Source organism: Spirochaetota bacterium (assembly GCA_026414805.1).
GTDB lineage: Bacteria > Spirochaetota > UBA4802 > UBA4802 > UB4802 > UBA4802.
In genome coordinates, this window is record JAOAIH010000009.1 from 1 (window position 1) to 57,671 (window position 57,671).

General features: G+C 36.6%; 55 protein-coding genes (1 of these 55 running past the window's edge). 15 read left to right on the forward strand and 40 right to left on the reverse strand.

Translation table 11 applies throughout. From position 1 onward, the window contains the following. The 3 genes from N3F66_03155 to N3F66_03165 all read right to left on the reverse strand — a co-directional run. Positions 1-389, reverse strand: a 389-nt coding sequence (locus N3F66_03155) for an Rrf2 family transcriptional regulator (GenBank protein ID MCX8123143.1), incomplete at its 3' end; no start/stop codon positions are given. 106 nt (positions 390-495) lie between these two features. Beyond that, positions 496-1,068 (reverse strand): hypothetical protein, encoded by a 573-nt coding sequence (locus N3F66_03160; protein MCX8123144.1) that lies wholly within the window; start codon positions 1,066-1,068, stop codon positions 496-498. A gap of 540 nt (positions 1,069-1,608) precedes the next feature. Continuing rightward, positions 1,609-2,982, reverse strand: a complete 1,374-nt coding sequence (locus N3F66_03165; GenBank protein MCX8123145.1) for a WG repeat-containing protein — start codon at positions 2,980-2,982, stop codon at positions 1,609-1,611. A 481-nt stretch (positions 2,983-3,463) separates the two neighbouring features. On the opposite strand from N3F66_03165, the gene N3F66_03170 reads away from it, so the two are divergent. Then, a complete protein-coding gene (locus tag N3F66_03170; protein ID MCX8123146.1) occupies positions 3,464-4,591 on the forward strand; it encodes a methyltransferase in 1,128 nt (375 codons plus the stop codon). Here N3F66_03170 and N3F66_03175 read toward each other — a convergent pair. The 3 genes from N3F66_03175 to N3F66_03185 are packed head-to-tail and all read right to left on the reverse strand — an operon-like array spanning position 4,578 to position 6,152. Then, the gene (locus N3F66_03175; GenBank protein ID MCX8123147.1) at positions 4,578-5,138 is read right to left on the reverse strand and encodes a TonB family protein; all 561 of its coding nucleotides are present in this window, start codon (positions 5,136-5,138) and stop codon (positions 4,578-4,580) included. The two genes, N3F66_03170 and N3F66_03175, sit on opposite strands and share 14 nt — an antisense overlap. After that, complete coding sequence (locus tag N3F66_03180; protein ID MCX8123148.1) at positions 5,122-5,547, reverse strand: biopolymer transporter ExbD; 426 nt, start codon at positions 5,545-5,547, stop codon at positions 5,122-5,124. Before N3F66_03180 ends, N3F66_03175 begins: the two co-directional genes overlap by 17 nt. Further along, positions 5,544-6,152, reverse strand: a complete 609-nt coding sequence (locus N3F66_03185; protein MCX8123149.1) for a MotA/TolQ/ExbB proton channel family protein — start codon at positions 6,150-6,152, stop codon at positions 5,544-5,546. The genes N3F66_03180 and N3F66_03185 overlap by 4 nt, the downstream gene beginning before the upstream one ends. A gap of 478 nt (positions 6,153-6,630) precedes the next feature. On the opposite strand from N3F66_03185, the gene N3F66_03190 reads away from it, so the two are divergent. Further along, positions 6,631-6,873 carry a hypothetical protein gene (locus N3F66_03190; protein MCX8123150.1) on the forward strand — a complete coding sequence of 81 codons (243 nt, stop codon included), beginning with the start codon at positions 6,631-6,633 and terminating at the stop codon, positions 6,871-6,873. Between the two features lie 6 nt (positions 6,874-6,879). Here the strand turns inward: N3F66_03190 and N3F66_03195 are convergent, their stop codons facing one another. From N3F66_03195 to N3F66_03210, 4 genes are all read right to left on the reverse strand, one after another. Then, the gene (locus tag N3F66_03195) at positions 6,880-7,893 is read right to left on the reverse strand and encodes a hypothetical protein (protein ID MCX8123151.1); all 1,014 of its coding nucleotides are present in this window, start codon (positions 7,891-7,893) and stop codon (positions 6,880-6,882) included. Next, complete coding sequence (locus tag N3F66_03200) at positions 7,894-8,358, reverse strand: hypothetical protein (protein ID MCX8123152.1); 465 nt, start codon at positions 8,356-8,358, stop codon at positions 7,894-7,896. It lies immediately after the preceding gene. A 92-nt stretch (positions 8,359-8,450) separates the two neighbouring features. Then, the gene (locus N3F66_03205; GenBank protein ID MCX8123153.1) at positions 8,451-9,077 is read right to left on the reverse strand and encodes an STAS-like domain-containing protein; all 627 of its coding nucleotides are present in this window, start codon (positions 9,075-9,077) and stop codon (positions 8,451-8,453) included. Next, entirely contained in the window at positions 9,010-9,891 is an 882-nt protein-coding gene (locus tag N3F66_03210) for an ATP-binding protein (protein ID MCX8123154.1), read from the reverse strand. The genes N3F66_03205 and N3F66_03210 overlap by 68 nt, the downstream gene beginning before the upstream one ends. A gap of 363 nt (positions 9,892-10,254) precedes the next feature. Here N3F66_03210 and N3F66_03215 point away from each other — a divergent pair, with 363 nt between their 5' ends. Next, positions 10,255-11,034 (forward strand): hypothetical protein, encoded by a 780-nt coding sequence (locus tag N3F66_03215; protein ID MCX8123155.1) that lies wholly within the window; start codon positions 10,255-10,257, stop codon positions 11,032-11,034. On the opposite strand, the gene N3F66_03220 is transcribed toward N3F66_03215, so the two are convergent. Beyond that, complete coding sequence (locus N3F66_03220; GenBank protein ID MCX8123156.1) at positions 11,031-12,611, reverse strand: SpoIIE family protein phosphatase; 1,581 nt, start codon at positions 12,609-12,611, stop codon at positions 11,031-11,033. The two genes, N3F66_03215 and N3F66_03220, sit on opposite strands and share 4 nt — an antisense overlap. Positions 12,612-12,867: 256 nt before the next feature. On the opposite strand from N3F66_03220, the gene N3F66_03225 reads away from it, so the two are divergent. Further along, a complete protein-coding gene (locus tag N3F66_03225; GenBank protein ID MCX8123157.1) occupies positions 12,868-13,347 on the forward strand; it encodes an SPFH domain-containing protein in 480 nt (159 codons plus the stop codon). Then, on the forward strand, positions 13,344-15,185 hold the full coding sequence (locus N3F66_03230) for an ATP-binding cassette domain-containing protein (protein MCX8123158.1): 1,842 nt from the start codon (positions 13,344-13,346) through the stop codon (positions 15,183-15,185). The genes N3F66_03225 and N3F66_03230 overlap by 4 nt, the downstream gene beginning before the upstream one ends. 38 nt (positions 15,186-15,223) lie before the next feature. Here N3F66_03230 and N3F66_03235 read toward each other — a convergent pair whose 3' ends face one another. From N3F66_03235 to N3F66_03310, 16 genes are all read right to left on the reverse strand, one after another. After that, positions 15,224-15,604, reverse strand: coding sequence for a response regulator (locus tag N3F66_03235; GenBank protein MCX8123159.1), 381 nt, complete (start codon positions 15,602-15,604; stop codon positions 15,224-15,226). A 12-nt stretch (positions 15,605-15,616) separates the two neighbouring features. Then, positions 15,617-17,566, reverse strand: coding sequence for a cache domain-containing protein (locus N3F66_03240; GenBank protein ID MCX8123160.1), 1,950 nt, complete (start codon positions 17,564-17,566; stop codon positions 15,617-15,619). Positions 17,567-17,811: 245 nt separating this feature from the next. Then, positions 17,812-18,213 (reverse strand): response regulator, encoded by a 402-nt coding sequence (locus tag N3F66_03245; GenBank protein ID MCX8123161.1) that lies wholly within the window; start codon positions 18,211-18,213, stop codon positions 17,812-17,814. A gap of 25 nt (positions 18,214-18,238) precedes the next feature. Beyond that, positions 18,239-18,769 (reverse strand): NADH-quinone oxidoreductase subunit B family protein, encoded by a 531-nt coding sequence (locus N3F66_03250; GenBank protein MCX8123162.1) that lies wholly within the window; start codon positions 18,767-18,769, stop codon positions 18,239-18,241. A gap of 2 nt (positions 18,770-18,771) precedes the next feature. Next, positions 18,772-19,317: a 4Fe-4S binding protein gene (locus N3F66_03255; GenBank protein ID MCX8123163.1), complete on the reverse strand. Its 546-nt coding sequence runs from the start codon at positions 19,315-19,317 to the stop codon at positions 18,772-18,774. A gap of 25 nt (positions 19,318-19,342) precedes the next feature. Beyond that, a complete protein-coding gene (locus N3F66_03260; protein ID MCX8123164.1) occupies positions 19,343-20,242 on the reverse strand; it encodes an NADH-quinone oxidoreductase subunit H in 900 nt (299 codons plus the stop codon). Between the two features lie 12 nt (positions 20,243-20,254). Continuing rightward, complete coding sequence (locus tag N3F66_03265) at positions 20,255-21,928, reverse strand: NADH-quinone oxidoreductase subunit C (protein MCX8123165.1); 1,674 nt, start codon at positions 21,926-21,928, stop codon at positions 20,255-20,257. Positions 21,929-21,956: 28 nt separating this feature from the next. Further along, the gene (locus N3F66_03270) at positions 21,957-23,819 is read right to left on the reverse strand and encodes a proton-conducting transporter membrane subunit (protein MCX8123166.1); all 1,863 of its coding nucleotides are present in this window, start codon (positions 23,817-23,819) and stop codon (positions 21,957-21,959) included. Then, the gene (locus N3F66_03275; protein MCX8123167.1) at positions 23,809-24,315 is read right to left on the reverse strand and encodes a hydrogenase maturation protease; all 507 of its coding nucleotides are present in this window, start codon (positions 24,313-24,315) and stop codon (positions 23,809-23,811) included. Before N3F66_03275 ends, N3F66_03270 begins: the two co-directional genes overlap by 11 nt. Further along, positions 24,312-25,145 carry an FAD/NAD(P)-binding protein gene (locus N3F66_03280; GenBank protein MCX8123168.1) on the reverse strand — a complete coding sequence of 278 codons (834 nt, stop codon included), beginning with the start codon at positions 25,143-25,145 and terminating at the stop codon, positions 24,312-24,314. The genes N3F66_03275 and N3F66_03280 overlap by 4 nt, the downstream gene beginning before the upstream one ends. A 9-nt stretch (positions 25,146-25,154) precedes the next feature. Next, the gene (locus tag N3F66_03285) at positions 25,155-26,207 is read right to left on the reverse strand and encodes a 4Fe-4S dicluster domain-containing protein (protein ID MCX8123169.1); all 1,053 of its coding nucleotides are present in this window, start codon (positions 26,205-26,207) and stop codon (positions 25,155-25,157) included. Position 26,208: 1 nt separating this feature from the next. Beyond that, a complete protein-coding gene (locus tag N3F66_03290; GenBank protein ID MCX8123170.1) occupies positions 26,209-28,176 on the reverse strand; it encodes a molybdopterin-dependent oxidoreductase in 1,968 nt (655 codons plus the stop codon). Positions 28,177-28,454: 278 nt separating this feature from the next. Continuing rightward, entirely contained in the window at positions 28,455-31,307 is a 2,853-nt protein-coding gene (locus tag N3F66_03295; protein ID MCX8123171.1) for a PAS domain S-box protein, read from the reverse strand. Then, entirely contained in the window at positions 31,307-32,359 is a 1,053-nt protein-coding gene (locus N3F66_03300; GenBank protein MCX8123172.1) for a hybrid sensor histidine kinase/response regulator, read from the reverse strand. Before N3F66_03300 ends, N3F66_03295 begins: the two co-directional genes overlap by 1 nt. Continuing rightward, a complete protein-coding gene (locus N3F66_03305) occupies positions 32,352-32,849 on the reverse strand; it encodes a hypothetical protein (GenBank protein ID MCX8123173.1) in 498 nt (165 codons plus the stop codon). The genes N3F66_03300 and N3F66_03305 overlap by 8 nt, the downstream gene beginning before the upstream one ends. Positions 32,850-32,976: 127 nt before the next feature. Next, positions 32,977-33,948, reverse strand: coding sequence for a M23 family metallopeptidase (locus N3F66_03310; protein MCX8123174.1), 972 nt, complete (start codon positions 33,946-33,948; stop codon positions 32,977-32,979). Between the two features lie 377 nt (positions 33,949-34,325). On the opposite strand from N3F66_03310, the gene N3F66_03315 reads away from it, so the two are divergent. Beyond that, complete coding sequence (locus N3F66_03315) at positions 34,326-34,679, forward strand: hypothetical protein (protein ID MCX8123175.1); 354 nt, start codon at positions 34,326-34,328, stop codon at positions 34,677-34,679. Between the two features lie 25 nt (positions 34,680-34,704). Here N3F66_03315 and N3F66_03320 read toward each other — a convergent pair whose 3' ends face one another. The 5 genes from N3F66_03320 to N3F66_03340 form a co-directional block, all read right to left on the reverse strand. Then, positions 34,705-35,073 carry a DUF1992 domain-containing protein gene (locus tag N3F66_03320; protein ID MCX8123176.1) on the reverse strand — a complete coding sequence of 123 codons (369 nt, stop codon included), beginning with the start codon at positions 35,071-35,073 and terminating at the stop codon, positions 34,705-34,707. A 78-nt stretch (positions 35,074-35,151) separates the two neighbouring features. Next, positions 35,152-35,481 carry a J domain-containing protein gene (locus N3F66_03325; protein MCX8123177.1) on the reverse strand — a complete coding sequence of 110 codons (330 nt, stop codon included), beginning with the start codon at positions 35,479-35,481 and terminating at the stop codon, positions 35,152-35,154. A 154-nt stretch (positions 35,482-35,635) separates the two neighbouring features. Beyond that, positions 35,636-37,297 (reverse strand): fatty acid--CoA ligase, encoded by a 1,662-nt coding sequence (locus N3F66_03330; GenBank protein MCX8123178.1) that lies wholly within the window; start codon positions 37,295-37,297, stop codon positions 35,636-35,638. Between the two features lie 101 nt (positions 37,298-37,398). Beyond that, positions 37,399-38,073, reverse strand: coding sequence for a response regulator transcription factor (locus N3F66_03335; GenBank protein MCX8123179.1), 675 nt, complete (start codon positions 38,071-38,073; stop codon positions 37,399-37,401). Beyond that, the gene (locus N3F66_03340; protein MCX8123180.1) at positions 38,073-39,818 is read right to left on the reverse strand and encodes a PAS domain S-box protein; all 1,746 of its coding nucleotides are present in this window, start codon (positions 39,816-39,818) and stop codon (positions 38,073-38,075) included. Before N3F66_03340 ends, N3F66_03335 begins: the two co-directional genes overlap by 1 nt. A gap of 150 nt (positions 39,819-39,968) precedes the next feature. On the opposite strand from N3F66_03340, the gene N3F66_03345 reads away from it, so the two are divergent. Then, positions 39,969-41,777 (forward strand): hypothetical protein, encoded by a 1,809-nt coding sequence (locus N3F66_03345; protein MCX8123181.1) that lies wholly within the window; start codon positions 39,969-39,971, stop codon positions 41,775-41,777. A gap of 76 nt (positions 41,778-41,853) precedes the next feature. Next, positions 41,854-42,924 (forward strand): tRNA 2-thiouridine(34) synthase MnmA, encoded by a 1,071-nt coding sequence (gene mnmA / locus N3F66_03350; protein ID MCX8123182.1) that lies wholly within the window; start codon positions 41,854-41,856, stop codon positions 42,922-42,924. Positions 42,925-43,027: 103 nt separating this feature from the next. Here the strand turns inward: mnmA and N3F66_03355 are convergent, their stop codons facing one another. The 5 genes from N3F66_03355 to N3F66_03375 all read right to left on the reverse strand — a co-directional run bounded on the left by N3F66_03355 (position 43,028) and on the right by N3F66_03375 (position 46,276). Then, on the reverse strand, positions 43,028-43,408 hold the full coding sequence (locus N3F66_03355) for an STAS domain-containing protein (protein MCX8123183.1): 381 nt from the start codon (positions 43,406-43,408) through the stop codon (positions 43,028-43,030). A gap of 179 nt (positions 43,409-43,587) precedes the next feature. Further along, positions 43,588-44,415: a 4Fe-4S binding protein gene (locus N3F66_03360; protein MCX8123184.1), complete on the reverse strand. Its 828-nt coding sequence runs from the start codon at positions 44,413-44,415 to the stop codon at positions 43,588-43,590. A 4-nt stretch (positions 44,416-44,419) separates the two neighbouring features. Next, the gene (locus tag N3F66_03365) at positions 44,420-44,686 is read right to left on the reverse strand and encodes a hypothetical protein (GenBank protein ID MCX8123185.1); all 267 of its coding nucleotides are present in this window, start codon (positions 44,684-44,686) and stop codon (positions 44,420-44,422) included. 201 nt (positions 44,687-44,887) lie between these two features. Continuing rightward, entirely contained in the window at positions 44,888-45,709 is an 822-nt protein-coding gene (locus tag N3F66_03370) for a 4Fe-4S binding protein (protein MCX8123186.1), read from the reverse strand. Positions 45,710-45,847: 138 nt separating this feature from the next. Beyond that, a complete protein-coding gene (locus N3F66_03375) occupies positions 45,848-46,276 on the reverse strand; it encodes a hypothetical protein (protein ID MCX8123187.1) in 429 nt (142 codons plus the stop codon). Positions 46,277-46,666: 390 nt separating this feature from the next. Here N3F66_03375 and larA point away from each other — a divergent pair, with 390 nt between their 5' ends. From larA to N3F66_03400, 5 genes are all read left to right on the forward strand, one after another. Next, entirely contained in the window at positions 46,667-47,995 is a 1,329-nt protein-coding gene (larA, locus tag N3F66_03380; GenBank protein MCX8123188.1) for a nickel-dependent lactate racemase, read from the forward strand. 246 nt (positions 47,996-48,241) lie between these two features. After that, a complete protein-coding gene (locus N3F66_03385) occupies positions 48,242-49,384 on the forward strand; it encodes a hypothetical protein (GenBank protein MCX8123189.1) in 1,143 nt (380 codons plus the stop codon). Next, positions 49,381-50,244, forward strand: coding sequence for an alpha/beta hydrolase-fold protein (locus N3F66_03390; GenBank protein ID MCX8123190.1), 864 nt, complete (start codon positions 49,381-49,383; stop codon positions 50,242-50,244). The genes N3F66_03385 and N3F66_03390 overlap by 4 nt, the downstream gene beginning before the upstream one ends. Positions 50,245-50,247: 3 nt before the next feature. Further along, the gene (locus N3F66_03395; GenBank protein MCX8123191.1) at positions 50,248-50,583 is read left to right on the forward strand and encodes a YlbF family regulator; all 336 of its coding nucleotides are present in this window, start codon (positions 50,248-50,250) and stop codon (positions 50,581-50,583) included. A 41-nt stretch (positions 50,584-50,624) separates the two neighbouring features. Further along, a complete protein-coding gene (locus N3F66_03400; GenBank protein ID MCX8123192.1) occupies positions 50,625-51,803 on the forward strand; it encodes an ATP-binding protein in 1,179 nt (392 codons plus the stop codon). A gap of 9 nt (positions 51,804-51,812) precedes the next feature. On the opposite strand, the gene N3F66_03405 is transcribed toward N3F66_03400, so the two are convergent. Then, the gene (locus N3F66_03405) at positions 51,813-53,225 is read right to left on the reverse strand and encodes an aminopeptidase (GenBank protein ID MCX8123193.1); all 1,413 of its coding nucleotides are present in this window, start codon (positions 53,223-53,225) and stop codon (positions 51,813-51,815) included. Positions 53,226-53,485: 260 nt separating this feature from the next. On the opposite strand from N3F66_03405, the gene N3F66_03410 reads away from it, so the two are divergent. Beyond that, a complete protein-coding gene (locus tag N3F66_03410; protein MCX8123194.1) occupies positions 53,486-53,839 on the forward strand; it encodes a single-stranded DNA-binding protein in 354 nt (117 codons plus the stop codon). Positions 53,840-54,064: 225 nt separating this feature from the next. Here the strand turns inward: N3F66_03410 and N3F66_03415 are convergent, their stop codons facing one another. Beyond that, a complete protein-coding gene (locus N3F66_03415; GenBank protein ID MCX8123195.1) occupies positions 54,065-55,795 on the reverse strand; it encodes a proline--tRNA ligase in 1,731 nt (576 codons plus the stop codon). Positions 55,796-55,978: 183 nt separating this feature from the next. Here N3F66_03415 and N3F66_03420 point away from each other — a divergent pair, with 183 nt between their 5' ends. Then, positions 55,979-56,428: a hypothetical protein gene (locus N3F66_03420; protein MCX8123196.1), complete on the forward strand. Its 450-nt coding sequence runs from the start codon at positions 55,979-55,981 to the stop codon at positions 56,426-56,428. Between the two features lie 95 nt (positions 56,429-56,523). Here the strand turns inward: N3F66_03420 and N3F66_03425 are convergent, their stop codons facing one another. Further along, positions 56,524-57,671, reverse strand: the 3' portion of a protein-coding gene (locus tag N3F66_03425) for an acyl-CoA dehydrogenase (protein ID MCX8123197.1). It continues 550 nt past the right edge of the window; the window shows 1,148 of its 1,698 coding nt (coding positions 551-1,698); the start codon falls outside the window, past its right edge — the gene reads right to left on this strand; its stop codon occupies positions 56,524-56,526.

Consider the following 57,671-nt stretch of genomic DNA (forward strand, 5'->3'; position numbering starts at 1 on the left):
ATATCTTGTAAGGTGATGCCATCTAGTACATTCATAATAGCTTCATCAGCTTTTTTCCATATTGTACGGGCTACACAATCTGCATTGCGTTTGCACACTTGCGGATTTTCAGCACATTCAACAAGTGAAACATCCCCTTCTAAAGTTTCCACAATCATTCTGATGGTAATTTCAGAGGGGTGTTTTGCCAGCATATATCCACCATTGGCACCTCGAACCGATTGCAATAGACCCGCTGATTTTAAAGGTATTACCAATTTGCTCAAATACTTGAATGATATTCCTTGCATTATGGATACCTCTTTTAAAAACACCGGACCCTGGTTGAATTTAAGAGCAAACTCAAACATCATTCGTACACCATATCTGCTTCTTGTTGATAAACGCATAAAATAAACCCTTATTATATGCTACTAATAAGACCTTTTTGGTAGTATTTTACTCCATAAAAAATTGTCAACATTTTTTTTATTTTTTTAAATCTTTTTTATACAACTATCTAATCCACGTAATATTGTTAAGCGTAACAATTTCAGGATATTGCCTAGTCAAAAATTGTATTAGCTGTGTTGTGCGATTCCCATTTGCCACATCGCCCAAATGATAGTTAGTAAAACTAAAACTTTCCTTTATATAAGAATTATTAAATACACTGTTATCAATAAAAAAAGTAAATGAAGTTGTTGAGTAACGCGGACCGGAGCTATACGTTATCTGTATGGATTTTATATACTCTGGTTGTATATAATATTCACTCCTCTTATTTTTTGTAATTAACCGTATGGTTTTTCCTTCAATAATAATACTTTGAATTGGATTACGAACAAGTTTCAATATTACAATTCCTACAATAACTATAATAATAAACCCTATGAGAATTATAATTAAAGGTATTATAAACCACATTGAAATTGTCTTCTTTATAAAATCATCATAAAAAAAAGAAAAAAATATATATACAATAAATCCATTCACAAAAAAGATGAAACCATATACTATCAAAAGAAATATATTGAATTTTGCTAGATCAATACAAAATGTTTCCTCATCCAATGAATGTGTTTCCATACTTTTTAAACCTTGCTCAATTATTTACCACACCAAACATATTTGCTTATTGCCAGTGCTGAACACCACTATATCATTAATAGCGTAATAGTAAAGTAAAAATACATTTAATGTATATTGTTCTAATAATTGTTACAATGTTCTTATTTTTTAGATAAAATATACAGCACAATCAGGCTATAAAATATCCACATAAAAATATTTCTTTTTTAGTAGCAAGGGACAATTACATATAAAAAATTTTTTATAGGTTACCTATCTTTTGATAGCAATATCATATTCGTGCTATTAAGGATTATACTATGCACCAATTATCATGATTGAAAATAAAAAGTTGTTCCCACAATTACATCATCAAGATGAATTATCTGGTAAATATACTAGCTGGACACAGTGAATCAATTTTACCTAATATATCTTCCAATTCAAGCTAAAGATATATCTTTTTTACAGCTGTAAGAATATAAATACTGTCTAGCTTTTGAACAGTTACTATCGCCAAACTTTAACTGTAAAAAAGTAATAGTATATTTTTTACCCTCAATCTTCCCAATACTCAGTACCAATGCTATCAATATAGCCAACTGCTGTATCAGTTTTTACCAGTGCCACTCCGTTTGCAAAGTTTTCTGCATTCTTGTATTTTGGCGGAACTATTTCCTTTCCCTCCAGGTTGACAAAACCCCACAGGCCATTTAACTTGACCTTTGCCATGCCTTCAACAAAGTTTTCAGTATCATCATAACGTATAGGTATAATCTCGTTTCCTTTTTTATCTACTATTCCAAACTTATTTTGTAACTTTACAATTGCATATCCGTTGTTAAAATTATATGCATAACTATATTTTGGTGGAATTACAACCTGTAACATTTCATCAATGAAACCCCACAGATTATTTAGTTTGAATGCAGCATAATTCTCTGAAAAACCCCTCACATTTTCAAAATCAAGGCTTTGTATAGTACCATCTTTAATGACGACATACTGAATCTTTTGATCTGTTACTAGCTCAAATACCTTATGGTCATCTGAATATATATTTTTGTAGCTAATGGGAATTATCTCCTTCCCACTGCTGTCAATAACACCCCATTTATAATTTTTTTCAACAATTGCCAATCCATTTTTAACATAGCTTACCTTGCTGTATTCAAATGGCGTTATCTGTGTACCATTTTTATCAATGAAAGCCCACAGAAAATATGTATAGGAATCTTTTGAAACGCTTTTCTTTACTGCTGCCCTTCCTTCACTAAAATCAGTAGCTTCCAGATATTCAGGTTTAATGACAACCTTACCAGCCTTATTAATATATCCCCATCCAAACGATATTTTAACTCGAGCCATTCCTTCTTTAAAATCTGAAACTTCTGAAAACCTGACAGGTATTACCTCCGCACCCTTCTTGTTAATAAAACCCCACTCTCCTCCTTTAAATTCTGATATATATCCTAATTCCCAACTACCACCTTTGTTTACTGGAGATAGCTCTTCAGAAAATTTGCCAATAAAATCATATTTGCAAGATACAATCTCTTTGCCACTGGTATCAATTAAACCTAACTTTCCGTTTAATTCAACTGTTGACAGGCCATCAGAAAAATAGGACACGCTATCATATTTAATTTTTATAACTTGTTTGCCCTGTAGATTTATAAATCCCCATTTATCATTTTTGCATACCGGTGCAAGCCCGGTTTTACTGTCAAATGGGAGAGTTTGGTCATACATACATGGTATGATTATCTTTTTGCTTTTATCACAATACCCCCATGTGTTCCCTTTACGGTAAGGGATGAGAACGTCATTTTTTGACGCAGTGTAGGCAAAAGAGCATATTATTAATGTAAAAGCAATAATGCTAAGAGCAACAATACCATAATAAGTTTTACCATTTAGCAATGCTTTCATACAACAAACCTCACCTTTAAATATTTATTTATATTTATATTATTAAACCCAATACATAAACTATAGCTTCAAAAGAGCACATGGATATTTATCTAAAAAAACTGCTTATTGAGAGTAACTGTTTGTTGATTAACTTTTATATTGTTACTGATCATCACACTTTCTATTGTAATAGGCATATCTTTACAAGCAAAAAATACACATCACTATATAAAGTTTTTTACCATAAAAAATATTATCATAAAACTTAACTCTTTTTTTGGTAAATACATATTTTGTGTATCATTTCAATACTCGTTATTCATATGCCTGTGAGCTATGTATGTGTTTTCAATTTTTTTGCTTTATTTAAATATTAATCAAAATATTTATCAATGAATTTGTTAAAAAAATTGTTTTAAGTTATAATTATATAAAATCGTTTTCTTTATTTATTACCTTGAAATATTGTTGCACATATTTACTATGACAAGTACCAGAAATGACACATACAATAACCATACAACGCTATGCAAATAACGGATATGGGATTGGCTTTCTTGATGGCAAAGCTGTATTTGTTCCCTACAGTGCAATAGATGATGTGGTTGCTGTAACAATAACACAACAAGCAAAAAATTACTGCTTTGCAACTATCACCGATATTGTAATGCCATCACCCTATCGTATTTTTCCACAATGTCCTGCATTTACCCATTGTGGAGGATGCGACTATCTACATATCCCTTATGAACATGAACTAACTATCAAAAAGCAACTTTTACACAATACATTAACCCATATTGGATCAATACCAAATACTAATATACCGGAAATTGAAATCATTCATAACAGTCGATACCATTATCGAAGTCATGCAACAGTGCATACTGATGGCAAACATGTTGGATTTTATAAAAAAGATTCACATAGTATTGAACCGTTACCGCAACAGGGATGCCTGCTCCTTCACAATGAAATTAACAGGACTATCCGTACTACTGCTTGGACTTACGACCCAGTTAAATGTGCACTTGATGCATCCGGCAACGTATGCTTTGACCCTACCGCAACAATTACCGAATCCGAATGCGGTATCACCTACATACGAAGTATCGACACTTTCTTTCAGGCTAACCGATACTTACGATCCACAATGTTACAAATCGTAGGAGAGCTTACAAAAAATTATACCTCATTCCTTGATATTGGATGCGGCGTAGGATTTTTTAGTATCTATGTGGCTAAAACAAATTCCATGAGTGGGGAAGGCATTGATACAAATATAGTAAGCATTGACTTTGCAAAACAGAATGCCATACTTAATAATGTAAGTGTAAAATTTTATGCAATAGGAGTAGAGAATTATCATCCTTTCAAATCTAATTATGATTGTGTTATACTTGATCCTCCTCGACAGGGTATATCAAAACGAGGCAGAAAGACAATTGTTGCCATCAATCCAGTGATAATTGTGTATGTTTCATGTAATCCAGTAACATTTTCGCGTGACGCTAAAAGCTTTATTGCCAGTAACTATCGCTTACAAAAATTATATTTGATTGATATGTTCCCGGCTACTCATCACACTGAAGTAATAGGACTTTTTTGTAAAATCACTTCAAGGTAAACGTTAAGCCCTGTATAAATGTTATGCGTTCTTTATTGAGGGTATCCGGTATTGGAGGAAATGGCGCTGCAGAGTGTATAGCACTAATAGCAGCAGTATCTAGCAGCAATGAGCCAGATGATTGTACCAGCACAACCCCCATAACATTGCCATTTTTTTCAATGGTAAATTTTACATAAGCTTGTCCTTCAATTCCATCTTTGCGGGCTGTTGCTGGATAGAGTAATGCCTCTTGAATGCGCTGTCGAATCATATCAGTATATTGCATGCTCACTGTAGTGTTGTTTTCATTTGAAATCATATATTGCGATGTAATACCACTTTGTGCTTGTTGATTACATCTTTGCACAGGATTGTTCATGAGTTTTGTAGCATCAGAAGGATCTTCTACACGGGGAAGTATAGTAAGCGTTTTGACGGTAACCGTGCAGTTATGCGGCTGTTCTATCATGGCATCTTTCCCAAAAGATATGCATAAAAATGCACCATGAATAATTACAGATATGCACAGAGAGTAATACACCAGTGTGTTACTTTTGAGTGTCATTGTTTTTTTCCATTGTTGTAGCTATTATCAGATTATTAATAGCTGTCTGTTTTATAATATCTATCACCCCAACTACAAAACCAAGCTCAACTGTTTTATCAGCCTTTACGATCACAGTTTTTGATGAAGGCATTGATAAAAGTTTTGTTTTAAGGTGCGATAGCTCTACAATAGAATCACCACAAAAAATTTCCTTATTTGCTGTGATATAAATAATGACATTGTCTTTTTGTACCGTAACAGCAGACTCTGCTTTTGGCAATGCTATTTCAATTCCAGGATTTGCTACAAAATATGAGGTTAGTGCAAAAAACAATAACAGCTGAAATACTACATCTATCAATGGTGCAATATTTAAGTTAATTGCAACTTTTTTACGCCTATCTATATTGAGACGTTCAGTACTCATTGCTTGATGACCTCTAAAATATCACTTATTAATTCTTTTAAAGCCCCTGTGATATCATCTATCCTGTCTTCAAAATAATGATACGCAATGATAGTTGGGATTGCAACAATTAATCCCGCAGCAGTGGTGATGAGTGCTTCCCATACACCACCAGCAAGCGCAGAAGGATTTACCTGCCCCTGCATATTTTGAATACCCATGAATACTTTAATCATACCTGTAACCGTGCCTAAAAGCCCTAAAAGAGGGGCAATATTACCAATAATTGCAAGCCAGTTTAAACGCTCTTCTAGATTGCGCACAAAAAAAGTAGCAAACCGTACCAGTTTATGTTCAGCTTCATGTAATTCATAATCTATTGAATAATTTTTACTTTTATCCAGTACATGTATCATATCGCGCACCAACCCTGAACAAGCTTCAATATCGCTAAATGACATGCTGCCTGAGGCAAACTTCTGTTTAAAAAGAATAATGGATCCCCAGATATAAGACTTTGCCTTAATCAAAACAATCAAACGTTCAATAAAAATGGCAAGTGACAATATTGAGCATATAAGAATTGGCCACATTACAGGGCCACCTTTTTGAAATAGTATCATCATAGCATCACTCATTAAATTTTAATGTTACTATTCATATATCATAACATTATATTGACAACTTTTTTATGAATTTCTGTAAAATTTTAGCATCATTCTATGATTAGGCACTACATACAATCTATTAACTGGCACGTTTTTAATAATACAATATTCTGTGTGTGATTACACAAAACAACTCTATATTTTATTCCACGTTTAACATTATCACATTGCTACTGTAAATATTCTATAATTGGAATTTATTATACAAATTATTATTTATGCACAATATTTTCTATTAACTGTATTCTAAAAATAATTATATCCAAATAAAAATATTTTTTTAATAATATAAAAAAATGTATTGAATAAATTTATAGTGTTGATTTACATTGAATATGTAACGGAGCAATGTGAATGGTGTGACGTACTATCCGCATTTGAATGCAGGAAATTTTACTGTCTACTGACATTTTTTAGGTTTATCAAGGAGTTGGATATGGCAGTCATAAAAGAAAAAATGATAATTAAAAATGCAACCCGTAAAGGAAGAAAAAAATCATCATACCTTCCCCCTGATTATAAAACACTGCAGGAGGTAATTGATGGCATTGAACGTGACTACATTCTTCATACACTTGAATTAACAAACTGGAATCTTCAGAAAACAAGTCGTGTTCTGGATATTGCACGAAACACATTAAAAGCAAAGATGAAGAAATACAATATTACTATGCAATAGGAAAAATCATAACAGGGCAAATACAATTATACCTGAAATGATTATTAAACCCAAAAGGAGAGCAATATATACAAATAATATATTCTCATTCCCATCTTCTTTTTTCTGTTCTTGCTTATCTGTTTCAATTTTTACGTTTTCTTCTTCTATTATTTTTACAAGAACATTTTTTGCAACTACTGCATAAATAGCATATCCTCCAGTAGAAAGAGGTATCTTTTCTTTTATCCTAGCTCGCACTGGCAAATATTGCCCATCACTTGTTATTGCGTTAAACATACGAGCAATTTTATCAGATACAGGATCTTTTCCACTCAACATCACTGAGATTTTTTCTCCGGGTTTAATATCATTTATGTATTTTCCCTTTACAGGGGAAACAATAACTGATCCGGGGATAACATATTCAACTTGAGATTCCACTTCACGCATTTTTATCTCATCTTGACTCAGCTCCTGTTCCTTCTCTTCTTGTTTTCCTGGTAATTCCATAGGTATGTTTTCTATTTCTAAGGTGAGAGAACTTGTTTTATCTATCTCAATTTGGCATTCTGTATCTTGATTAAAATATTTCCCAATTATTTCTTTAAACAATTCTGACACAACCTGTATGTTTCCAAACTTAGCTGGTTCATATACGTCATACCCTTCAATTGCCTCAGCCAAATGATTAGTGAACTTATATGAATCTTCAGTAGCTCCACCCAAATCACTCACAATATCACCAAATACATTGTAAAACTGTTTCCATGCATCAAAAATACGAATTTTATTATATATATCAGTATATGAGGTAACAAATGCATTAATATTAATAATATAGCTGTATTCAACATTAAGGAATACATAAAATGCTCCTACTTTAGTTGACCTGAACCTCCCTTTTATCACAGCAACATCCTGCAAAATCCCTGCAGCCATCTGGCGAGCTTTTTCCAGATTGCCATTCGTGTATTTTAAGGCTTTGTTTATAAGCTGGGTTTGATCGCTAAATGAATCATACTGTGTAGTATCTGGCATTTATAGTTCAACCTCTTGTTCAGCTAGACTTTTTTCAATGATTTCATATTTCTTTTGAGGTGTTAATGTAATGATACGTTTAATACATTGAATAACCTGCTCTTTATACTGATAAGGAACCTCTAATATGAAATATCCATTTTCAAGATTATTAATAACAGTTACTTTATTTTCAGGAATTTTAAGCCCTAGTGAGGGTCCATAAAATTTTATAATATATTCAGGTGAAATGTACTTAATAAATAACCGTGAAACTCCCATCTTAATTCTACGCACAGGTTGAAATTGTTGATATTTTGATTTTATTAATTCATCAAACGAGGAAGGATTTTTGGCAATAATGATAACAATGAGGTCTTGAGGCAATTCAAGAACAAGAAAATAACTATATAGATTCTTATATGAAGCTAATAGCCCAAATAACGAATCATCCTCGCTTTCTTTCTTTTTAATAATCTGCTTCATAGCTTATTAGGAACATCTATTGATTAAAAAAATACATCATCATTGCATTTAATTCAATTATATTTGAAGTTGCATATTAATCAAGTATTTTACTAAATTGAATAAAATACACTATCTGTGTTTATCTTTCTTACAGCACGTATTGTAAATAAATTCATGAGCAAACCAAACGCTTCACTTTCAGGTATATGAAGAAATAATGCAATATCACTAGCTGTTGCCTGCTTGTTTATCACACAATATTCAATAATATCTTTTTCTATTTCAGAAATAGCCCCTAATGCATGGCAGCCATTTTTACATAATCTATCGGTTACTATAATATACCGCCTTTTCTGTTGCACCATTCCAATTACTTGATGAATAATATATTCAACATTGTCGGTTATATTGACTAATTTACAATAAAATGGGGTATCGTGTGTATGCGATAGCTCTATTAATGGAACTATACATTCATCAACAAAGGAAGCATCAACTGATCGTATCCCATTAAAATCAAGGATGACAACCTCATGTTCCCCTAGATGTGTGAGCTTTTGGCAAATTTTCTGCAACAACAGCCTACCAACATACCGTGTAAAAAGATCAGTACTTTTTCGTGTTACTGTTACAGATGCTGCCAATTTTTTAATTTCAATAACCATTCTTTCATCCAATAAGTGTGATGGAAATCTGCGTCCCTGGGAAAGTTGGGCAATCATCTTTAAGGAAGACATAACTCCCCTTTGCAGAACGCCTGTGATGCAACACGCTTATATATGCATTTTCTGAACGTAAAAAAATAGAACCCTTAAGCTGTTCCATAATGGCATTAACCTGACACAGTCCATATCCATACCTGCGTTTGCTAGAAAGTGGAGTAGTCAGCACAGATTCCAGAAGCCTTGCATGTGGCATTGCTTTAATATCGGGCATATATTCAAATGTGGCAGGGATTCCAATACCTGAATCAGCAATAGCTATTCTGAATATGCGTTCATTCAAATAAGTGTAACTCTGTATGGCAATGAATCCTGAGTCAAGGCTGTGTTCAAAAATATTCTGGCATAGTTCTGAAATAACAGTAACAAGATAGTCGACCATAGTCAATGTAAACCAATGTTTTAAAATTATAAGAGCCCGTTTCCTGAATGCAGCAATTACTTTCCCAATAACCCTGACACTTTCTTTTTCTTTTCCAGGGATCTCAACAACTTCAAGCAGCCGTGAAGAAGCTAAACTTCTCTTCAGTTGCTTTTGTTTTTCAAGAGTTTCATTGCAATCAAATATTTTATGCGAAAAGAAATCCATTCGTACAGCATACTGCAATATTTGTGCTGGTATACGATACAACGTCAATCGGTTGCCTGTCAGTCGCAAGTAATTTCGTCCAAGAAGAAGTAAGCATATCAATGAATAGGGATCAATAAATGTTACTTGCGATAGGTCTAGTCCTTTAACATTCTTCCCTACAATATGCTGATACAGGGCAATGACTCCTTCAAAGCTGAATGGGTCTTTGCATTGATCTGGGATTTGTATTATGCTCACTGAAAATCCTTATGATATTATTTAATAAAATGAGGACATATATGTTCCTTATTTATTATAATCGACATTTTATTATTAATTTTTCAACCCTTATCCAGATATTAAAAAGCCCAATAGATACTTACAAAGAAGGTTTGTGACAATAAAAGTGTGCCTCTAATGCATTTGCCGGTAATACATAATTCCTACAGTTCAGAATAAAATGATTCTTGCAATGCTATCATAAAATATTATACTATGTACATTTACTATTAAATTAGTATGTATTACTTACCTTGCAATATGCTGCAACAAATTTCAATTACAAATATTTTCATAGTATATTGACAAAATACTGTTATTGCCCTAATTAAAGAGAGTGGTATGCTAACTGAAAACGAAATTGAAAACCTGATAACAAAACTACGTAATAAATACGATGAATATGCGTCTAAATATAGCCCACACTGGTTCAATAAAGATGCTTTTGAAGAACGTTTACAAACTGCTTTGAGGAATAAATTCAATCTTGAAGCCTTTATTGTAGCAGAAATTGCTCATTTTGAAACATTACGAAAACGGTATGATGAGAAAAAAAGGGAAACCTCTTTCAGCAAAAAGGTAGATGCTCTCATACAAGAATTAACTGCAAAAATAAAAAAATACCCAAAGATTGAATTCCATCCCAAAGCTCATTTTGAGATAATGCACATGTATGGAGCATGTAATGAGTTACTTGAATATTATTTCCCCGTTCTTTGGATCATACTGGATGATCGTACCGCACTATGGGAATTTGAGCAGCAATTACAGTATTTATGTGCACACTCCTCAAACCGTTTTTCGCGGCGAATAGAAGATCACATTACACTATTACAGCGACCTCATATTACATACATAGAAATAGAGAAAGACAAAAATGAATACCTGAAAGAGTGTGCATTTGTATTACATAAAATACTGCAATGGCTTGATACTATAACCCCCACCGTAAGTAATAATCAGTGCATATCATTTGCAAAGCTGTATGTTCATGAAGAAAAACGCAAAAGAATAATCGCACTCTTTCATAATGATACACCACAATCTGCTGTAAAAAAGATCCACAGCCATATTTTGGGCATTATAGAAGATTTCAGGCTACAGGCTTTCAGGAAAGATTAAACTTTTTTTATACATATCAGTGTAACATCATCTTCCAGTGGTGCATATCCAGTAAATTCATACATGCTGCCGCATAAAGAGTGTAAGATCTCCACAGGATTTTCCTGTGCATATAAAAGAATTTGTTCTTTCAGCTTATCATTCCCATACAATGTACGTGTTTCCATATTTATTGATTCGGTTAAGCCATCAGTATACAGCAACAACATATCATCCTTATCTAATGTTATACTGCAATCACCGTATACCATATCATCAAATACGCCAATCAATCCACCTGTATTGGGAAGTTCTTCAATACTATGCGTTTTCTTTCTATATAAGTATAACGGTGGATGTCCACCTGATGCAAAAACTATATGCCCATCAGGCAACAATCTGCAAATTAATGCTGTTGCAAAATAATATAAACCTTTGCCGTCTCTCACCATTTGCCGGTTAACTTTTTGTAATATTTCCCCCGGAGATTTTTCATAACGGCTAAATGTACGTATAAGTGTTCTGATAGCATTACCAATGTACGATGAGGCTACCCCATGCCCTGATACATCACACAGAATAATTTGAAGCACCCCATCATCAATCGTAAATCCATCAAAAAAATCACCCGATATGTCTTCCGCTGGCAAGAACGTTGATGCAATTTCATATCCCTTCACATTCTTGAATTTAGGCAATTGTGCAACCTGTATCTGCCTTACTTTTGATATTTCATCAATATACATTTTATTCTGCTTACGCACATATTGGTGTATCTCAGTTCGGCTGATAACTATTTTTAATATCTCTGCCAGCAATCCAATGATGTTTTTTTCATCACTGCTAAAAGGCTCATTTCGTATTAAAAAAACAAAGCCATATTGTTGCAACGATACGCGTACACCATATATTTTGCTATGCGGACGTGAAAAATACATTACAGAATTTTGAGCTTGCACATATATTAATTTATTGAGTTGCGGCATAAACGCTTGTAACAACTCATGGGGTATTAATCGTATCAAAGAAAAAGTACCTGTTTTCACCGGGCTTGCAACAACCATCCCATCTATGGGGACTATATTTTTTACGTGCATGAGCATCGCTACCAGTGAATCGATATCATCAAGTTTAAGACATTGCCTGATATATTCATTGAGCTGGATTAACCGTTGTTTAATATGTTTCTGGTGTTCTACTGACCGTTCCAGTTTTCGTTTCATTTCTATCAGTACGGCGCAACGGCGCAACTTTGAAAAAAGGATAAATTTGTTAAACGGCTTAATAATGTAGTCCATCACGCCAATACTGTATGCCCTTACAAGAGTTTGCTCATCATCAGTTGATGTCAAAATATACAGTATAATATCGTCGTATTGTCTCTGGCTTCGTATCCATTTACACACATCAAGGCCATAAGCATCCGGCAACTGAAGATCAATTATTGCTATATCAGGATTAAATTCTTCTATTATTTGTTGGAATTGACTAAACGAAGTTGTACACTTAACGTGATAGCCTGCCAGCATTGCGACAAGCATTTTGCCTATAAACATGTCATCATCTAAAACAAGAATTTTTATTTGTTCAACTTCCATATCACCTTCATATTCCCAAACACTCTTTTATAGACCAGCAGCACAATTTTTTCAAGTGCATTTTTTAAAATCAATGCAACAAAAACATTTCTTTTTAGCTGTGCATTATTTATATGAACTATCTGACAAACACTTAAAAACTTTTATTGAAATTATTTACCCTTTGATGTACATATACCTACATACAATTGTGCAATTTTTATTATAAAAAACATTCACCATAAAGTAGTGAATATTTTTTTCTGGAGGTACAAACATGCTTATTGTGTATAGTATTATAATTATTGTGGTACTAATTATTATAAAGAGAATGGTAAAGATTGTTCCTGACGATTCCATCTGCATTATTGAAAAAAATTTACGGTACCATACAACCTTAAAGCCAGGAATTCATATTATAAGTCCTTTTGTTTCGGCGCGAATTGTACCTGTTGAAAAAAGGGAAAGCGTACCGGTAACACAAGAAATTTTTTTTGGCGATAGCTCCGGTCAACAACTTACTGTAAAAGCAACATTTTTATTATGGGATCCATATACTCCATTTTTTACTTTTGAAAAATTAGACGAAGAGATGAGCACCAAAGCAATACAGGAACTATCAAAAATTGCCGCAGGGTATACAAAATCAGAATTTGAGAAAAATTTAGATATAATTAAGAAAAAATGCCTTGAATTATTAAACCAGTTTGGAGAAGAGTACGGTATTGAATTTGTAGACTTAGATATTTCAGTATGATTACCGTTCAGAAATTAGCTAAACGATTTGGTAACACACTCCTTTTTGAAGATGTTACTTTTACCATAGGCCACAAGGAAAAGGTAGGTCTTGTTGGTCGCAATGGTCTGGGTAAGACTACATTGCTTAAAATCATTGCAGGTATCGAACAGCCCGATGAAGGCAGTATAACCATTCCACGCCACTACACCATTGGATACATGTCACAGCAACTTCATTTCACCAAAGACATCGTACGCGATGAAGCATTATCATTATTGCCCGAATCAGAACAGCATGAATACTGGCGAGCTGAAAAAATACTTTCAGGATTGGGATTTGACAATACCGACATGCTGAAAAAAGTATCCCAGCTTTCTGGGGGATATCAGGTTAGACTGCAACTGGCAAAAACATTAATACTTAATCCTGACATGCTTCTTTTAGATGAACCAACTAACTACCTTGATATCACCTCAATCCGCTGGTTAGCTCGCTTTTTACAAAACTGGAGGGGAGAACTTTTATTTATCACACATGACAGAGCTTTCATGGACTCCATTGTTACTCACACTCTGGGTATTCATCGCAACAGGATAAAAAAAATCAAAGGTAATACCCAACAGTTTTATGAGCAGATTGCACTAGAAGAAGAAATCTATGAAAAAACCCGCATCAATGATGAACGCAGGCAAAAAGAAATAGAAGAGTTTATTTCCAGGTTCAGAGCAAAAGCCCGGCTGGCAAATCTAGTGCAATCGCGGATAAAGACAATTGAAAAGATGCAAAAGAAAGAAAAGCTGGTGCAGTTAAAAAATCTAGATTTTGAATTTAGGTATAAGCCTATATCATCAAAATATGTTGTGCAGGTGGATTCAATTTCTTTTGGGTATGGCGAAAAACTTCTTATTCAAAATCTGTCTTTTTCAGTTGCTGCGGACGATAGAATCTGCATAATAGGTCCCAATGGCAAAGGCAAGACTACATTGTGTAAACTCCTTGCTGGCACCTTGCAGCCACACTCAGGTTCAATCACAAAAGCACTGGGTGTAGAGATAGGATATTTTGAACAAACAAATATCGCAACATTAAATCCCAATGCTACAATTGAAGATGAGATTGCCTCCAGTGACCCTGATAACAACAAACAGAGAGCTCGCACTATCTGTGGATCATTACTTTTTGAAGGAGATGATGCATTAAAACCTGTTGCAGTCCTTTCAGGAGGTGAAAAGAGCCGCGTACTTTTGGGCAAAATTCTGGTTAGACCAATAAATCTTCTCATTCTGGATGAGCCAACAAACCATCTTGATATGGAAGCATGTGATGCTCTCCTAGAAGCACTGGACAGCTTTGAAGGCGCTGTAATACTGGTTACTCACAATGAACTTTTACTGAGAGCTATCGCACAGCGATTAATTATTTTCCAAAATAACACCGTAACCTTTTTTGAAGGCGACTATGAACGCTTTTTAGAAAAAGTTGGTTGGGCCAATGAGTTAGACATGCAAAAATCTGATGATTCCAATCAGCTTGAAAACAAACGCAATAAAAAAGAATTACGGAAATTGCGTTCAAAACTGCTGCAAGAAAAATTAAGTGAGTGCAAGCCCCTTCAGGACCAAATAGCTGAGATTGAAAAATCAATTACACACTACGATACTCTATTGAAGCAATATAATGCAGATATTATCATTGCTTCACAATCACAACAAAGCAGTGAAATTCAGCGTTTATCAATTGAAATACGCAAAGTGGAAAAAACTCTGAATACCCTTTACGATGAGCTTGAAGAGCTTATTGAACAATACGAAGAGAAAAGCAGACACTATGAACGGTTGCTTCAAGAGTATGCCTAATACAACTGCCATGTATTAGATTGCCACATCATTGCTTTTTATTTTTTCAAACTCTTAACCGCATTTTCCAATACTGTTCGTAATTCATCTGGAGTAAATGGTTTGGGAATATAGTCAAAAGCCCCTGCCTTGAGCGCTTGCCGTGCTGTTTCTACAGTAGCAAAACCAGTAAATATTATCACTATTACTTCCGGATGTCGTTTTTTTATTTCCTCTAATAGTTGCATGCCATCCATTCCTGGCATCATTAAATCAGTAAGCACAATATCAAATTTTTTCTTTTCAAGATGTTCCAAAGCAGTTTGTCCTGAATAAGCTGTTTCAACCTCATAATCAAGCTTTTGCAATACTCTAAGACAGCTTTTAAGCACAATATCTTCATCATCTACTATCAATATTTTAGCTAGTACATCCTTCATGGCCTACACCTATCACGCTTTTTGAAATACTGGGTATTCTTCTTTATTTTTTGCAAGAGGAAAAGTAATGGTAAAAACTGTTCCCTTACCTACTTCACTTTGCACATCGATGTTACCATGATACCGTTTAATTATGCCGTAGGTTACTGCCAGCCCCAAACCAGTACCTTTCCCCTGCTCCTTTGTGGTAAAAAATGGATCAAATATTTTATCCAGATGTTCCTCTTTAATACCTATACCTGTATCTGAAACAATAATAGTTATACTGTCATTATGAAAATTATACCTAGTTTTTACTGTTAGTGTACCCCCCTGCGGCATGGCATCTGCTGCATTCATAGCAAGGTTGTTTATAACCGATTTGAATTGATTTTCATCGATATACATATCGGGAACATCGGGATCCAGTTCTTTATTGATGACAATGTTATGGAAGTTAACATGCTTTTCAAGTATAACCAGCACTTCATTTATCAGAGTATTAATATTTCTGCGCTTTATATCCGGTTTAGTTGAACGTGCAAAATCAAGAATATTACGCACGATATCCCTGCACCGGAGGGTTTCCTTTATGATAACTCGCAAATCCTCCTCAAAATCTGTATCTTTAAGATCTTCCAAAAGTAGCGAACTATAGGTAAGAATAGCTGTAAGAGGATTGTTTATTTCATGAGCTATCCCCGATGCCAGCCTCCCAAGCGAAGCTAACTTCTCAGACTGCAATATCTGGTTCTGTGTCTGTTCTTTCAGCTTTCGGTCTCTTTCTTTTATTGCATCTATCATCTGATTAAATGTATAACACAAATAACCAATCTCATCCTCGCTTTCTATTTCAATATGTGTATCATAGTTGCCATTGATTACTGATTCTGAAGCATTTACCAGTGTTCGTACAGGTTTTATTATAATATTCAAAAGATACAATGAAATCCCCACCGCAACAATTGCTATTAAAATAGTAATTGCAGCAAAGTTAACTGTTGAACTGGCTTTGATCTCATCAAATTTTTTTTCCAAGATTCCCACATATAGAATGCCAATTGGTTTATTATATACATTTAACAATGGCTTATATGCAGAGATATACCAGTTGCTTACAACAAAGGCTTTATCCCACCACAGCTTGCCCTGTAATATCACCTTATTGTATACTTCCTCAGAAAGCAAAGTGCCAATCGCCCGACTCCCATCAGGTCTTTTTACATTGGTACATATTCTCACATCGTCCAGAAATATCGTTGAGGTACCAACATCTAAGCCATTAATCTTTTCATCTTTAAAAACTAGATCTTTTATCTGGTCAACAATACCATTATAATTATTTAAAATACGTACACCATAAATAATTCCAATGAAATTATTTTTGTAAAATATTGGTATAGTGACCCGTATAGCAAGAGCATCAACAACTTTTGTTCGTTCAACTTTCCGTGATTTTGGCGTAGGTACTATTTCAATAATTACTTTTTTTGCAATATCTTCACCTTCTCTTTCAAGATGTGCATGAGAAACAATATCAGTACCTTCACAGGGGATTTTATTTTTCATTACATATGAAATATGATTATCATCCGAGACATCATCGCCATATAAATTATTATTAGCACGTGCAATTACCCTGCCCTTAGCATCAGTTATGTTGACAATATCAATACCCAATTCTCTCTGTACCTCTCTGCATTTATTGATTAATACCTGCCTGTTATTATTAATAATTGCTAATTGAATATATTCCAGCAGAGCAATATGCTTGAGCATTTTGCTTTTCAGCGCTATTCTGCTATTATAAATAAAGTCAGCTGTGTCTAAATCCTTTAATACAATATCAAACGCCTGACCAACAACATGCTTTTCAATTGTCCATATACCTACAAATGTTGATGCTATCCCCGACAAAAGAACAATGGAAAGTATACTTATAAATAATTTGAATCTAATCTGTGTAGCAAATCGTTTTCTCATGATTTTAATGAAACGCGCATTTAATATTGCTTAATATAATAAATTATGTTGCATATATTTTGCAATCTTTTTACTAAAATTATACTATAACCAAAATTAAATTATTACCTCCATCACATCCTCTAGTATAGAGATTATACGATGTACACTATTAATAGAAAAAGAACCGGAATATCAGAACCTGACATTCCGGCTTTGCGATTGTAAACAGGTTGTTGTGATACTATATGCACATCACTGTAAACTCATACATACTTTTTAATTTTTTCAATCAACTCATCTATTCGTACAGGTTTTGTCAAAAAATCATTAATTCCTGGGAGGAATGATTGTTCCTCATTCAGCGAAAAACGTGAATTGGTCACTTGATTAATTGCAGTCAACATTATAATTGGCACATTTTTCACATCCTTATATTTTGAATCCTCTCTGTTGCTGCGTATCTGGTAGGATATTTCAAATCCCGCTGTGTCAGTCTCCATCATAACGTCAAGAATCATAAGGTCAGGACGATATGACAGTAGCTTTTTCAAACCTTCAGCACCGCTATATGCCACTTCCACTTCATATCCATTCATACTCAAAGCCTGTTTTAAGCTTTCTACAAGGTCTTTATCGTCATCAACTAATAATATTTTTTTAGCCATTTTAGTATACCCCACCTGCCAAATTTTAATCATAGAGTAACTGATATATTACATTTCTTTCTTCCCATGCCTTTGTTCTCTGATAGATATCTATTGGGAATTCAATCTGCTTCAATTCAATAGGAGAAGCCTTTTTATCAACAAGGCCTAATGCTAACGCAACACCATAGATAATTGCTTCCGGCCTTGGAGGACACCCGGGTATAAAATAGTTAACTGGAATTGCCTTATCAGCACCACCAGTAACATTGTAGGTATCAAACCAGCACCCACCACCAGTTGCACATGAACCAATACCAAATACAAGTTTAGGTGATGGCATAGCATCATACGCTTTTTTTACCAGCGGGAAGGTAGGCCTGGTAACAGCACCAGAAATAAGCATCACATCAGCATGCCGGGGGGATGCAACAAGTTTAATACCAAACCGTTCCACATCGTAATACGGAGTCAATACATTCAATATTTCAATATCACACCCATTACATGCACCAGAATTGCAGTGGTATACCCATAATGATTTTGGAAATGCCTTCTTTGCTAATTTTCCCAACATGGCTATTCTCCTAATTTTTCAGGCCTTTTATAAGACTTGGTTTTTTCATATAGTTGTTTATCAAATGTCTGAGAAGAAACAGGAATAACTGCCCGCATTTCTAAATTGTCATAACGATATCCCAAATACGACAACTTATCAATTGCATTTTTGACTTCATGGTCAAAGCACCTGCCGCACCGCTGGCAAGTTAACATGAAAAGCTCTATTGTTTCATTAATATCCCGCTTATCATCCGTTGCCAGCTCATACTGTGGAGTCATTGTTATAGCTTTTTCGGGGCACAGGTCAGCACAGCGGCCACAGTAGGTGCATCGTGAACCATCATACATCATCACGCGGAGCTCATTGCATAAATCCCGCACCAGTATTGTACGAGCGGGACAGTGATTGGCACACCCGCCACATCCTATACATTTATGATGATCCCAATAGGGCTGCCCCCTGAAGTTCTCAGGCACAGGCCTTGGTACAAAGGGGTAGGGCATGGTAACAGTTCCAGGCTTTGTAACCACAAATAGCTGTTTTATTTTACTTATAAGCCACACGATCGTTCTCCTTGCTTTTTTAAATTTAAATTCCGTATACGCTCAGTGCAATAGTACACAGTGATATGAAAATCAACACTGCATAATATTTCACTGCCTGGTCAATTCGTAACCGTGGGTTAGTAGATCCCACTAATGCAATGAGTACAAAGATAAGTGCAACAGCCACCAGCTGTAATATAAGATCAGCTATAAATATCCCTGTATAGATAAACGGCATGAATACTGTCACAAAAAGCATTGCATAAAACATCTGTTTCAACATCATTGAATATTTAAACAGTGCATAATTAGGTCCACTGTATTCAATAAAAGGTCCTTCTAATATTTCAACTTCTGCTTCAGAGATATCAAATGGCTGTCGAGCAACAAACGCCTGCAATGCCATGAGATACACAATCAGCATAAGCACCACTGACCATGAATACCCTGTAGAAAGAATACTGAACATGCTCACATCAATAGCTAAGCTTTTCATCTTCACAGCACCTAATATAAAGGTCATAGCTAAGATTGGCTCTACCATAATCATGGTAATCATTTCTCGGCTTGCTCCAATCATTGCATATGCATTCTTGCTTGACAATGCACCAAGCAATATAGATATGCCTGCTAAGGTTAATAAATATACGATAGTGATGACATCAGCATACTGTGTTAAATAATTTGGCTTAAAACCAATGGGAACTATTGTTACAACTGCAGTCACAGCTGCAAAAGCCATCATGGGTGCTAATTTGAATGCCCAGTTATCACTTACTAGATTATCCTTGCCTAGAAGCTTAAGTAAATCTAAATAAGGCTGGTAGATAGGTGGTCCCTGCCGTGACTGTACCTTAGCAGTGAGCTTTCTAATTATACCCTCATACAAGGGTGCCAGTCCCAAAAACACAATAATGTTAAGAAGTATTAAGAGAATATCCATATGCCACCTGCCTTATACTTTTTTGCTTCTTGACAGACTTTCAAGCTCTTCATTGCTAAGGATGGTTTGCTTGCCAGTCTTAAGATCAATCAGTGCCATTCTGTCAGTACACGAGAAGCACGGGTCTATACTGCCAATGATTATTGGCGCATCAGCTAATTGATTGTTAAGCAACATCAATGGAACACCCTGCAAGTTAGGATACGTGGGGGCACGTACACGCCAACGATCTGCCCTATTCTCTTCACCAGTGATAACATAGTGTACAACCTCACCACGTGGCGCTTCAACAGCTGATATTGAATGTACCAACGGCTTGATAGGCTCATCAAATTCATATAATAAAGGTTCATCAACAGGCATATCCTTTAACACTTGCCTGATAATTTTAATGGATTCAAATGTTTCAAGGATACGTACAAGAACGGTTCCCCATACATCACAGGTATCCACAACCGGGACATCAAATTGTACTGCATCATAAGCAGCATAGGGATGGTCACGGCGTGTATCGATATCTACTCCTCTTGCGCGAGCAACAGGGCCAACCAAACTCCACTTGATTGTATCCTCTTTTGAAATATACCCAACACCTTTTGTTCTTCTATGAATGGCAGTGTCGCCAACTATTGCATTCTTAATTGCAATAAGTTCTTTTTCTACTTTATCCATGACATTTAAAATATCATCCTTATGTGGCAATATATCGCGCCTTACGCCACCAATGATAATCATGCCATAGGTCTTTCGATTACCGGTAATCTTTTCTGCAAGCCACATTACAGGCTCACGCACACGCCATGAATGCATAAATACTGTATCAAACCCTATCAAGTGACCTGCAACCCCCAACCACAGCAGGTGCGAATGGATTCGTTCAAGCTCAAGCATAAATGTACGGATATATTCAGCTTTCCGAGAAATTTTAATACCCGCTGCTAACTCAACCGATTGCGAATACGATGTAGCATGTACTGATCCGCAAATACCACAAATACGCTCTGCAATAAACGGTACCTCATTATATGTTACCTGAGTGGTACACAATTTTTCAATACCACGATGTGTCATAAAACCACGGTAATCACAACCTTTAATTGTTTCACCATCAACATACACTGCAAAATGTGCTGGTTCATGCAGTGTTGGATGGAATGGACCAATAGGAACAGTGGTACATCCTTCAGGTGCCTCATCAAGCTGGTATGCCACATCCTCAGCTGCAGGCGGCATTAAATTCCAGGGAACTTCTTTGCGAAGAGGGTATATCCCTTGAGGCCAATCATCAGCCAGAATTAGTCGTTTTGGCTTTGGATGACCTTCAAATTGCATGCCAAGCAAGTCCATATATTCACGTTCTGACCACCCTGCATTAGGAATATCAGGAGTGATGGAATCCACAACAGGCTTATCAGCAGGGACTTTAGTTCGTATACAGCAGAAGATGTTATCTTTATCAAAACTAAAGGTATGTACTAAACCCAATGTATTATCTCTGGCTATATTATCGTACCCTATGCTTACCATGTAGCGGGCACCCATTGCAATTACTTCATTGCATATTTCCCGTATATTTTTTTTATCAACATCAACAAACAACCGCGTTGCAAGTGGTGTTTCAAAGCCCTTGACAGAGCCTTTGAACTTTTCCTTTAAATCCTTTTTAACTTGGTCTATCGATGGCATATTCTACCTCTTATTCATAAATGTTGTATTATTTCACATTACCACCTGTCCACCACAGCATGGACTTTAATGCTGCAAACATATGCCTGTCTTTATATCTATTGTTATTATTAAGGTCCTGATATCCACACAACCATGTTGGCATAACTTTTTCTTGTGAACCTGCACTCTTTCTGACTATAAAGGCAACAGCAAATCCAACAATCACTATCAATATCACAACTAGTGGGACAGCAATTGCATTTGCATACTGCATACCTGGCACGTTAATTGAAACACCCATAGCGGAAGTAAATACAGCATTGTGTGCCGACAATTCATTGAAGGAACTCTGCACTATTGAACCAGATGAAGACTTGAATATATCTGTAATTGTATCATAATATATAAAAGGGATAACCCCTTGGACTATACATAACAGAGCCAAAATAACTTTTGGCAAAAGCATCTTCCAGGATACTTCCTGTGGTTTATGCTCAACATTCCATTCTATGCCAGTTGAAGCAAATGACATTCCAAAAAACTTAACATAGCATGCAAGCGTCAATGCGCTGGTAAACAGAGCAATGATCCCAAACAGTGCAAGGAAGAATATCTGACTGCCACCAAGCAGTGTTGCTGATATTATTGTCCACTTGCTTGCAAATCCGCTGAAGGGAGGAACACCAGCTATCGACAATGAGGCAATCCCTGCAATTACTGCACTTGCTGGCATATATTTTAAAAGACCACCCAACTTATTAAGGTCTTTTGTATGAGTTTCATATAATATACTGCCTGCGGTAAGGAAGAGCAGCCCTTTAAATATGGCATGATTTAATACATGATACAATATTCCAATGATGACCACAAACGATAGCATCTGTACAAACATGTTGTTGCTGTGGTACATATACAAACCAGCCCCAATAGCCAGAACAATGTAACCTATCTGGCCAATGGAGCTGTATGCAAGCAGACGTTTTGCATCGCTCTGCTTTAAAGACTGGGAGGTACCAATAAACAACGTTACTACACCAAAAGTTGCTATAATAGCTCCCCATACAAGAGGATTCACAGTATGCCCTTCATGAGGAATCATCCAGAAAAATGTTCGTACTATACCATAAATACCAGTTTTAATCATAACGCCACTCAGCAATGCACTAATAGGGGATGGTGCAATTGAATGTGCATCTGGCAGCCATAGTTGACCAAATGGGAATACACCAGCTTTAAAACTAAAGCCTAATAATAACAGAGTATACACCAGCACAGGAACTGTTCCGCTGGTTGCTCCAAGCTTCTGCGTCAATGTATGTACAGAATCTCCCATAGCAGAGCCATTGATAAGGAATGCACCCGCAACTATAAACAACCATGCAAGCTCCATAAGGATTAAGTATTTATTTGCATTACGGACATTTTGCTTTTCTTTATATTCAAAGCGGATCAAAAAGTATGATGCAATAGTCATAAGTTGCCATGCTACAGTAAACCCAATACTTAAATCATCAACAGTTACTATACCAATCATTCCAAGAATAAATAATGGGAAGTTTATGTAGTAAGGACGCAGGGAATAGTCCTTATAATGTTCCATATAATCAATGGAGTACAGTGCACTCATCACTGCCATAAAGGATATAATGGCAATGAAGAACCCTGAAAACGCATCTATCAAAAAATAGATTGGCACAGAGCCAAAATATATTGCCTGTGTCTCAGATGATTTCTGTACAAAAATTGCAATATACGCCACATAGAGTAGCAACCCTGCTGCAATTGCTACTATAACTGTGTTTATCCAGCCTGCTAATTTTCTTTTAGAAGCTATGAGCGGCACAATGATACTTGCTCCAAGCAATATAGCAAAAGCCAGTAGTAACGTAGCATAAAGATCAATGTTCATACACACACTCCTTTTGGTTGCTCATAATTGATGCCTGAACCATAGTAACAATTGAATTTACTTTATCTTTTATAATGGGCGATAGTCCCTTTCCAAAATCATTATGCTTGATAACTATACCCAGCATATATACATCTTTGCCAGATGTCTCCAGTATTTTACATGACATCCGCAATGCCAGTTTGTGCGTTGATACATCAAGGCCTGTTTCAACAAAGTCACTGAGTTTGCCGAATACAACAGTGCCTTCATCTGCATCAGCTTCTATTGCATCGATAATTATCACATTTTTGCAATTTGACTGGGCTATAGCAAAACAGTAGCTTTCAATAATGTCTTCAACATTGAATATCACAATATGAGGATCTTTTACTGTTGATGCCAGTGCATCAACAATGTGAAGACCCACTGCATCATCACACCTATAGTAATTCCCTACTCCCACAATGCAAGTAGTGTCTTTGAAAATATTTTGCATTGTCTGCATACAACTCATATCTGCTCACCCAGCGTCTTAATTTGGCGATAGGTATACACAGGCCCATCAGTGCACACCAGGGTCCTCCCGATGGCACAGTGCTGACACTTTCCCACGCCGCACTTCATATGCCTCTCTAACGTTGAGATTATCATATCATCTTTGATCCCACGCTGCATAAGCTCTTTGATGACAGCATTAAACATCACTGGAGGCCCACATACAAATGCCACAGTGTTTTCAACAGGTATCTCTACTTTATCAAACAGTGTTGTGATTATACCTACATTGCCCTTCCATTCAGGGGTACCATTATCAACAGTAATGAATGTTTCAAAGCCCTCAATTTTTTGCCATTGATCCAGCATATACTGGTACATCAAATCCTGTGGGGAACGTGATCCATACAGGAGCAGTATTCTGCCAAAGTCTTTCCTGTGCTGTAACACATGAACAATTGATGACCGTAACGGTATAAGGCCAATACCACCTGCCACATAGATGACATTTTTGCCTTTTATTTCTTCAAACGGGAACCCGTTGCCAAATGGCCCACGTATCCCTACCTTATCACCCACCTGCAGATCATGGAGCGCGTAAGTTACTTTACCAATTCGTCGCACAGTAATGTGAAATCGGTCGTTTTCAGGGCTTGGTGGCAGTGACACGGCAAATTCACCCGCACCAAATACAGTGCACATAATAAACTGGCCGGATTTAAACTTGAAATTGCCATCAATCTCCTTATTATCAAATCTCAAATAAAATGTTTTTACATCAACTATTTCATCTTTGATCTCTTCAATTGTGGCAATCTCAGGAACGGTTACTATTTTCTGTTCGCTCATAGCAATCACCTATTCATGAATTTCTCTTCGGATATATGTTACAACATTTGGCAACCCTATATCGCCAGGACATACCCATGCGCAACGACCGCATCCCACACATCCTGGCCGCAAATATTTCTTTGACTGTGAATATGATAACTTGCAGAAAAACCTCTTATTTCTTCTGTCCTCAATAGGCTTTCGGGGATTATGGCCTCCTGCCATTCTTGAATACCCTTCGTATGAACATGAATCCCATGTACGAAGCCTTAAGGTATTTCCTGCAAGTGTGTTGGCATCATTTATATTAAAGCATGTACATGTAGGGCACACATACGAACATGCACCACATTCAATACATTGATTGCCAATATATTCCCATATCTCTTCTTTTATGAATCCTGTTGTCACCCTATTCATGACACGTGATACCCATGCTTTTGACTCTGTAGCTATATCTTCAAACATGGTAATTGATTTTTCCACTAGCTTCTGTTTTTGTTTCAGGTGTTCGTCAGTAGCTTCAGAAAATTTAAATGAGTCAATGAATGCCTTTCCTTTTTCACTGCCAACCTCAACCAGGTAACTATCGCCTAAATCCGTAAGGTTTAGATCATACCCTTCCTGTGCTGCAGGGCCACTGTCAGTACACACACAAAAACACTGTTTAAATGGAACCACACAGGTATTGGCTACTATGAACATACGGCTACGGTGATGGCGATAGACCTCATCAACAAATTCTTGCCCAAGGAAAAATCTGTCAATGCACTGTAGTCCCGTTAAGTCACATGAGCGCAGGCCAAACAGCGCCTTTGGTGTATCATCAAACACCATCGCGATGTCTACCTTTTTTGCGCTTTTATCATATTTATATTGCATGATAGTTTCAAGATGCGGAAATACAACATGCTTTGGTGGATTAGTTGGGATGGGTGCTTCCAGATTTACCATATCTGCACTTGTTTTATCAAAGAAACACTGCCCAAATTTTTCATCCAGATATGGGCCGTATACGGTATACTTTTCTTCTAAGGCTTTTGCTATTTTCTTTACATCATTTTTCTTAATCAGATACATATCACACCTTCTCAATTCGTACTGGGATAGTTGCTTCTTCGCCCTGTGACACAATGTCACTATATGCTAACAAAAATGATGCAATTCCCTCTCTGATAAAATAGGGAACATACGCTGTACCGGGAGCAACATCATCCGAAACCATAACCATTGCCTTCATGCTTGCCTTTTCAGCAACCACCTTGACCGGCCAGCGGTCACGCACTCCAATTTTTTTTGCATCTTCAGGAGCTATCGCCACATACCCATCAGGGTATAACAGCAATGTGGCATTGTACTCACGCAGTGGAATAAATGTCTTATGCATAATGTTGTTCTGATGCCAGTAATGCTGTGCTTTCCCCAACATAAGAAGATAGGGATAGCTTTCGGTTGCCTGTACTGCTGCATACGGTTTTTGTGGAAGTATAAACGAAACTTTTTCAGGAATACAATATTTTGTTCCCTCTGGATTCTTCTTGGTGCATGGCCACTGTACTCCCTGTTTTTTTGCAAGCAGCTTATAGCTTATCCCTTCATAGGTAGGTGTAAGCGAAGCAATCTCGTCCATTATGTCTGAAGGGTGCTGGTAATTAAATGCAGTACCAGCTGCCTGCGCTATTTCACTGGCAAGTTTCCACAGTGGCAACACATCAAATGAAGGCTCGCACTTCTTTGATGCAAGCTGAACACGACGCTCGGTGTTGGTAAATGTACCATCAGTTTCAATATAGGTTGCAATGGGAAGCACTACATGTGCAAACTCTGCAACTTTATTAGTAAAAGCACCAATATAAGCAACAAATGGCAATGACTTCAATCGGTCTGCATATTTTACAATACCATCATCATGATCAACAATTACCAATGCCTTAAGTGGTGATGCACTATCGGTAAGAAGCTGCTCAACTGTCTTACCTTTTGATGCTGGTAAGGCACCCCACATTTTCTCAAATTTCTTCCTTGCTTGAGCATCATCAATACTTTGAAATCCGGTGAGCAAATCAGGCGCACACCCCATATCAAAGCTGCCCTGCAGATTGTTTATGCCTGCAATTGGATTTACACCACAGCCTTCCTTACCAATCTTATCTGCTAGTACAAATACATTGTAAATTGATGCGATGGTATCATAGCTTAAACCTGACACACCTGAGGTGAAAAATACAGCAGCACTTTTTGATTTTACCAGCTTTTCAGCAACAAATGCTATTTCACTTTGCAACACTCCTGTTTCTTTTTCTATTGAATCAAACTGTATGGAGGATAGATATTTTTTATATTCATCATAATGTGCCGATCCCGTTTTCCCCAAATTATTTTTATCAATATAATAACCAATTGCATCAAATACTTTCCGCATTGTACCCGGTTTGATATTGATAAACTTTTTAGAAAGTTTTGCAATCTTGGTCATACGGCTGTCGATAGTTATAAGTAAAGAACCATTGCGAGCTGCATAATGCAATTCACTACCAATAATAGGATTCTGTGTAGTTATATCCATTCCTGCCACAATGAGCACTTCAGCCTTACGAATGTCCTCAAGCGAACCTAACATTCCTGCAAAACCAGTACCATTGTACAGGACGTCAAGGCTATTCCGGTGACCTGATTCTGCCTGTATGCTGATATTGTTGGTTTTAAAAGTTAAGCGAGCCAGCTTCATTAGTGCAAAATTGTCTTCATTGGATGAACGTGGAGAAGCATAAAACGCAATCTCTTCAGGTTTATAGGATGATAATGCTGAAACAAGTTTGGCGATAGCATCTTTATAATTAACTTCTCCACTATCCCTGATATAGGGCTTCACAATACGCTCCTGTGTACCAAGCAACTCATGAATGTTCCAGCCTCGTACACACAACCTTCCTTTGCTTACTGGATGTACTCGAGAGGGGAAAACTCCCTGCACAGATGTGCCATTGACTTTTAGATAATGACCACATCCTGTCCCACAAAAGGTGCATACACCTGGCATATAACTCATAGATTATCCTCGCTCACCATAATGAAATTCAAATTCATAAATAAATAAAGAATGTGCCATAAATTACTATTCCTTGTTCTCTGACATGAATATGGCACATTCCAAGGACATTGTAAATAGGGAATTTTATTGTTTTTGTTATAGGGGAATTTGCTTATGCGTTGAACTATAAATTGTTTATTTTAATTTTAATATTTTCATCAAATTTCAATAGTGTTAGTATGAGATTACTGCCATACAATATAAAATACTATCTACAGTAGCTCTATTTATCATTCCTAATTCACTAAATGTTCCCTTACCCACTCAATTGCATATTGCAAAAGATCCTGTGATGACTCTAAGTGCAATTTCATTTTAATCTTTTCACGAACATTCTCAACGGTTTTCACACTTATATGCAATTTCTGTGCAATATGTTTATTGCCTAATCCATGCCCAATAAGCTGGAAAATTTCAAATTCCCTATTGGTAAGCGACTCCACCGAACTGTCAATCTTTCCTTTATCTGACAATGATTGAACCATTTGTTCTTTCATATCGCTTGACAGGTATATATCCCCTTTGAGTACTGTATATATGGCATTAATTATTTTATCAGGTGCTTCCTGTTTCATAAGATACCCTCTGGCACCCGCTTTTATTGCTCGTTCTGCATATAACTTTTCATCGTACATTGATAGCACCAATGCAGGCAATTTTGGAAAACGCTGTTTTAAAGCTTTTACAAGCTCAATGCCACTTGTCCCATTTAATGATATATCAACAAGAATACAATCTGGTATCTTCTTATTAACAACCTCAATAGCCTCATCCGCTGATTGAGCTTGGCCTATTACTTCCAAATTCTTCTGTGAATTTATGAGCTGTTGCAACCCCTGCCGTACTATTGGATGATCATCAACAATAACAACACTGTATTTTTTACCTGATTTAGGTTTGTCTATCACTGCCCTCTGCGGGCCCTTTTGTATTGTACATTGAATTATTGTGCCCCCATTTTTATTATTCTGTACCTGAAATGAGGCATTAATAATCCATGCTCTGTACTGCATAATGTGCATGCCCATCCCCTTGGTTAAATCAACCTCATCCGGTATGCCTTTCCCATCATCCATTACTTTAAGATAATAGTACATAGTATCTTCAGAAACAGTGACAGCAATATTTTTGGGCTTGCCATGCTTCACAGCATTATTTAACGCTTCGCGTATAATATAATACACATGTACTGTATCTATTGTTTCATCTATATTGCTTGTAATATTCCACTCCAGAATGGCTTTGATTGAAAAGTTTTTATTTATGTCAGCAATCATCTCCTGCAGTGATGAATACAATCCCTTGTTGTTTAAATCAACCGGGCTCAATCCCCTTGCAATAAGGCGTGTTTGCTCAATAGCCTGATGTACCATATTTTGTATTTCTGCAATTTCATCTGCTTCTTGAGGGTAATTATTTTTTAATTTCAATCTCAACATTTCGGTTTTAAATATTATGCCCGCCAGATGCTGACCTAACCCATCATGTAAATCTCGAGCAATACGATTACGCTCCTCTAAATTTGCCTGAAGTATCTTTTTTTCAAGTTGCTTCTTTTCGGTTATATCAATACCTATAAACATATAGTAATCAAATTCATCATTACTGTATACAGGCCTTGCATGCCACTGCACAATTTTTTCTTCACCGCTTTTTGTATTAATTGAACATTCAAAAACTCGAGTTGCCTTTGTCTTTTTCATTGTAGACAGTTGATGTCTGAATGCCTTTTGCCCAAAATCAGGTATAAACAGATCACAACATGTTTTGCCAAGTATCTCATCTAGTACAAATCCTGTGGCCTGTAACATAGCTTTATTGCAGGTAAGGATATTCCCTTCCTCGTTCAGCGTGATAAAATATGCTGGTGCAATATCTTCTAAATTCTGAATGATATCCAGCCCTTTTTTTAGTTTTTCTTTTGTTTTCTTAACATCAGTAAAGTCACGTGCAATAATTGAACAACCAATAATAGTATTAAACTCATCACGCAACGGTGAGATAGTAAGTGATAGATTATGGATGGCACCTTTTTTATCCAACCCTTCTGTTTCGTAATGATCTATCGCTTCATTTTGTTTAATTAATTTTAATAACTGGTCAAATTCATCTGGCCTGTAAGGAGGCGATAGTATACTGATATCGCAGCCAACCACTTCATCAAATGAATACCCAAAAATATATTGCGATGCTTTATTCCAGCTTGCTATCTTGCCATCTAATGTTATCCCAATGATTGCATCATCTGAGTTATCAAGTAAAATGGATAACTGGTTGCGTACCTGTTCAATGTGCTTTCGTTCAGTAATATCACGCGCCACACTCAATATTGCATTTTCGTTGAGATAGTAAATGATGGTGCTCACAATTTCAACAGGGATAGTAGTGCCGTTTCTATCAACAAATGAGGTCTCATAAGGGTCTGTATTTTCAGCAATGGACTGCAAATAGTGGTGGATCCTGTCACTATCGCCCTCTGCTGTTAATTGTTGCATAGTCATAAGCTTTATTGCATCATGTGAAAAACCAAGTCGATCACATGTGGTATTATTCACCTCCAATATTGAACCATCGCGTCTGTGAATAATAACCATATCAGATATGCTGTTAAACAGTGATTTGTAGCGCATCTGCGAAGCAAGTAACTCACTGGTCCTTTGTAATACTATATCTTCTAGCAAATCCTTTTCTTTGCGCAGCATGTCTTCTGCATGTTTAATGCGCATCATTGCATTAATTTGTGCAATGAGTTCGGCCTGATCAATTGGTTTAGTTAAAAACGCATCAGCCCCCAGCTTGAGGCCTTTAACCTTGCTTTGCGTATCGGTATGTATTGCAGTGAGGAAAATTATTGGTATGTGGCGAGTTTTTGGATTGTTTTTTAACACCTGGCACACTTCATAGCCATCCATCTCTGGCATCTTTACATCAAGGATAATAACATCAGGATTTTGTTCTACAGCCTTTTGTATGCCCTCTTTGCCTGATTGTGCTGTGATAACCTCACAACCGGCAATCAGGTTTTTTAAAAGTGCTGTAATGCTTACTAGATTATCCTTTTTATCATCAATAACTAAAATCGTATTCATTACTTAACCCAATGCCTAACTTTCAAAATAAACTCTTCAATAGAGAAAGGTTTTTGTATAAAATCATCACATCCTGATGCCAGGATGGTGGCCTTTTCATGCTTCAATGAAGAAGCTGAAACAATAATTACTGGTATATTCTGAGTAAGGGCATCATTTTTTAATTGCTTCACAACCTGCAAGCCATGTAAATCGGGCAGTGAAAGATCAAGCAATATGCACGCAGGTTTACTATCACGTGCCAGCATCACGCCTTCCTGTGCGCTATGAGCTTCAACAATATCATATAACTTTGACAAAAGCGCTTTAACAACCACAATGCTGTCAGGGTCATCGTCTATAACAAGAATGGTTTTGCGCTGCTGTATTGGGATTACAGTTTCTGTCTGCAAAGGAAAACGTACAGTAAAAACCGACCCTTTGCCTAACTGGCTTTCGACATGTATACTGCCTCCAAGGATTGCAACCAACCGCGCAACAATAGTAAGTCCCAAACCAGTGCCGGGATATTTTGATGACAGTGACCCTGAGGCTTTGGTGAACCCGGTAAACAGCAAATCACAATATTCACTGCGGATTCCTATGCCAGTATCAGCAATACTCACCACACACTGGCCATCTTTTCGGTATGCTGAAATTGTTATGCTGCCCTCTTCAGTAAACTTAACTGCATTATCAATGAGATTTTCAAATATCTGATACATCCGTGCCTCATCACTTGATAGCACAATATCCTCACACTGCAAATGCAGTTGCAGACCCTTTTTACGCAAAGTACCCTCATATCGTTCACAGATATTCTGCAACACAGAAGCAAGCATAACATCAGTTATTGAAAGCTGTATGCCACTGTCAATTTCAAATACTTCAATGAGATCGTTAATGAGAGCTAACAGTTTTTTACCATTTCGCTCAATGATGCGTAAATATTCTTTTTCTTCTACTGTGAGGCGGCTGTCGGCCTGCATAAGCAAGACCTCTGACAGCGTTAAAATAGAGTTTAACGGTGATTTTAATTCATGGCTTATGCTATGCAAAAATTCTTTATTCATTTACCCTTTGCTGCATATTCAATTTTATAAGATATGCAATATTAAAAAGATTGGTAATTCCGCCCACAAACCGCTCTTTTATCATACCTTTTGGCAACATATCAATTGTATGGTGGTATTCTTCCAGGCGCTTTTGTATTGTATCAACCATGTTCGATAGCTCAGAATATGAGTATTTCTGAAAAAGATCGTTCATCTTATCACCAACCGCCTGGGCACTGAAAAATATTATCCTGAATGCATCTTTAACATCGGGCGGGAAACCGTATAGTAATTTTTCCACAAGGCATATTCTGGCAAGCTGATACCCTAACTGTACATCCTGGCAACTACGGTTGGAAAAACAATCTGGGAAGCGCTCAAGGTACGCACTCCCCAGCGCAATCATATCCTCGATAGCAAAATCAAATTCGCCATTGCATGCGATAATATCACTTTTGAACTCGTCCAGATTTTTTGATTTGATAAAAAATTCTGCAGGTTTTGCCATATTATCATTTCCATTCATTACATAACAACTATCGCATATAAAACTATAGCACAATTGAATATTTTATATAGTTAAAATAGCATAGTATTTTTGTAAAGAATAATACGCTATATGAAGACACAAAGGGTTACTCCCGTATGGGCAGGGATAAAAGGCTCATTGGATCTACCTGCACTCCATCAACTATCAATGACACATGCAGATGTGGCCCTGTTGACATGCCTGAGCTTCCCACAGTTCCTATGAGCTGGCCTGCTGCAACTTTATCCCCGCTTGTAACATACAGCTTTTCCATATGCATGTAGTAGCTGAATATGCCATTGCCATGATTGATAATCACCATATTGCCTTCATAAAAAAGCATTTCGGCAAGCACTACAATGCCATCAAGCATTGCATACACTGGATCGCCTCTATCACCGTTTAAATCTATACCACGGTGTATGCGCTCAACAGTGTGAGTTTTTCCAGTTGTGCTATCATACAATTTGTAAACTCTTTTTGCCCAAAACGTGGAGTTGACCTCATGTATATCCCGTGGATGATAGGCCTTTCCTCTTATTAAATCCCCAAATTGGGTAGCAAAGGCTTGTTGTTTTTTTTGGGTACTTACTCTGATAAACTCCTGCACCTGGGGCGACTCCAAATACTCCTTTTGTGAAAATTTTCCCAAATCCATTGGGATGGTTGAGATACGAAATTGCGTTTGTGCTATAGCTACAGGGATTACAATATTTTTTGTACCCACAGTTACTGAAAATGTATATGTCCCCGGTTGCAAATCAGGTGGAATTGCAAAAAAGCCTCGCCAGCCAAAGCTACGTTGAGTTGCTGGTATACGTTTATCTTGAAACACCACACTTACAGCATTGACTTTATTAGCAGGAACTATCTCAAAATACACAATGTTTCCCTGTGTAAAGCGCTGTGCAAAAAGCATACAGCTAATATCATCAGTAGTATGAGTTATAACCTGAATAGTGGTTTTAGGGAAATTACGCGGTACAGGAGTATTGGAGATAGTTACTTTTGTAATATCCCTTGCACATGAAAGAAGAATTAAGAATATGCCGCTTATTGGTATTACTATTTTTTTCACTTTCACAATACACCATAACATTTTTCAGCACCATATACCATAATACCATACATAAAAAAATACAAATTTTCTTCAAGCAAAGATTGGCACATCACTACCTTTATGGTGAAAATTTCTTATCTTCTAATGCTACTGAAACTGAACATGAGTCAAAAGGTCATGCTTATCAAAATTAGGAAAATTTTTACTGTGCTATTTTTTGTATACCTAACTATATAAATAAAAATATATAAATATCGAATTAAATGTTCAATAAATAAAAAAAGGAAAATATAGTATGAACTGCATTTATTTACAAACCCTTGTTGATTTTTTAAAAATAATTATATATACTTATGTAGTACTAGGGCACCACACATACTCAAAAGGAGGTTTGTATGAGTACACAGGTTTCCTATAGCAAAATAGAAAAAGAATTCCTTCCACAATTCAGAGAAAAAATCAGTACCTCAGAGGATATTGTAGATGTACAGAAATATTTTTCCTTCACAATAAAGGAAATGCTCAAAAAAGCTTTTGAAAAAGAAGGGATAACAATTTACGATGAAAATATTGAACTTACTACCACACCTCCTTATTATATAATCAAAAACATAGATCCCTCTATAAAAGAGCTATGGGAAAATTCCGATTTAAAGGACATACTACAGCGATTTGCTGAAGTGGCATATAAGCGATATCGTCATTTGCAGAAGAATCCTTCAAAAACCAATAAGAAGATACGGCGTTGAACAAACATGCTATAAGGGATTGGTGTTACTTAGACAATTTTTCCATTATCTTTTTTCTGTATTCATAATCAGTGACGTGTATGCCTTTTTGCTCCATAAGCATGTTGTAGCGGAGTTGTTTTGCATTGAGCTGTTTCACCAGTCCTTTCATTTCATTATCGTCGTAGCAGGCATCAATAAGCTGTTGCAATGAATAGATCTCTTTACGTAACTCCACCTCTTCGGGTAATACTCCTGCATTTTTTAATATTTTATATGCCATCCTAAGTTCAGGGGGCACATTATCCAGTTCATCTTTTGGCAATGGCTTGCCCATCCCCGGCAAGTTATCAAACTCACCTCTCTCCATCGCCTCGCGTATACGCTGTTCTGCAATTAATTCAAAAATATACATAGCAATAGTAGTATCATAACAATTGATTGTACTTGTAGCAATAATACTAAAACACTCTGTTGTTGTAAAATATTTTTTTTATGTTTTATAGCCGGGTCCACCCCAATGAGGGTCAGAGCCAAATTTCCTTTTCCAGAATAGCTCAGGATCATCATCTGTAAGTTCTTCAACAAGCTTATGCTCTGTTAACGGTATTTTGTAGCTATTGCAAAAAGCAATGAGCAGCTTATAGGCTTCTGTTATTTTGCCAGTCATTTCATTGCATACTTCTTTATCGTACCCACAACGGTCAGGATGCCATTGTTGTATTAACTTTTTATAGGCATCTTTAACCTGTTGTAGGGAAGCCCTATCGCCCAACCCCAGTAGTTTTGCAGCCTGCTCAATGTCATGAAAATTAACCGGCATATATTACCACGCTATCAAAACAGTTAAATAAATCACAATCTTTGTTCAACATACCTAAATTTATTAATTTATATATCACAACACAAAGAATAATTTATAATAAAAATGGGTCAGCATAACTCTGACCCATAATACTACCTTTATTTATTATTTGCTAACTTTTTTCCACCAATGTATAGTATTTTTTTCTAATCTCCTTTTTATCAATTTTTCCAACACTAGTTTTAGGGATTTCATCAACAAACTCAAAACGTTCAGGCACACCATATTTCGGGATCTTCCCTTTATCAGCAGCATTTTTCATGAATTTATAAAGTTCATCTGATAGATTTTGATCTTTAAAATCATCTTTCAGTTTAACTACCATTAAAGGGCGCTCACCCCATTTGCTATCAGGCACACCTATTGCTGCACATTCAAAAACAGCTGGATGCTGGCTTAAGATATTCTCTAGATCCAGTGATGAAATCCATTCACCTCCTGTTTTTATTACATCCTTTATCCTATCAGTAATTTGTAGATATCCTTGTTCATCTATAACTCCAACATCACCACTGTGAAGCCATCCATTCCTCCATAATTCTTTTGTTTTTTCTGGATCTTTATAATATTCTTTTGTAAGCCAGGGAGCTCTGAAAACGACCTCTCCTGCAGTTTTCCCATCATGCGGTAGTGGAATATCATTCTGATCTACAATATCAATTGTTACAAGTAATGCAGGCAAACCTGTTTTGGTTCTATATCTAACTTGATCATCTTTATGCCATTGCATCATCTCTTTTTTCAACAATGAGAGGCAAATGAGCGGGCAGGTTTCTGACATGCCATATCCTGTATAAATATCAATACCTAAATCCAATGCTTTTTTGCATAATGATTGTGGCAACATAGATCCACCAATGATGACCTTCCATCCGTTTAGGTTGACATTTTCTATACCAGGAGCATTTACAAGCATTTGTATGATTGTTGGTACACAATGTGAAAATGTTACCTTTTCCTTAACTATCAGTTTTAAAAGCATTGTTGGTTCGTATTTACCAGGATATACCTGTTTTACCCCTAATACTGTTGCAACATATGGAACACCCCATGCATGAACATGAAACATCGGTGTTAACGGCATATATACATCATTTGATCTGAATCTGCCAATATTATCATAGGCACCCAGCATAGTCATCATAGAAAACGTGTGCAACACTAATTGGCGATGTGTAAAATAAACGCCTTTAGGAAGCCCTGTTGTACCAGTGGTATAAAATGTTGTTGCTTTTGTATTTTCTTCCAATTCAGGGAAATTAAAGCCTTCATTTGCACTATAAAGTAATTCTTCGTATTCTCCAGCTATTGGGAGGTCTGTTTTTATTTTTTCATTATTATCAGAGAGTAAAATGATGTGACATTTTTTTTCTAATTGTTTTATTATAGCTTCAATTACAGGTACCATGTCTTTATTGACTAAAATAACAGATGCACCTGTGTGATTTAACGTATATACTATTTGTTCTGAAGATAATCGGAAGTTTACGGTTTGTAATACAGCTCCCATCATAGGTATCGCAAAAAAACACTCCAGATATCTATGACTATCATAATCTAGGACTGCTACAGTATCGCCCTCTTTTACACCCAATGATGATAAAACATGTGCCAATTTGTGTATTCTTCTGTACATATCCCTATACGTATAACGCACAAGATCTCTATATACTATTTCACCTTCAGGATTATACAGCAAAGGTGCCTGTAATAATTTATCCAGTGTCAATTGGTAATCATAGTGTTGACCAGGCAAATAATGTTGATATTTCATTTTAATACCTCCTAGCATATCACAATAATTTTATAAATAAGATATGCTTAAGAAGTAATATTGCAATACCGGTAAAATGTAAAAATATGTAAGGATATATATTATTTTTCAGTAGGTTTTTTACCTAAAGAAGAAGGGTCTTCCATCCATTTAGTTGCATAATATACAAGCTGTACTGCATTTTCAAGTTGTAATTTTTCTTTAATTCTTTCTTTATAGGTCCCAACAGTTTTAGTGCTTATATGAAGCGCTTGAGCTATCTCTTTTGTTGTGAAACCCTTACCGATTAACTCCAAAACAGCTATTTCTTTTTCTGTAAGTATTTCCAATGGAGATACTTCATTTGTTTTCTTTACAATTTTAAAGACAATGTCTTTTACAACTGATGGACTCACATATACTTCCCCTCTTGAAATCACCCTTAACGCCTTTATTATGGATTCTGATGTTTCACTTTTCATAATATAACCATACGCACCAGCCTGTAATGCTCTCTGTGCATATATTCTTTCATCATGCATTGATACTACTAACGATTTCACCTTAGGAAAATGTTTTGAAATATCGTGTATTAACAATAATCCATTGCCATCCTTCAATGTAATATCTATTATTGCTATATCCGGTAAAGTCTTCTTGATTAAATCAAAACCTGTAACAACATCATGAGCTTCACCAATGACTTTCATGTCCTTTTCTTGATTAATAATTTTCTGTAATCCCATACAGAATACCGGATGATCATCAACTATTACTACGTTTATATTTTTATGCATTAATTATCACCATTTTTTAACTTTATTTCAATCCGGGTACCCCTATTAATAGCACTTTCTATACATAATGTAGCTGCAATAGATGATGCACGGTGTTTCATGATTTTCAATCCCATCCCGTCTACTGTTGCCACATCAAACCCTTTTCCATTATCTTGAATAATGACAGATACATTTTCAATATCAGCATTTATCATTACTGTTATTAACTGTGCCATGCTGTGCTTTACTGCATTATGCACTCCACCCTGAACAATATAGTATATCTGACTCAATACTGTAGGATCGTTAATATTTATAATTCCATTTTGTTCAAAGTGACATTGAATTCCATATATTTTTTGTATTGCATTACACATTTCTTCAAGTAACACCGGCAACCCCTGATTAGAAATAAAATATGCGGGACTTAATCCTTTAGACAGTTGTCGTACTTTAACAATGGCCAATGATAGTAGTCTGCGTATATCATCTAGATCTTGCATGGTATTTTTAGTTTTCTTTTGTAACTGCTGACTTAAAGCTTTTACCATCACTTCAATTCCAATTAAATGTGGTATGATATCATCATGTAAATCCTGTCCAATGCTTTTACGCTCATTTTCACTTATGGAAATTAACTCTTTCTCTAACATTCTTTTTTCAGTGATGTCGGTTAGTGACAGTATTACCATGCGTTTATTATGAATTATTATTAACTCGGCAGAAAGTATTGCTATGCGCTCACCACCATTATAATTTAATTGTATTTCATAATCATTTATTTTTCCTAACTTGAGTAATTTCTTATAAAGTTTACGGATATCCGACTTTTTCACTAATCCCAGTTCAAACAATAATACTTTTTTGTTAATATTCTCAATATGTGCCATAGTTCTGAATAACTTATTAGCTTTGACAATTTCACCAGTATCCATATCTACCAATGTCAGCGCCACCGGTGTTGCGTCAAAAACTGCCGCAAATAACTCTTCTGAACGCTTTAATACAAGTTCCCATTCCTTGCGATCTGTTATATCAGTGACTACAGCAAAGCTGCCCGCAAATGAATTATTAGAATCAAATATTATCCTTGGTGACACAATTGTATAGGCAACCAGGCCATCCTTTTTCTTCCATGCAAGCTCATACGTCTGTTGAATGCCAATCCTTCTTTTTTCCATTTGCGTTGTGAAATATGTGAGATAATCAGTGCAGATGAATTCTTCTATTGGTCTGCCAACTATCTCACTTCGATCATAGCCAATAATTTCACAAAAACGATTATTAACATACTCAATTGTAAAATTTTCATTTTGAACTAGCAAACCATCATTCATTGTTTCAATAAGCATTCTATATTTTTCCTCACTTTTGCGCAATGCTTCTCTTGTCTCAACCAATGAAGTGATGTCAGTTAATGATGCCACACTTAGCATAGTTTGTGGTATCATATCTATAGTAAGATAAATATAACGAATTTTGCCATCCTTTGTGAAAATCCTGAATTCATAATTTTTTGGAGCAGCATCTGGATTTTGCCGTCGCAGATAATGGTACCTTTTCATTCTTTCCACATCATCAGGATGTATGAATTCTGTCCAGCTTCGCTTACCCTCAATTTCACTTTTTTTATATCCTAACATTGATAAAAATTTATTATTAACTTTCACAATAGTAGTATCTTCATCAATGAGAATTGTACCTGTTCCAGTATTTTCAAAAATTGTTAGATATTGATCATATAAATATTGCTTTATATCCATTCAATGAATAGCCTCCAACCAATTGTAATAGTATTGGTTATACCAACAATGTCAATGACTATTAATGTTTCTATAGTTAAGGCAAATTAATAGTAATTTCATTAATATTAACTATCGATATTTATATATAAGGTGAAAAGGTATAAAACAATGAAATACGTTAAATATATAATTTTCATTTTACTTTTAGCAGTAAATGGTTTTGCTCAAACCTACTGGCAACGGTATGCTGATGCGCTTGCAAAAGAACAAAAACAATGTAAAACACTCCCCTACATTTTGCCTTTTGTTCTTGAGTATTTCAACATTCGCATTGCAATGGCACAGGAGCTATCATATAACGATGATGCTACAGCTAAAAATACAAATAGCAGCAAAGATTATCTAAAAAATTCTTTTAATAAGGCGCTGTCGCTATGCTTTGATACAAATGCTATCGCAAATACAAAACAACAGGTAATTGCTCAACTCCAAATCGACGACACGTTGTATAATAAAAATGATTTTGTTATTATACACACTGAATGTGTACTTTCATCATTTTTCAAAAGTATTGGCGCGTTGTTATCTGGCAATCAAAGTGATACCGTCCAGAGTAACACAAATGATACAGATGACTTAAATCCTACTATTAACAACTTTGCCCAAAGCATTCGTTTCCAGGAGCTCAGCACAAAAGCCCAATACCAGAAACAACAATCCGAATATATTAGTGCAATTATTTCACTATGCCCTACAGCAGAGTACAGTGAAACACAATTACGAAAAAACGCAAAACTCATTGTGCAGCTATTATCACATATAGAAGATGCATTACAGAGTGTTCCTGAATACACAGCTCCATACAATAAAACTGAGGGAATACCTTATCAGATTTCTATTCCACCACAAATAGACTGCGCCAAGGTATTAGCACAAATACAAAGTAAAAGGGAGGCGATAGTTACTGAACAAAAAAGCTCCATGATTCAGGATATTGAAACAATTGCACTGTCACACATAACCCCAATACAAAACCAGATTGACGAACAAAAGAAATTGCTGGCAATAATGAAAAGCACGGATGGAATTACTGTTGAAAATGAGGACGCTTTTATCAATTTTATCAGCCAATTTGAAAAGCAATCGCGCATTCTTCTGGACTATGCAAAAGCCACAACACTTTACTGCAAGCTTATGCTTTGCAATGAGCCAGCAATTAATTTTTCAAGCCGTTATGAGCATATTCTACATTTAGCAACTCAAATACAAAAACTTGTGCAACTGTCTGGCGACAGCTCAAAAGAAATAATCCCTGATTGCATGCAAGTTTTTGAAGTACTTAAAGTGTTTGCATATATTGACGCTTCAAAAGAAAGTGGTGAACTTACATCAATCATGCAAACGTTGCATTCAATTAAGAATGATATACGTGCAATGGGTAGCACAAAAAAAGATGATAGTCTCAATCCTATTGTGTGCAACCATGAAATTTCTAAAAATGTGGAAACGCTAGAAAAAGGTATTGCACTTTTTAATGAACAGCAATACGCAAAACATGCGCTTGATCGATATGCGCTCACACTTACAAAAGCTATTGACCTGGCTCAAAGCGGTTTACGTGATGATACGTTAACGCACATTACTACCATGGAATCAGTAATACCTGTAGTTGATAATTTTGATGTTCAACATATTACAAGTGAATACACTAGCCAGCAGTATTTGCTGCGCAAATTACGCAGTGACAGTGCATCTGTTATGCAGCGTATAGAAGTTTACAAGAAGAAAGGTATATCAATAAACGATTATGAGAAGGCAAAAGAACTTTTTGAAAAAATAAAATCGCTGCAACCATTATATACAGTGACCGTGGGAAAATATAAAATGAACCAGAACAATATAATTATTGTTGATAGGCAGTGTGCTGCATTACTCAAAAGGATGCTTAAAAATAACAAGGTTGCTGGTAAAATATAAAAAAATTTTTTCTACTGCTCAATTGCAGGTATATTTACTATACATTCCTTTTTAACTATACTATTCAAGGTAAACAATGAAAATAGCAGTTGCCATGAGTGGCGGCGTTGATTCTTCCACAGCCGCTGCATTACTAGTTAAAAAAGGGCATCAGGTTATTGGTCTTACAGCTAAAATTTTACTGTGTGCTGAGATGGATGGGTGCCAGCCACGCTATGATGTGTGCTGCAGCCCTGAAAGCATTCATGATGCCGCAAAAGTGGCAAAACATTTACATATACCACACTACATTGTGAATGTTGAAGACGAATTTTCACAACGCGTTATTGAGCCATTTTGCCGGGAATACATCAAAGGCCGCACACCAAGCCCATGTATCAACTGTAATACTTATATTAAATTTCCAAAGCTTTTAGAAATTGCAAAGGAACTTGGATGTGATGTATTAGCAACTGGGCATTATGCTTCTTTGCACAAAAATAGCAGGTTCTACATCACACGGGGTGTTGACAGTGATAAGGACCAATCATACTTTTTGTTTAATCTTTCACAGGATATTCTATCACAGCTCATTCTTCCATTAGGCAGTTATACCAAACACGAAATTAGAAAAATGGCACAAGAGATGAAGCTTCCAACAGCACACCGCCCTGAAAGCCAGGAAGTATGCTTTGTGCAAGATAATGACTATCCACGTTTTATTGAACAACGTTTGGGGTATACCCCTCTAAAAGGAGATATCGTGACAATTGACGGCAGAGTCATTGGCACACATAATGGCATTCACCGCTATACAATTGGCCAACGCCGAGGGCTTGGCATTGCATGGGAACACCCTTTATATGTTGTAGCTATTGATGCAGTAAACAATCGCATAATTGTAGGGAACAAAGCCCAGCTATTGGCAAAAGGGCTTGTTGCTACACAGATAAACTTTATGAAAGTAACATTTGCCAATAATACTCCTGTATGGATTAAAACCCGTTCCACTCAAAAACCTTTCAAAGCATTGGCCACGTATGAAAATAATGCACTTACTGTAACTTTTGAATCACCACAGGCAAGCATAACACCGGGGCAGGCAGTTGTTTGCTATGATGATACCGGTGCAATTTGTTTTGGTGGATGGATTGAGAGAGGTCTATAATAAATAATATAACATTTTATCGTGTCATTTAAATAATCATCGCTAATATAAATAATAGTACGTTTTCAGTAACTGAAACAAAACGATNGCCCCCTCACTATACTTACCCTTCCTGGTTGACTTCCCCCAATATCTTATCTAGTTCCTTCTTTTTTTCTTTTTCTATAAGCACCTGTTCATTGGGGATAATTTTAAAATAGGGCAAGGTATTGGTGAGCTTAAGAAGACCCATAATTTCCTGATTCACATTCATAAGAAAAAACTGATACCCTTTTATTGTTATTTCCTTCATAAGCTTGACAAGCCAACCCAATGCCGAACTATTAATGTATGGTACACGTTCTATATTGAGGACAATGTTTTTAAAATTATCAGGTAGGCTATTCTTTATTGCATCTTCAATTTCTGTAAAATTTTCGTAGGTTATATCACCTGTTATATCATATATCACGTATCCATAATTTATACGTTGCTCAATTTTCATACTATTACAGCCCTATTAATAATTATTATCATTTTTGCATAATTGCTGTAATTATAATATCTCATTGTATGTGTTGAGTCAAGTAAAAACCTTATGAGAGCATAGTTGATAAGACTCTAACCCATTATTGTTACTTCTTTGGATAATGAGCACATCTTTGACCTGCGCACATGCGTGAGTTACTTCCCCAATCCAATGTCAGCCACTTTATTTATTCTTTCAACTAAATTAGCAACTAGTATATCTTTATCTTCAAAATGAATATCCATTGCCTGCTTGGGGCAAATTTGCGCGCACCTCCCGCACCCTTTGCAATCTTCTCCTATCACCGGTATTGCATCCAGCATCTGTATTGCTGCAACAAAACATTGTGCGGCACATTCACCACAGCCATTACATAAAGTGTGATTAACACTGACATGCACACCAGGCAATTTTTTATATGCCTGGTTTAAGTTTTTGCCTCGCTTTTTCATGTGCGTGCGGTACAGGCAGCAGCAATCATCACAGAAGCATATAAACATAAGCTTACGAAACGGCACCGACCAAAACGCTACTGGATCAATCCACACATGCGCCACATTTGCAACAAGCCCTGCCTCTGCTGCTTTGTGTATATGAGCTATTGCTTCACTTGCTGTTGCTCTGTGCCCATGCGATGGATGTATCTTCAAGGCAGCCTCACCTAAGGCCATACAGCCAATTGTGGGCGGATGATTGTCACAGTGTAAAAGTCCTCTGCATATACATTCATCTAATATAAAGATGTGGTTAACTTTTGCAACCACCTCACTTAACACCTGCACAGGCAGCGTGACACTTTTAGCAGGAGCTATCGCCACATTAATAGGAATTGCTGTTACCTCATTGTGTGGATATTTAAAAAAAGGATTTATGATATGCTTTACAATTGGGTACCAGCTCAAGCGCTTGCCCAAAATCATAAGCGGCCAGGAAATAGCCACCGCCAGTTTTACAAAGAATTTTGATGGTCCGTATCTGAACATGCTGTTATCCCTTAAGTATACCTTTGTGAAACGGTAACCACCACGTAAAGCCAAACAAGAAAGTTTTGGTGGCGATAGCAACCGGCGCCTTTTTGCCTTTGAGTAGTTTAAGTGTGTAAGGAATTTCTCCACAGTGCAGAATCAGCAGTGCAATAAGTAAGCATGCCCTGTATTCAGATTCAGGAAAGATGAAAATGAGTGCAACAGCACATGCCCATAGAAAAAGCGCACCTGCCATTACCACATACCAGAAATACTTGTGAGATGTCATGCGTTCCTCCATTAAAATGGGATTCTATCTTCACCATCATTCCCTCCTTCCTGTTTTGATATACTTTACAACACGCTCATCAATCAGGAATAGGCACGTTTATTTTTCCTTTCATTTTAAAAAGATGTCATACGGGTGAAGTAAAAATATTTCCATCATGTGTTGTGCAGATTAGCAATCATTAGAAACTTTTAAAAATTATCATTCATACTGCACATATTGTTTGATACGTGCACTCATTTCTTCAATGGCTGCATCAATATCAGCCACTGTTATTGTTGTTGCCTGTTGCGGGCACACCTGTGCGCACCTCCCACAACCTTTGCAGATTGCATCGTTATGAAAAGCTTTCCCATCAACTATACGTATTGCATCCATAAAACATTCATCAACGCAGGTGCCACACCCTGTACATGAATCAAGATCTACTCTAAGCTCCACACCTTTTAGCCGTACAATAGAACTGGCAGCTTCCTGCGGCAAATATTTACCTGAGTTAAGTATAGTGCAGCAGCAACGGCAGCAAAAGCACATGGTTAAAAGCCTTCCAGTATCCTTTACTCCCCATATTAAGTTGTCAATTTTTACTCTTCCCACCATTGGGATAAGACCTTCAGCAACACATTTATGAAGATGATCTATCGCTTCTTCTACACTTACATGGGAAGCTATACGTGGGTCAATTTCCTGCGCACCCTGCCCCATGAGTAAACACCCATACTCAATAGGATGCTGGCTACATCCTTTAGCATCTCTGCATGTACAGCGCTTTATGATGGCACGATGTGCAGAACGCCGTATTATTTCTTCCACAATGAGTAAAGGAACAGGTGTGCTTTGCGGTGCGATAGTTATGTTGATTGGCAAATAGGTGATATTAAGATTTTTTTTGCTAAAAAAAGGCACAAGCGTTTTAGCTATTATTGGTCCAATGATTTTGCTCTGAGTTGCCTGGGCACTTAGCCATGTTATGGGCCATATCTTTGCTAGAATATATAGCCACCAGCCGGGGCGCTTTGACATGGACACACCTTCTTTAGATACAATTTATGTGCAATTTTTTTAAGTCTTCTAAGAATACACCCATACCCTAAAAAGTCCACAATTAATTAATAGTTGCTCAAAGTTTTATTGCACTGACAGAAATATACGCACACCACATTAAATAGAAAATCGCTGTGCAATTTTTTCAGCACTTTTCCCAGCTATAAATAATTTTACAGATGGAGTTTTTATAGTTACACCTTTTTTAAATAGATATGTAGTTCGTGTAACATTGCGCATATCATCCCATACAATAAATAGTGGTGCATGAAACATTCTAAAAAGAAAAATAGGTTTAAGTTCTATGCCATCATTATAAAAATATACAGTAACACAATTATTGTAATTCCCAAACATGCTGAAACTAACTGATTGAAACGAATATTTTTCCGTATAGGCGCTGGCAGCATTCTTTCTTGAGTGGAATTTTGATGCATTGCGCCAACCACCTAAAAAAGAAATAATAGCTAATACAAACATCCATATTACTACAAAGGCACCTAACGCCAGAATAAGAATGCCCGGTACAAACATCCATGATTCCATATTGCCTCCTTTGAAAATATGATTTTAGCCTGTCATTCTTGCACGCAGTGCCGAAGAATCTCAGGCATTAAAATTAGATTCTTCGCTGCGCTCAGAATGACATTGTATCCTCGCTCAGAATGACACTCCACTACTGTCATTCTGAGGCACGCAGTGCCGAAGAATCTCAGGCATTAATATTAGATTCTTCGCTGCGCTCAGAATGACATTTACCTTTCCTCAGAATGACGTTTACCTTCGCTCAGAATGACATTGTATCCTCACTTAGAATGACACCACGCAAAAGGGGTAAAAGCCTTATAATTTTATTAGCTTAACATGAAATAATATTGACATACAACAAATATTTCTGTATAAAAAGGCAAACACAGTAGCTATAAGGAGGTTCCAATGAAAATAGATTTACCATGGGGTGCTTCACAGATACAGGTTGATCTTCCTGATACATGGGAGGTTATAATTCCACAGCTAAAACGCTACGAGCTATCGCACAAAAACAAAAAAGAAAAAGATATTGTTGCCGATGCACTGTCAAGACCTGTTGCTGCAAAAGCGCTGTCCAAACACTCTTTGAAAAATAAAAAGGTAGTCATTGTAGTGGATGATAACACGCGGCCAACGCCAGCATATAAATTTTTTGATATTGTCCTTGAAGGTTTAAAAAAAGCAGGATGCAATACAAAGAACAACGCAATCGTTATTCCAGCACTTGGTATTCACACGCCAATGAAACAGGAAGAAATGGAAGAAAAAATTGGCAAAAAAAATCTAAGCCAAGTGCAATGGGAAAATCACAATGCATTTGACAAAAGCAAAAATGCATACGTTGGCACAACTTCACGTGGTGTCGAAGTATACCTTAATCACCACATTAAAGATGCTGATTTTGTTATACTTATTGGGCTTGTAGAACCACATCTGTGGGCTGGATTTGGCGGGGGATTAAAGAATATACTTCCGGGAGTTGCATACGCTGAAACTATCGGACACCATCACTCAATCATTGCCGAACCACCGTATAGGTTCAATAGGGTTGCTGTTGATGCTGAACATAACTCATTCAGGCTTGATTTAGAAGAAACACTGAATATGATTAAGGCAGAAATATTCTGTATTAATGTGGTACTGGATAGCAAAAAGGATATAATTGCTTGCTTTGCAGGGCATCCAATTGCGTGTCACCGGGAAGCTGTTGCATTTACCAAAACAATATGTGGCCTGCCACTGCAAAAGCTGGTAGATGGTGTCATAACAAATTCTGCACCTATGGATATTAACTTTAAACAGAGTATGAAATGTGTGGGAAATACCTTGCCCGCATTAAAACCCAAAGGCATTGTAATGGGATTTTTACGCGCTCAGCGTGGCCTTGATGACATACCACTGCCCCAAAAATCTACACCGCTGTGGCTCACACGAGCCATCCTGAGAACACTTGGTCCTGCACGTGTGCTTGGATTTTTAGAAAAAGTTAAACCTGGCCTGGATGTAGAGCAAAAATTTTTGACATACTACTCAATGCAGCTCATCCGTGCCCATAACCTGTATTTTTATGTGCCATCACTTTCTGATGCTGAAGTGAAAGCGTTAGGATTCTTTGAGCGCTTCAATCATCCTCAGGAAGTTATTGAAAGAGGTATACAGCACCTTGGGAAAAAAGCCACCGTTGCGGTGTTCAAAGAAGGTGGATCAACGTTCCCATTGCTTACATCAAAGTAATTTATTGTGTGGGAGTTGGATAATCAGCATACTATGTATTTTGCAACTATTTGATTTTATAGGTGCTCATTCCAATTTTTTTACACCATAGAGGGATTGAGTTACTATAATGCACACTACACCCTATGCAGGGGGATCATAGTATTCATTCCCACAACTCAGATTATAATAAAAGTATTGACATAAATAATTAAATTCATAGATACATGTGCATCTGAAAATTAAATATTATTATAAAGAGGATCTATGTTAAAACTTAAAAATAGTTTTTGTATATTTTTTGCTACGTGTATTTTATCATGCAGCGTATATAACAACTCATCAGCTGGCACCCAATCACAATTTGCTGCAACACCTATTGATACAAAACTTGTTGAAGCCACACGCTTCCTTGCCGGCAAACCCTTATCACCTTCATCCGCACTCTTCCAGTTAACCCTTGATAAGCGGTATATAGCTTATATCGATGAATTGAAGAAAAGCTGGGCACGGTTACAGCAAAAAAACCTTGATGAAATTGAAAAATGGAGAAAGCAGAACCTACCAGCAAAATACAACAAAACAATCTTTTATCCTTTCAGTGGACCTGATATTTTAAATGCTGTTGCGTTTTTCCCCGATGGCAATGAGTACATTATGTTTGGCCTTGAACCATGCGGTGAAATCCCTGACCCGCATTCAGTAGCTAAAGAGCGCATTTTTTCTGGTCTATGGGGATTGCGAACATCACTCAATGAAATACTTAACATGAACTTTTTCAAAACCCTCGACATGCAGAAAAATGTCAGCACAAATGAATTTAACAGCATGATAAGCATTATTATGTGGTTTTTAGGTCAGATGAATTATGAAGTTATAAATGCTAAAAAAATCTGGATTGACGACAATAGCCTCATCACTACATCACCACCTGTCATGAAACAGAATAAATATATTTCAGGTACTGAAATATTCTTCAAAGACAGCTCAGGATATATAAAACGAGTACGATACTTCCAGATAAATGTTATCGACAATTCACTTTCAACATACACAAACTTTATACCACATCTTGAATCGTATCCGCGCTATACCACTATTATAAAGTCAGCTTCATATCTTATGCATAATGATAACAAATTCATCAAGATACGCGATCTCACACTAAATCACAGTGACCTCATTTTGCAGGATGATTCTGGTGTAGCATTTAAGTTCTTCAGCCCTTATCAATGGAAATTCACATTCTTTGGAGTGTACACAAAACCTGTGCCACTTTTTGCTCATCGCTATCAGCCAGAGCTTAAAGAAAAGTTTGATACACTGTCAAAAGGTCCATTACCATTTTCGTATGGCTATAATAGCGGCATTGGCAAATCAAACCTGATGCTTGCAGAGCGAGTACAATGAAGCAAGTTTTTCTTGTATCAGGTTTATTTATTGCTGTATGTTTTGCATTGTTGCATTGGTCTCACCAATTGCAGGCCCAATGCACCTTTGTGCCTGGAAGCTATATTATTACATTGCCCGATGCTATTCACAACCCGGTCAAACAAATTCCTGTTGATATTATTATAAGCGATAGTAACTGTAAAAAAAACATTTTGGTACTACCTGGATGGAATTTCAGCCGAAAACGCTGGATAGAGGAAACATCACTGCGTAGTGAAGCTTCCAAAAGGGGCTACAATCTTATTCTTCCTGAGATGGCGGTGACTATCTACGAATCAAACTACTACCCTGAAACAAAGAGAAAATGGGCACAAACCCCTGGTTCGCGCTGGATAAAAGAAATCCTCGTACCTACACTGCAAAAGCGCGGTTTACTTTTAGAATACCAGTTCAATGCAGTTATGGGACTTTCTACCGGTGGCAGGGGCGCTGTTTTAACTGCACTCTATAACAAAGGAATATTTAAGGCTGCTGCCTCGCTTTCTGGAGATTTTGATCAAACACGGATGCCAAATGATAAACTAATGGCTGCTGTGTATGGCCCCTATGAAAAATTTAAAGTTCGATGGCAAACTGCCGACAACCCTTACTATATGATAGACCAGTGGGAAATACCACTGTATTTAGGTCACGGCACAAAGGATGGAATTGTTCCTTTTGAACAAACAAAAATCTTTTATGAAACATTGAAAAAATCTAAGCCAGAGTGTACTATAATTTTCAATCAACCAGCAAACGGACATGATTTTATCTACTGGAACAGCGAAGTAGTGCCCGTACTTGAATTTTTTGATGATATTTATAAAAAGGAAAAGTAAACAATGAACAATATTGAAGATATTAAACAAAAAGCAGCAGACCTTGCCCAAAGCATTGCAGAGCATCCAGTTGCAATACGCTATTTTTCATTATTACAACAGATGAACGAAGATAAAGAGGCTTTACAGTTACTATCGCGCCTGGTAGAACATGGGAAAAAGCTCAATGAAAAAATGGAAACAGGTGATATCAACATTGAAACTGATCCCACTTCTATTGAACTACGTGAAGCTCTGATCAATAAGCCACTGGTAAAAGAGTTTGTTACTGCCCAGAATGAATATTTGACGCTTATCAAAGAGATAATGGAGATTTTGCACAATCGTCTTAATCCGTAAATGTCATTGACATTTTTGCATTAATAATGCAAAATATCCGCATGTGGATTGAAAGAAAAATAGAATCAATTATCATACAGGCTTTTGAACAATTCCCAGCATTACTTATTACAGGACTTAGACAGGTAGGAAAAACATCCCTTCTTAGAAAAATGTTTCCAAATGCTTCGTATATTACACTTGATTTACCTGCAAACCAGTATGCCGCTGCTACAAATACAATTGAATTTATCCAAAAGTTTACACCCCCCCTTATAATAGATGAAATTCAATATGTTCCCCAACTCTTTGGTGGTTTAAAAGTTTGTATTGATAAAAATAGGAAAAACGGACAATACCTATTAACTGGTTCGCAAAATTTCTCAATTATGCAGGGTGTTTCTGAAAGTCTTGCAGGCAGATGTGCAATTTTGAGCCTCTATCCTCTTTCATTTTTTGAGACCAGCGATCAGCTTACTATCTCACAAGATGAATTTATTTTTTTAGGTGGCTATCCTGAATTATACGTATCCAATAAAAATTATAATCTTTGGTATTCATCATACGTTGCAACATATTTAGAAAGAGATGTACGTAATGTACTCAATGTGGCCGATTTACGCCAATTCAATCTTTTCCTGCGCTCATGTGCATTAAGAATATCAAATATACTTTCATACACTGATATGGCACGTGATATTGGCATTTCGGTTAATACTGCAAAGAAGTGGTTATCGGTAATAACTACATTAGGTGCAGTATATTTAGTTGAACCGTATTTTACCAATAGAGGTAAAAGGATAATAAAATCACCAAAAATCTATTTTACCGATACAGGATTAGCAGCTTTTTTATGTGGATTTGAAAACGCTCATCAACTACAAAATTCTTCAATGGCAGGATATTTTTTTGAAAATTACATTTCAAACGAAATACTAAAACACTATTCTTTTTACGGGAAGCGTCCTAACCTCTATTACTGGCGCGATGTCCATGGCAAGGAGGTGGATTTTATTCTTGAACAAGCATCAGGGAATATTATTGCTCTTGAATGCAAAATAACTGAAAATCCAACTTTAAAAGATTGCAGAAATATTTTTGCGCTTATGGATTATTATGGCAAAAGCAGGGTAACCAAATCATATATTGTGTGTAATACACCAACACCATATCTCATCGATGAAAATATTTGGGCTATCAACATAAAAGAACTAATTAATGAACTTTTTTCAAAACGATAATTGAAACAGTTAATTCCTAGAATCTTCAAAAAAAGCCTTATAAAATAAATACGTACAGTAAATATCAACTTTAGATGTTACTTCAAATGGTGAGTGCATTCCAAGCATGCAGGGACCAACATCAACACAATCCATGCCATAGCGGCTCATAAACATGGCTATGGTGCCACCACCACCTACATCAATTTTGCCCTGTTCACCAGTTTGCCATGGGATGCCATGTTTTGTTGCCAGGTTTCTTAAATAATGCATATACTCAGCGTGAGCTTCGCTGGTTGAATATTTACCACCACGTCCGCCATATTTTTCAATACTAACCCCATGACCTAAATAGGAAACATTATTAGGGTCATTGACACTTTTAAATGTTGGATCAAGTGCACCTGTTACATCAGCAGATATTGATACTGCGCTCTCTAAAAGTTCATCCCATGTTGCTGTAATACCTGTTTTACGAATATATTCCCGCATAAAGTTAACAAATACAAAGCTTTCTGCACCGGTATCACCCATTGAACCTATTTCTTCACGGTCAGCCAGATACAGTATAATTGTCTCTTTGCTCCTGTGTACATCAAGCAATGCTCTAAGTGCTGTATAAGCACAAGCCCTGTCATCCTGGCCATATGCAGCAATTAGTCCACGATCAATCCCTATATCCACTGGCTGCAAAGCAGGTACAAGTTCAATATCAGCAGCAATGAAATCCTCTTCCACCAGACCATAAGTGGAATTAAGATACTTCAGTACATTAAATTTTATTTTTTCTTTAATATCCTTGTCATCAATTGGTATGTGGGCAAAAATAATATTAAGTTCTTCGCCTTCAATGATAGTTTCACCTGTCTTTTTCATCTGGTCTTTTGCCAGATGTGGCAACAAATCAGGAATAATAAAACGCGGTTCGTCGGAATTTTCACCAATATGGATTTCTACCGTTTTTCCTTCTTTTGTAAATGCCACACCATGAATTGCTAACGGGATATTAACCCACTGATATTTCTTTATTCCTCCATAGTAATGTGATTTTAATAGCGCTACTTCTGCATCTTCATAGAGAGGATATGGTTTTAAATCCAAACGAGGAGAATCCACATGTGCACCAATTATGCGTAGTGTAGTGGGGTCAGAGCCAATTCTGCAAGCAATGAGGCTTTTACCTTTAATATTTTTATATACAGCGTTGTCCTGCTTTAACTCATGAAGTGCACTAATCGATGAAAAACCTGCTTTTTCAAGCATCTCAATCATGCTGCGAATGCAGAGGCGTTCGGTCTTATTTTTGCCAATAAATGACTTATATTCCTCACCAAACCCATAAATGGCTTCTGTTTTATCCTTTAATAGTATCCAGGCACTATCTTTTTTTACGCTTAATTTTTCCTGTAACGTTTGATTGGGCGACTTTTTTTCCTCTGTCATAGAATACTCCTTTTATCACATGATACTGAGCTTTTCTTTGAAGGATACTGTCTCTTAGTGTATTGTACCACATCTTCTCCGATTAGTATAGTAAAATATAAAATAATCCCCATCAAAGATAGAGTATGCAACACACTATCTATTTACAAAAAATTTCAAAAATTTAAAAAAAATTTTATCTCCTCAGTTATTTTTTTCAATCTCAAGCGTTTTATATAGTGAAAACCATTACAAAATTTTAAATATATTGAGGTGATAGTATGTCAAAACCAATTGATCTTGAAGGAAGAGTTACTCATGATCCAATCTTACGAAAAACAAAAACCGGTAAATCTGTATGTGTGTTTGCCATTGCTATGGATCATCCTGTGAAAGGTGAAGCTAAACCCTATGTTTCCTACATAGATATTGAAACGTGGGAAAAATTAGCCGACCTGTGTGCTGAAAATATTAAAAAAGGACGTCTTATCCAAGCAACTGGCCGTCTAAAGCAGGATAGGTGGCAGGATGATGGTGGGAAATCCCGATCAAAAATTAAACTTGTCTCAAGCCAGGTAAAGTTCATTGAATCATTAAACAGCAAGCACAATGAGGAAGTAGTTCTCAACTCTTAATTATTAACATTACAATAACTCTTCCTGCTTTTAAGGGCGCTAGAAGTAGCGCTCTTTTCTTTCCTTACAATTGGCAATAGGGCATTTTTCACATACACATTGCTGTGGCTTTTTAAAAGCTGATGTAACATAGCGTATTACATATATTAGTGATACTATTGCCAACACGCTAATTATTATCATTTCTTCCATACAAATAAATGTATCGCGCCAACCTTATAAAATCTATGAATAAAGCTTTTGTAACTGGTCGGCAATAAGCTTTTTACAATACGGTACAATATTGTCCTTAGAGATTATTTCCCTATCATCTTGGTTGCGAAGTTTGATTTCTATTGATGAGCTATCGCCAAAAAATACTTTACCCAATGTTAAGCGGATTGGGATGCCAATTAAATCAGCATCACCAAACTTAAAACCGGGGCTTGCTTTGCGATCATCGTAAAGCACTTCTAGGCCACTTGATACTAACAATTCATACACCTGGTCTGCTGCTTTTTCTTCGGCTTCATTTTTAGCAAGGCTGACCAGATGCACGTGAAAAGGTGCAATACTCATTGGCCATATAATGCCACGCTCATCATGGTGCTGTTCAATAACTGCTGCCATGGTGCGGTTGACACCAATTCCGTAACAGCCCATAATGGGTGTTATAGCTTTACCGTTTTGGTCTAAGACTGTCACATTCATTGACTTTGTGTATTTATAGCCCAATTTAAAAATATGTCCAACTTCAATACCCTTTTTTTCTTTGAGAGGATATCCGCAGTGAGGGCACTTGTCCCCAGCAATGACAAGTGTAATGTCAGCCTCTTCCGTAATAGCAAAATCTCTGCCAGGATTGACTCCTTGATAATGCTTGTCTTTTTCGTTTGCTCCGGTAATGGCATTGGCAATATCCTTCACCTGCTTATCAAAGATAATGCGCACCTGTTTGCCTTTGACTAATATTGGCCCTGCAAAGCCAACGGGCGCTCCCGTCACCTCTTCCACAACGCTGTCAGGTGCAAGCTCCAATTCAAGGGCACCCAGCACATTTTTAAGTTTCACTTCGTTGATTTCGCGATCACCTGGCACCACTGCCATTACCGGTATACCGTCAGCAACATAAATCAGGCTTTTCAAAAATTTATGTGCACTACATCCAAAAAATTGCACCAGTTCATCAATTGTTCGTACATTAGGAGTATCTACAACTTGAAGGGTTTCAAGATTTTCTTTTTGGGGCGATAGCTCATATTGACAGGTGGCCCTCTCCTGATTGGACTTATAGCCACAAGCATCACACAAAAGCAGAATCTCTTCACCAACCTCAGATGCAACCATAAATTCTTCAGAATCACTACCGCCCATTGAACCAGTATCAGCTTCTACCGGAATTGTCTCCAATCCACATCGTTTAAAGATAGTGCGGTACGTTTGCCGCATAATCTGGTATGAACGCTCAAGCCCTGCTTCATCAATATCAAATGAATACGCATCTTTCATTATGAATTCTTTGCTGCGCATGACTCCAAAACGTGGTCTGATTTCATCACGGAATTTTGTGTTAATTTGATATGCATTCACAGGCAGATCTCTGTATGATGTGACAATCATACGGATAGCATTTGTGAATGCCTCTTCGTGAGTTGGTGCTAGGGCATATTCCAGTCCGTTACGATCCTTTATACGGATCATCTCAGGTCCCATGGTGTGCCAGCGACCCGACTCCTTCCATAAATCAGCATTGGTAAGCTCTGGCATTAAAAACTCTAACGCACCAGCCTTATTCATTTCTTCACGGATAATATCTATTATTTTTTGCAACACCCTCAATCCCAAAGGGAGATAGATATACATGCCAGCAGATTCTTTACGGATAAGTCCTGCACGGATCATGAGTTTATGGCTGGTTATCACAGCATCTGCAGGGTCTTCCTTCAGAGTGGGGATAAGGTAGCGCGACATTCTCATAATAGTTGTCCTCTTTGAAGTATTATAAATATTTTCACGATAGTTTGTGATGGAAGTATTTGATGTCAAGTGTAAAAATGCTATGCATTAATATAGCAAGCTGTTGCAATGATTATATTATTTTATTGATTTTTTTATCCAAATTATTATAATTATCTTTTTTATAAAAATAGGAGGAATACTATGGAATTTGAAACAACAACCTGTGTTAAAGACAAAAACATAGAAGTACTGGAATACTATGCTCATCTATGTGATTTGTCAGTGAGTAAATTCATTGTATCATTGATAAATTATGCTGCGATACATGAAAAGAAAAGGCATAAACCATTTTCTCATATTAAATACAGAGAAAGGCATATTGGTACTTGGAAACGATTACACCTTTGTCTATCATATCATGAATACGAATTTTTGCTTGATATGAAGAAGTTGTGGAAGATGAGTGTGGCATTTTTAATTGAATATTGTATTGAAAATATATTGATAGAATTTGTCGAAACATTGATGAAAGAGGAACATACCTATAGTTATCGGTTTATGCACTACACATTTGATTTTTCAAAGGTAAAAAATATGCCTGCATACAGATGTATATGGGGATTACCACCAGAAATGCTCACAAAAACATAGCCAAAATAAAAAAAGAGCACCCCACAACAGCACATCACCACTATTGCAAGGCGCTCTCTTTTAAAGAGTGCTATATCTCTATTAACTACTAACTATTATTCATTCATCTGATACGCATCAACCTGTGAATACACATACTTTTCAAGCACACGGTTGTACCTGTCATGATCAACCACAGGCTTTTGAATCATTTTTAAACACAACTCCTGCTGCTTTGCAGTACTGCTAGTCTTGGAATAAATCTGCAATGCATATTTTGAAAAATCCCTAATCATGAAATCAAAGATCTGATCAATCAGATCATCTTCTACATTGTAGATCTTCTTGTTTTCAAGGATAAGCTGACCATACGCAACCAGTGTAAAAAGTTCGCCTATTGACAAAAGAAAGTCAATATCTTCAGCCTGCTTCTGGTCAGGTGTTGCACCTATCATAAAATCCTTGAATGCATTGATCTGCTTCTTAAAAATCTCAACGTTGGGAAGATTAACGCTGTTGTATGCAATATTGTAATCATGGAACTGAATCTTGCCCAATCCCTTTGTTGGCCCCTGATTGAAGAGGAAAGCATCATGTGAAGCATCAAGCCGCTGTGGCACTTCAGGGAATTCTTTTGGATTAAAGAAGTAGTTAAACATAAATTTAATAATCAACGCCATGTTAACGTGCACAGTGCCTTCCAGCTTTGGCAATGCTCTTATGTCACGAGCAGCCATGTGGAAGTAGGTATCCTTTTCAAAGCCTTTTGCAGCAATGATATCCCACAGTAGGTTAATAACCTCTTCGCCCTGTGTTGTCACTTTCATCTTAACCATTGGATTATACAGCAAATAGCGTTTGTCATTTTCATTGGCACTTCGCATGTAGTCGGTTGCACGCAGAGCAAACAGTTTCATTGCCACAAGCCGTGTGTACGCATCAACAAAAAACTGCTTAATGTGTGGGAACTCAGTCACATATTTGCCATATAGATTTCTGTGCGCAGCGTGGTTCAATGCTTCATAAAAACAATGTGTGGCTATACCAATTGAACCCCATCCCAAATTGAATTTACAGATATTAATAGTATTGAGCGATGCATCCCATGCATCTCTTCCCTTATCAAGTATATCTGCTTCAGTTATTGGATAATCATGCAATGCAAACTCTGCAACATACGACTGATTCTGAATAACATTCTTTATGCATTCATACTTGGGATGCTGCGAATCTACTACAAAGAATACATAGTCACCGGTGTCAG

Coding starts and splice junctions, on each gene's coding strand:
- N3F66_03160 (MCX8123144.1), bottom strand. CDS start 1,068: ATGGAAACACATTCATTGGATGAGGAAACATTTTGTATTGATCTAGCA.
- N3F66_03165 (MCX8123145.1), bottom strand. CDS start 2,982: ATGAAAGCATTGCTAAATGGTAAAACTTATTATGGTATTGTTGCTCTT.
- N3F66_03170 (MCX8123146.1), top strand. CDS start 3,464: ATGACACATACAATAACCATACAACGCTATGCAAATAACGGATATGGG.
- N3F66_03175 (MCX8123147.1), bottom strand. CDS start 5,138: ATGACACTCAAAAGTAACACACTGGTGTATTACTCTCTGTGCATATCT.
- N3F66_03180 (MCX8123148.1), bottom strand. CDS start 5,547: ATGAGTACTGAACGTCTCAATATAGATAGGCGTAAAAAAGTTGCAATT.
- N3F66_03185 (MCX8123149.1), bottom strand. CDS start 6,152: ATGATGATACTATTTCAAAAAGGTGGCCCTGTAATGTGGCCAATTCTT.
- N3F66_03190 (MCX8123150.1), top strand. CDS start 6,631: ATGGCAGTCATAAAAGAAAAAATGATAATTAAAAATGCAACCCGTAAA.
- N3F66_03195 (MCX8123151.1), bottom strand. CDS start 7,893: ATGCCAGATACTACACAGTATGATTCATTTAGCGATCAAACCCAGCTT.
- N3F66_03200 (MCX8123152.1), bottom strand. CDS start 8,358: ATGAAGCAGATTATTAAAAAGAAAGAAAGCGAGGATGATTCGTTATTT.
- N3F66_03205 (MCX8123153.1), bottom strand. CDS start 9,077: ATGTCTTCCTTAAAGATGATTGCCCAACTTTCCCAGGGACGCAGATTT.
- N3F66_03215 (MCX8123155.1), top strand. CDS start 10,255: ATGCTAACTGAAAACGAAATTGAAAACCTGATAACAAAACTACGTAAT.
- N3F66_03220 (MCX8123156.1), bottom strand. CDS start 12,611: ATGGAAGTTGAACAAATAAAAATTCTTGTTTTAGATGATGACATGTTT.
- N3F66_03225 (MCX8123157.1), top strand. CDS start 12,868: ATGCTTATTGTGTATAGTATTATAATTATTGTGGTACTAATTATTATA.
- N3F66_03230 (MCX8123158.1), top strand. CDS start 13,344: ATGATTACCGTTCAGAAATTAGCTAAACGATTTGGTAACACACTCCTT.
- N3F66_03235 (MCX8123159.1), bottom strand. CDS start 15,604: ATGAAGGATGTACTAGCTAAAATATTGATAGTAGATGATGAAGATATT.
- N3F66_03240 (MCX8123160.1), bottom strand. CDS start 17,566: ATGAGAAAACGATTTGCTACACAGATTAGATTCAAATTATTTATAAGT.
- N3F66_03245 (MCX8123161.1), bottom strand. CDS start 18,213: ATGGCTAAAAAAATATTATTAGTTGATGACGATAAAGACCTTGTAGAA.
- N3F66_03250 (MCX8123162.1), bottom strand. CDS start 18,769: ATGTTGGGAAAATTAGCAAAGAAGGCATTTCCAAAATCATTATGGGTA.
- N3F66_03260 (MCX8123164.1), bottom strand. CDS start 20,242: ATGGATATTCTCTTAATACTTCTTAACATTATTGTGTTTTTGGGACTG.
- N3F66_03265 (MCX8123165.1), bottom strand. CDS start 21,928: ATGCCATCGATAGACCAAGTTAAAAAGGATTTAAAGGAAAAGTTCAAA.
- N3F66_03270 (MCX8123166.1), bottom strand. CDS start 23,819: ATGAACATTGATCTTTATGCTACGTTACTACTGGCTTTTGCTATATTG.
- N3F66_03275 (MCX8123167.1), bottom strand. CDS start 24,315: ATGAGTTGTATGCAGACAATGCAAAATATTTTCAAAGACACTACTTGC.
- N3F66_03280 (MCX8123168.1), bottom strand. CDS start 25,145: ATGAGCGAACAGAAAATAGTAACCGTTCCTGAGATTGCCACAATTGAA.
- N3F66_03285 (MCX8123169.1), bottom strand. CDS start 26,207: ATGTATCTGATTAAGAAAAATGATGTAAAGAAAATAGCAAAAGCCTTA.
- N3F66_03290 (MCX8123170.1), bottom strand. CDS start 28,176: ATGAGTTATATGCCAGGTGTATGCACCTTTTGTGGGACAGGATGTGGT.
- N3F66_03295 (MCX8123171.1), bottom strand. CDS start 31,307: ATGAATACGATTTTAGTTATTGATGATAAAAAGGATAATCTAGTAAGC.
- N3F66_03300 (MCX8123172.1), bottom strand. CDS start 32,359: ATGAATAAAGAATTTTTGCATAGCATAAGCCATGAATTAAAATCACCG.
- N3F66_03305 (MCX8123173.1), bottom strand. CDS start 32,849: ATGGCAAAACCTGCAGAATTTTTTATCAAATCAAAAAATCTGGACGAG.
- N3F66_03315 (MCX8123175.1), top strand. CDS start 34,326: ATGAGTACACAGGTTTCCTATAGCAAAATAGAAAAAGAATTCCTTCCA.
- N3F66_03320 (MCX8123176.1), bottom strand. CDS start 35,073: ATGTATATTTTTGAATTAATTGCAGAACAGCGTATACGCGAGGCGATG.
- N3F66_03325 (MCX8123177.1), bottom strand. CDS start 35,481: ATGCCGGTTAATTTTCATGACATTGAGCAGGCTGCAAAACTACTGGGG.
- N3F66_03330 (MCX8123178.1), bottom strand. CDS start 37,297: ATGAAATATCAACATTATTTGCCTGGTCAACACTATGATTACCAATTG.
- N3F66_03335 (MCX8123179.1), bottom strand. CDS start 38,073: ATGCATAAAAATATAAACGTAGTAATAGTTGATGATCATCCGGTATTC.
- N3F66_03340 (MCX8123180.1), bottom strand. CDS start 39,818: ATGGATATAAAGCAATATTTATATGATCAATATCTAACAATTTTTGAA.
- N3F66_03345 (MCX8123181.1), top strand. CDS start 39,969: ATGAAATACGTTAAATATATAATTTTCATTTTACTTTTAGCAGTAAAT.
- mnmA (MCX8123182.1), top strand. CDS start 41,854: ATGAAAATAGCAGTTGCCATGAGTGGCGGCGTTGATTCTTCCACAGCC.
- N3F66_03355 (MCX8123183.1), bottom strand. CDS start 43,408: ATGAAAATTGAGCAACGTATAAATTATGGATACGTGATATATGATATA.
- N3F66_03360 (MCX8123184.1), bottom strand. CDS start 44,415: ATGTTCAGATACGGACCATCAAAATTCTTTGTAAAACTGGCGGTGGCT.
- N3F66_03365 (MCX8123185.1), bottom strand. CDS start 44,686: ATGACATCTCACAAGTATTTCTGGTATGTGGTAATGGCAGGTGCGCTT.
- N3F66_03370 (MCX8123186.1), bottom strand. CDS start 45,709: ATGTCAAAGCGCCCCGGCTGGTGGCTATATATTCTAGCAAAGATATGG.
- N3F66_03375 (MCX8123187.1), bottom strand. CDS start 46,276: ATGGAATCATGGATGTTTGTACCGGGCATTCTTATTCTGGCGTTAGGT.
- larA (MCX8123188.1), top strand. CDS start 46,667: ATGAAAATAGATTTACCATGGGGTGCTTCACAGATACAGGTTGATCTT.
- N3F66_03385 (MCX8123189.1), top strand. CDS start 48,242: ATGTTAAAACTTAAAAATAGTTTTTGTATATTTTTTGCTACGTGTATT.
- N3F66_03390 (MCX8123190.1), top strand. CDS start 49,381: ATGAAGCAAGTTTTTCTTGTATCAGGTTTATTTATTGCTGTATGTTTT.
- N3F66_03395 (MCX8123191.1), top strand. CDS start 50,248: ATGAACAATATTGAAGATATTAAACAAAAAGCAGCAGACCTTGCCCAA.
- N3F66_03400 (MCX8123192.1), top strand. CDS start 50,625: ATGTGGATTGAAAGAAAAATAGAATCAATTATCATACAGGCTTTTGAA.
- N3F66_03405 (MCX8123193.1), bottom strand. CDS start 53,225: ATGACAGAGGAAAAAAAGTCGCCCAATCAAACGTTACAGGAAAAATTA.
- N3F66_03410 (MCX8123194.1), top strand. CDS start 53,486: ATGTCAAAACCAATTGATCTTGAAGGAAGAGTTACTCATGATCCAATC.
- N3F66_03415 (MCX8123195.1), bottom strand. CDS start 55,795: ATGAGAATGTCGCGCTACCTTATCCCCACTCTGAAGGAAGACCCTGCA.
- N3F66_03420 (MCX8123196.1), top strand. CDS start 55,979: ATGGAATTTGAAACAACAACCTGTGTTAAAGACAAAAACATAGAAGTA.